The organism is Psychrobacter sp. Ps4 (assembly GCF_022129285.1).
In the GTDB taxonomy this organism is placed as follows: Bacteria; Pseudomonadota; Gammaproteobacteria; order Pseudomonadales; family Moraxellaceae; genus Psychrobacter; species Psychrobacter immobilis_A.
Genome location: NZ_JADQAK010000003.1, coordinates 1 through 57,671 on the forward strand (window position 1 = coordinate 1; position 57,671 = coordinate 57,671).

General features: G+C 43.3%; 47 protein-coding genes and 1 riboswitch (1 of these 48 running past the window's edge). Of the genes, 20 read left to right on the top strand and 27 right to left on the bottom strand.

The window, feature by feature from the left end:
- Positions 1-102 precede the first annotated feature (102 nt).
- Together xseA and I3252_RS02655 are read right to left on the bottom strand one after the other, a co-directional pair.
- Positions 103-1,617 carry an exodeoxyribonuclease VII large subunit gene (gene xseA, locus I3252_RS02650; RefSeq protein WP_201539012.1) on the bottom strand — a complete coding sequence of 505 codons (1,515 nt, stop codon included), beginning with the start codon at positions 1,615-1,617 and terminating at the stop codon, positions 103-105.
- A 233-nt stretch (positions 1,618-1,850) separates the two neighbouring features.
- Positions 1,851-2,219: a hypothetical protein gene (locus I3252_RS02655; RefSeq protein WP_045446124.1), complete on the bottom strand. Its 369-nt coding sequence runs from the start codon at positions 2,217-2,219 to the stop codon at positions 1,851-1,853.
- A gap of 314 nt (positions 2,220-2,533) precedes the next feature.
- On the opposite strand from I3252_RS02655, the gene I3252_RS02660 reads away from it, so the two are divergent.
- From I3252_RS02660 to purF, 11 genes are all read left to right on the top strand, one after another.
- Positions 2,534-3,193: an alpha/beta fold hydrolase gene (locus I3252_RS02660; protein WP_238034126.1), complete on the top strand. Its 660-nt coding sequence runs from the start codon at positions 2,534-2,536 to the stop codon at positions 3,191-3,193.
- Positions 3,194-3,493: 300 nt separating this feature from the next.
- The gene (gene zapE / locus I3252_RS02665; protein ID WP_055124197.1) at positions 3,494-4,594 is read left to right on the top strand and encodes a cell division protein ZapE; all 1,101 of its coding nucleotides are present in this window, start codon (positions 3,494-3,496) and stop codon (positions 4,592-4,594) included.
- 189 nt (positions 4,595-4,783) lie between these two features.
- Positions 4,784-5,428, top strand: coding sequence for a nitroreductase (locus tag I3252_RS02670; protein WP_238034127.1), 645 nt, complete (start codon positions 4,784-4,786; stop codon positions 5,426-5,428).
- A gap of 177 nt (positions 5,429-5,605) precedes the next feature.
- Positions 5,606-6,901, top strand: a complete 1,296-nt coding sequence (locus tag I3252_RS02675; protein ID WP_055124195.1) for an NAD(P)H-dependent glycerol-3-phosphate dehydrogenase — start codon at positions 5,606-5,608, stop codon at positions 6,899-6,901.
- A gap of 84 nt (positions 6,902-6,985) precedes the next feature.
- Entirely contained in the window at positions 6,986-7,444 is a 459-nt protein-coding gene (locus tag I3252_RS02680) for a histidine phosphatase family protein (protein WP_238034128.1), read from the top strand.
- Positions 7,445-7,584: 140 nt separating this feature from the next.
- On the top strand, positions 7,585-8,841 hold the full coding sequence (gene gspL / locus I3252_RS02685) for a type II secretion system protein GspL (protein WP_238034130.1): 1,257 nt from the start codon (positions 7,585-7,587) through the stop codon (positions 8,839-8,841).
- Between the two features lie 48 nt (positions 8,842-8,889).
- On the top strand, positions 8,890-9,456 hold the full coding sequence (gene gspM, locus I3252_RS02690; RefSeq protein ID WP_238034131.1) for a type II secretion system protein GspM: 567 nt from the start codon (positions 8,890-8,892) through the stop codon (positions 9,454-9,456).
- 165 nt (positions 9,457-9,621) lie between these two features.
- On the top strand, positions 9,622-10,167 hold the full coding sequence (locus I3252_RS02695; RefSeq protein ID WP_238034132.1) for a hypothetical protein: 546 nt from the start codon (positions 9,622-9,624) through the stop codon (positions 10,165-10,167).
- A 182-nt stretch (positions 10,168-10,349) separates the two neighbouring features.
- The gene (locus I3252_RS02700; protein WP_198330953.1) at positions 10,350-11,384 is read left to right on the top strand and encodes a quinone-dependent dihydroorotate dehydrogenase; all 1,035 of its coding nucleotides are present in this window, start codon (positions 10,350-10,352) and stop codon (positions 11,382-11,384) included.
- A 136-nt stretch (positions 11,385-11,520) separates the two neighbouring features.
- Positions 11,521-12,018, top strand: coding sequence for a CvpA family protein (locus tag I3252_RS02705; RefSeq protein WP_045446136.1), 498 nt, complete (start codon positions 11,521-11,523; stop codon positions 12,016-12,018).
- Between the two features lie 317 nt (positions 12,019-12,335).
- Positions 12,336-13,871 carry an amidophosphoribosyltransferase gene (gene purF, locus I3252_RS02710; protein ID WP_238034133.1) on the top strand — a complete coding sequence of 512 codons (1,536 nt, stop codon included), beginning with the start codon at positions 12,336-12,338 and terminating at the stop codon, positions 13,869-13,871.
- A gap of 275 nt (positions 13,872-14,146) precedes the next feature.
- Here purF and I3252_RS02715 read toward each other — a convergent pair whose 3' ends face one another.
- The 6 genes from I3252_RS02715 to yajC all read right to left on the bottom strand — a co-directional run bounded on the left by I3252_RS02715 (position 14,147) and on the right by yajC (position 21,174).
- Complete coding sequence (locus I3252_RS02715) at positions 14,147-14,512, bottom strand: AzlD domain-containing protein (RefSeq protein WP_238034135.1); 366 nt, start codon at positions 14,510-14,512, stop codon at positions 14,147-14,149.
- Positions 14,502-15,146, bottom strand: coding sequence for an AzlC family ABC transporter permease (locus tag I3252_RS02720; protein ID WP_238034231.1), 645 nt, complete (start codon positions 15,144-15,146; stop codon positions 14,502-14,504). The genes I3252_RS02715 and I3252_RS02720 overlap by 11 nt, the downstream gene beginning before the upstream one ends.
- A 228-nt stretch (positions 15,147-15,374) precedes the next feature.
- Positions 15,375-16,796, bottom strand: coding sequence for an MATE family efflux transporter (locus I3252_RS02725; protein ID WP_238034136.1), 1,422 nt, complete (start codon positions 16,794-16,796; stop codon positions 15,375-15,377).
- 485 nt (positions 16,797-17,281) lie between these two features.
- On the bottom strand, positions 17,282-18,544 hold the full coding sequence (secF, locus tag I3252_RS02730) for a protein translocase subunit SecF (RefSeq protein WP_238034137.1): 1,263 nt from the start codon (positions 18,542-18,544) through the stop codon (positions 17,282-17,284).
- Positions 18,545-18,553: 9 nt separating this feature from the next.
- Positions 18,554-20,431 (bottom strand): protein translocase subunit SecD, encoded by a 1,878-nt coding sequence (gene secD, locus I3252_RS02735; protein WP_238034138.1) that lies wholly within the window; start codon positions 20,429-20,431, stop codon positions 18,554-18,556.
- 413 nt (positions 20,432-20,844) lie between these two features.
- Positions 20,845-21,174, bottom strand: coding sequence for a preprotein translocase subunit YajC (gene yajC / locus I3252_RS02740; RefSeq protein WP_045446152.1), 330 nt, complete (start codon positions 21,172-21,174; stop codon positions 20,845-20,847).
- 551 nt (positions 21,175-21,725) lie between these two features.
- Between yajC and I3252_RS02745 the strand changes: the two genes are divergently transcribed.
- The 3 genes from I3252_RS02745 (at position 21,726) to I3252_RS02755 (ending at position 27,318) form a co-directional block, all read left to right on the top strand.
- The gene (locus I3252_RS02745; protein WP_109591391.1) at positions 21,726-23,009 is read left to right on the top strand and encodes a hemolysin family protein; all 1,284 of its coding nucleotides are present in this window, start codon (positions 21,726-21,728) and stop codon (positions 23,007-23,009) included.
- Between the two features lie 445 nt (positions 23,010-23,454).
- Positions 23,455-23,949 (top strand): nuclear transport factor 2 family protein, encoded by a 495-nt coding sequence (locus tag I3252_RS02750; protein ID WP_060490899.1) that lies wholly within the window; start codon positions 23,455-23,457, stop codon positions 23,947-23,949.
- Positions 23,950-24,318: 369 nt separating this feature from the next.
- The gene (locus I3252_RS02755; RefSeq protein ID WP_238034139.1) at positions 24,319-27,318 is read left to right on the top strand and encodes a LysM peptidoglycan-binding domain-containing protein; all 3,000 of its coding nucleotides are present in this window, start codon (positions 24,319-24,321) and stop codon (positions 27,316-27,318) included.
- Positions 27,319-27,457: 139 nt separating this feature from the next.
- Here I3252_RS02755 and I3252_RS02760 read toward each other — a convergent pair whose 3' ends face one another.
- Both I3252_RS02760 and I3252_RS02765 read right to left on the bottom strand, forming a co-directional pair.
- Positions 27,458-28,666 carry a transglycosylase SLT domain-containing protein gene (locus I3252_RS02760; protein WP_238034140.1) on the bottom strand — a complete coding sequence of 403 codons (1,209 nt, stop codon included), beginning with the start codon at positions 28,664-28,666 and terminating at the stop codon, positions 27,458-27,460.
- A gap of 1,076 nt (positions 28,667-29,742) precedes the next feature.
- Positions 29,743-30,576, bottom strand: coding sequence for a Nif3-like dinuclear metal center hexameric protein (locus I3252_RS02765; protein ID WP_238034141.1), 834 nt, complete (start codon positions 30,574-30,576; stop codon positions 29,743-29,745).
- 317 nt (positions 30,577-30,893) lie between these two features.
- Between I3252_RS02765 and I3252_RS02770 the strand changes: the two genes are divergently transcribed.
- Positions 30,894-32,222 (top strand): trypsin-like peptidase domain-containing protein, encoded by a 1,329-nt coding sequence (locus tag I3252_RS02770; RefSeq protein ID WP_087815625.1) that lies wholly within the window; start codon positions 30,894-30,896, stop codon positions 32,220-32,222.
- Between the two features lie 141 nt (positions 32,223-32,363).
- Here the strand turns inward: I3252_RS02770 and yfaE are convergent, their stop codons facing one another.
- The 16 genes from yfaE to I3252_RS02850 all read right to left on the bottom strand — a co-directional run bounded on the left by yfaE (position 32,364) and on the right by I3252_RS02850 (position 50,025).
- A complete protein-coding gene (gene yfaE, locus I3252_RS02775) occupies positions 32,364-32,630 on the bottom strand; it encodes a class I ribonucleotide reductase maintenance protein YfaE (RefSeq protein WP_238034142.1) in 267 nt (88 codons plus the stop codon).
- 52 nt (positions 32,631-32,682) lie between these two features.
- Positions 32,683-33,816 (bottom strand): class Ia ribonucleoside-diphosphate reductase subunit beta, encoded by a 1,134-nt coding sequence (gene nrdB / locus I3252_RS02780; RefSeq protein WP_238034143.1) that lies wholly within the window; start codon positions 33,814-33,816, stop codon positions 32,683-32,685.
- A gap of 72 nt (positions 33,817-33,888) precedes the next feature.
- Complete coding sequence (locus I3252_RS02785; protein ID WP_238034144.1) at positions 33,889-34,272, bottom strand: hypothetical protein; 384 nt, start codon at positions 34,270-34,272, stop codon at positions 33,889-33,891.
- 36 nt (positions 34,273-34,308) lie between these two features.
- On the bottom strand, positions 34,309-34,596 hold the full coding sequence (locus tag I3252_RS02790) for a type II toxin-antitoxin system mRNA interferase toxin, RelE/StbE family (RefSeq protein WP_109591379.1): 288 nt from the start codon (positions 34,594-34,596) through the stop codon (positions 34,309-34,311).
- The gene (locus tag I3252_RS02795; RefSeq protein ID WP_020443322.1) at positions 34,586-34,837 is read right to left on the bottom strand and encodes a type II toxin-antitoxin system Phd/YefM family antitoxin; all 252 of its coding nucleotides are present in this window, start codon (positions 34,835-34,837) and stop codon (positions 34,586-34,588) included. The genes I3252_RS02790 and I3252_RS02795 overlap by 11 nt, the downstream gene beginning before the upstream one ends.
- 360 nt (positions 34,838-35,197) lie before the next feature.
- Positions 35,198-35,962 carry a DUF4145 domain-containing protein gene (locus I3252_RS02800; protein WP_238034145.1) on the bottom strand — a complete coding sequence of 255 codons (765 nt, stop codon included), beginning with the start codon at positions 35,960-35,962 and terminating at the stop codon, positions 35,198-35,200.
- A 201-nt stretch (positions 35,963-36,163) separates the two neighbouring features.
- A complete protein-coding gene (gene nrdA / locus I3252_RS02805; protein WP_238034146.1) occupies positions 36,164-38,440 on the bottom strand; it encodes a class 1a ribonucleoside-diphosphate reductase subunit alpha in 2,277 nt (758 codons plus the stop codon).
- 525 nt (positions 38,441-38,965) lie between these two features.
- A complete protein-coding gene (locus tag I3252_RS02810) occupies positions 38,966-39,286 on the bottom strand; it encodes a DUF493 domain-containing protein (RefSeq protein WP_045446256.1) in 321 nt (106 codons plus the stop codon).
- Positions 39,287-39,553: 267 nt separating this feature from the next.
- The gene (locus I3252_RS02815; protein WP_238034147.1) at positions 39,554-40,252 is read right to left on the bottom strand and encodes a class I SAM-dependent methyltransferase; all 699 of its coding nucleotides are present in this window, start codon (positions 40,250-40,252) and stop codon (positions 39,554-39,556) included.
- Between the two features lie 188 nt (positions 40,253-40,440).
- Positions 40,441-41,088, bottom strand: coding sequence for a thiaminase II (gene tenA, locus I3252_RS02820; RefSeq protein WP_238034148.1), 648 nt, complete (start codon positions 41,086-41,088; stop codon positions 40,441-40,443).
- 138 nt (positions 41,089-41,226) lie between these two features.
- Positions 41,227-41,346, bottom strand: a riboswitch (TPP riboswitch).
- Between the two features lie 372 nt (positions 41,347-41,718).
- Positions 41,719-42,645 carry a bestrophin family ion channel gene (locus I3252_RS02825; RefSeq protein ID WP_238034149.1) on the bottom strand — a complete coding sequence of 309 codons (927 nt, stop codon included), beginning with the start codon at positions 42,643-42,645 and terminating at the stop codon, positions 41,719-41,721.
- Between the two features lie 210 nt (positions 42,646-42,855).
- On the bottom strand, positions 42,856-43,629 hold the full coding sequence (map, locus tag I3252_RS02830) for a type I methionyl aminopeptidase (protein ID WP_238034150.1): 774 nt from the start codon (positions 43,627-43,629) through the stop codon (positions 42,856-42,858).
- Positions 43,622-43,828 (bottom strand): ParD-like family protein, encoded by a 207-nt coding sequence (locus I3252_RS02835; protein WP_045446174.1) that lies wholly within the window; start codon positions 43,826-43,828, stop codon positions 43,622-43,624. The genes map and I3252_RS02835 overlap by 8 nt, the downstream gene beginning before the upstream one ends.
- Positions 43,829-44,006: 178 nt before the next feature.
- Positions 44,007-45,923: an RNA polymerase sigma factor RpoD gene (gene rpoD, locus I3252_RS02840; RefSeq protein WP_045452235.1), complete on the bottom strand. Its 1,917-nt coding sequence runs from the start codon at positions 45,921-45,923 to the stop codon at positions 44,007-44,009.
- 531 nt (positions 45,924-46,454) lie between these two features.
- Complete coding sequence (locus I3252_RS02845; protein ID WP_238034151.1) at positions 46,455-48,617, bottom strand: CHC2 zinc finger domain-containing protein; 2,163 nt, start codon at positions 48,615-48,617, stop codon at positions 46,455-46,457.
- A gap of 208 nt (positions 48,618-48,825) precedes the next feature.
- Positions 48,826-50,025: an outer membrane protein assembly factor BamD gene (locus tag I3252_RS02850; protein ID WP_238034152.1), complete on the bottom strand. Its 1,200-nt coding sequence runs from the start codon at positions 50,023-50,025 to the stop codon at positions 48,826-48,828.
- A 780-nt stretch (positions 50,026-50,805) separates the two neighbouring features.
- Between I3252_RS02850 and I3252_RS02855 the strand changes: the two genes are divergently transcribed.
- The 3 genes from I3252_RS02855 (at position 50,806) to I3252_RS02865 (ending at position 53,817) form a co-directional block, all read left to right on the top strand.
- The gene (locus tag I3252_RS02855; protein WP_087815550.1) at positions 50,806-52,056 is read left to right on the top strand and encodes an RluA family pseudouridine synthase; all 1,251 of its coding nucleotides are present in this window, start codon (positions 50,806-50,808) and stop codon (positions 52,054-52,056) included.
- Between the two features lie 106 nt (positions 52,057-52,162).
- On the top strand, positions 52,163-53,128 hold the full coding sequence (locus I3252_RS02860) for a polyphenol oxidase family protein (RefSeq protein ID WP_238034153.1): 966 nt from the start codon (positions 52,163-52,165) through the stop codon (positions 53,126-53,128).
- An 86-nt stretch (positions 53,129-53,214) separates the two neighbouring features.
- Positions 53,215-53,817 (top strand): flavodoxin family protein, encoded by a 603-nt coding sequence (locus tag I3252_RS02865; protein ID WP_060490918.1) that lies wholly within the window; start codon positions 53,215-53,217, stop codon positions 53,815-53,817.
- 109 nt (positions 53,818-53,926) lie between these two features.
- On the opposite strand, the gene I3252_RS02870 is transcribed toward I3252_RS02865, so the two are convergent.
- A complete protein-coding gene (locus tag I3252_RS02870; protein WP_193011000.1) occupies positions 53,927-54,112 on the bottom strand; it encodes a hypothetical protein in 186 nt (61 codons plus the stop codon).
- 640 nt (positions 54,113-54,752) lie between these two features.
- Between I3252_RS02870 and I3252_RS02875 the strand changes: the two genes are divergently transcribed.
- On the top strand, positions 54,753-56,222 hold the full coding sequence (locus I3252_RS02875) for a cytochrome c (protein WP_238034154.1): 1,470 nt from the start codon (positions 54,753-54,755) through the stop codon (positions 56,220-56,222).
- Between the two features lie 165 nt (positions 56,223-56,387).
- A protein-coding gene (locus I3252_RS02880) for a flavin monoamine oxidase family protein (RefSeq protein ID WP_238034155.1) crosses the window boundary here: on the top strand, positions 56,388-57,671 show its 5' portion. It continues 318 nt past the right edge of the window; only the first 1,284 of its 1,602 coding nucleotides appear in the window; it begins with the start codon at positions 56,388-56,390; the stop codon falls past the right edge of the window.

A 57,671-nucleotide genomic window follows, 5' to 3' on the forward strand; every position in this document is an offset into this window, starting at 1 on the left:
CAACGGGTTATCTTCATAAAAGTAGTCTAGCATAGTGCTTATCTACTACAGCCCCTAAAATAAAGTTTTTGATTAAGTTGAATCGACGGTAGGTTGTACTTCTTATTTATTAATATTTACGTCAATAATCTGTGCTTTTGCTTTACCGTCCTTTAAGAGGATGTGCACCGTTTGTTCTGGATGGAGCTGCGTACCGCTGGTCAGTATTTGCTTATCTTTTGCATCAGTAAGCATGGTATAGCCTTGCTTGAGCACCCGAGAAGGACGGTGCAGGAGCACAATATCACGCAGATGTTCGCTATCACGCTGTGCTTGTATTAACTGCTGCTGTGCCGAATGCATAATCGTTTTTTGGTTATTTTGACTGGCGCTAGTAGCCACTGTTAACTGCTGATAGGCCGCCGCTTGAATCTGTGTGCGTAGCTCACTGGTGAGTCTGGCGGCTTGCTTGACCTGTCGCTGGGCGCTTTGCTGAATACTACGCCACGCATAATCACTGTCTTTTTGCAGAGCGGTTAATTGACCAATCGTTTGTGATTGTATTTGGCTCAACTGGCGTGTCGTTTGTTGTTCAGCGGTGTTTAATTGACGCTGAGCAGCTTGTTTGATTTGCGCTTGGTATTGCAGCGTTTGAGTGACGAGCTGGGCTAAATGCGTCATGATAGCGGCAATCACCTTTGATGGGGTATCAAAGCTAGTATGCGCGACTTCATCTAAGATAACTTTATCACGCTCGTGACCAATGCCAACCCAGACAGGGATGGGCTGCTCGGCAACCAATGCTGCCAATTCATAATCATTTAGATAGGCTAAATCACCGACCGCACCGCCGCCACGAATAATGACTAATAAGTCTGGCAGGTGCTCATAAGTGCCGTAAAACTGCTGTTGGGCGTTAACGATTGCTTGGCGGATTTCGCTTGGCGCATGATTACCCTGAAAGGTCGCGTTATGATAATGGAAATGACAGGCACCTGTGCGCGCTAAGCGATCAGCGTCGGCTTGAAAATCACCTAATCCGGCGGCTTTTTCAGGGGCAATGACCAGCACATGCTCAATATCAAACGGAACAGGCAGCTGTTGATTCAGGTTTAATAAACCTTCTCCTGTCAAGCGATCGACCATCTCTGCATATTGCCGCGCCAAGTCGCCTAACGTGTAGCTAGGGTCAATATCTTCAATAGTGAGAGAGAAGCCATATTGCGCATGGAAGCCTGCGGATACTTTGAGCAATACCGTCAAATCACGATCAAGCGGCATACCTGTTGCGCGCTCAAATTTTGCTAAGACGCGTGCTGCTTTAAAGCGCCAAAGATTACCGCGGCAGCTAGCAATGACCTTACCGTCCTCATCTTTTTCTGCCAATTCAAAGTAATAATGCCCGCCTTTGCTAGATAGATTGCGAATCTCTGCTTTTACCCATACACGGTGGTTAAAGGTCTGTTTGATAACCATATCAACGGCTGATAAATAGTCACTCAACCGCAGAACGGTATCTTCTAAATTGACTTCAATATTATTTTCTTGCTCAGCTAACTCGGCTTCCAAGGTCGCTAAATCTTTAGCAGGCGCTAATACCTTAGCTGGTTTCATATTTGACAGGTTGGGTTTGCGCATAATAATAGACCAAAAGTGAGGGAGCTTAAAAACGGGCTGTTTATAGAGTAAGAGTCATAAAAAATCAGAAAGGGTAGTTTACCCCAAAAGCGAGCACACAAAAAGAGAAGCCAACCCGTCAGCGACTAATATATTCCTATCGCTGATTGGTTGGCTACATACTTTATTAAATAACAAGATGCTTTATTAAATAACGAGCCGCCAAATAAGTGCTTTATGAAATAATAATTGTTTTATTGGCAACGAAAGTTGATTTTATACTCGTAATCGTCATCACGTGATAAGTTCGGCGAGCCCGTACCAAGGATCGTACCGAGGACGGCACTGGCTTGCCCAATCATCCGACCTGTATTTTCATCTAAAATACCGTTATAAGTGACTTTGTCATCGACGATAATAACTTGCTTACCTCTGCAAGTCTTTTGTGCGCTGTCTATCGCATTTTGCTGTGCTTTTACTTTGCTATCGGCGATGCCAGTCGTCTCATAAATAGAGTTGGCACGCTGGATAACTGGTGATGAAGGCGTAGTTTGGCAAGCACTTAGGGCGAGTGCTGCCGCCAAAGTAGCAGTCAGTGCAGCGGTTTTATTAATAGTATTCATAAACGATTCCTAATGTCTGTCAGTCATACATAAAGTTGAATATCACAGCAAAGTTGAGGATACGCCATGCACGTATCAGTCCATAGGTGGCTCAACAACTATGATGAATCTACCCTATTCGGCTCTGGGGTGTCTAGTCGGTTATTGTGTGCGGTATTGCAGAGACCGCACATATTCATCATATATTCATAGGCGACGTTTACTTATGATGAGCGAAAATGAAAATAAGCGGTACTATGACACAGCAAATCACTTGAAATATAAACCATATCTAGGATAATTGACCTATTCATTTTTAATCAATAAGTAATTTTATGCCATTAATTCCTGCTCCTGCTGGCGTGCTCGAAGTCGACGCGCTTTGGCAACAAGACAATCCTAACAATCCAAATACCGATACAGTGGCGTTACTGTGTCATCCCAATCCGTTATTTGACGGCACGATGAATAATAAAGTGGTAACGACGATGTATCGCTTTGCTCGTGATAATGGTATGCACGTGATACGCTTTAACTTTCGCGGTGTCGGGCAGTCGACTGGCGAGCACGATTATGCGGATGGTGAAGTCGTAGATGCAATGACCGTGCTACAATGGATTGCAGAGCAAACCAATGCGCGCAAGTTATGGTTGGGTGGTTTCTCTTTTGGCGGTTATGTGACAGCACGGGTGGCTGAGCAGGTGCTCGAAGCCCCTCATATTTGGGGGCTAGGCGATTTTGAGATTACTAAAATCGCCCTTATTGCTCCATCCGTTGAAAAAAATAACAGCAGTGATATAAGCTTGCCAGCCGATAAAACGTTTGAGATTTATGGCAATGCTGATGAAGTGATTGACCCTGATAATATGCAAGCATTTGCGGAGCGATTAGGGATTGCTGTCAGCGTCGTAGATGGCGCAGGGCACTTTTTTCATGGACGTCTGTCAGAGTTGAAAGGCTTATTAGAAAATCATACCTTTGGTAGCGACTCTTAGTTGTTACCTAGGGCGTGTCATCAATTAGCACATGAATACATTTAGTGGTCTTAAAATGGCTAAATTTTGCTAAACATCGTCAGAAATTTTGTCAATATGTTCATATTAACGGCAATTTCTTCCTTGTTTATCTACAATTTTTCTCATTTTAAGCCTCACAATCTAATTGATGACACACCCTAGTAATATTAGGATAGAGAACCGCTATTAAGTCATGAGCTCTGATCGCTTCATTTTGACGAGTTCATGCAGAATCAACCATTACCTTACTATTTATTTTGTCTAATGATGAGTCGTATTATGAGTTTATCTCCATTGCAACGTTACGAGCAAGCCGTCAGTACAGATGAGTTTACTCGAGATGAGCAGCAATTTAAGGCCATGAGCTATCTTGATGAGATACATCATCAGCTCATCAATAGTGCGCCACAGAAGAAAGGCTTTTTTAGCTTTTTAAAGCCCAAGCCGACAGCACCAACGGGTTTGTATATGTGGGGCGGGGTAGGTCGTGGTAAAACATGGATGATGGACATGTTTTATGATTCATTGACCATTGATCGCAAGATGCGTCTGCATTTTCATCATTTCATGCAGCGCGTTCATCAAGAGCTAAACAAGCTGCAAGGTGAGAGTGACCCATTAGAAAAAGTCGCCGACATCATTTATGCAGAAGCGGTTATTATCTGTTTCGATGAGTTTTTTGTTTCTAATGTTTCTGATGCCATGATTTTGGGTGATTTATTTACCATGCTATTCAATCGTGGTATTACATTGGTCGCCACCTCAAATATTGAGCCATCAGGATTGTATAAAGACGGCTTACATCGTGACCGTTTTATGCCCGCTATCGCTGAAGTGGAGCGTCATACTAAGGTGATGAATATCGATTCTGGTATCGACTATCGTTTGCGCGTATTGCAGCAGGCAGAGCTATATGAGTCGCCTATGACGAAAGCGAATCATCATTGGTTAGCCAACCGTTTTGCCAGTTTATCCAATAACCAAAAAATCAGTAATGAGCCGATTACGATCAATGGTCGCGAAATTAGAATTAATGCTCGCACTGAGGATATTTTATTCTGTGATTTCCGTCATTTATGTATGGAGCCACGATCAGCATCTGATTTCATCGAAATCGCCAAGCAATTCAGCACAGTATTGGTCAATGCCGTGCCTGCCTTAGACGATGACTTACGTGATCCGACCCGTCGGTTTATTTATCTGGTTGATGAGTTTTATGATCGCCGTGTTAAATTGCTGGTTAGAGCGCAGCAGTCGATTTTGGATCTATATCAAGGAGAGAAATTGGCGTTTGAGATTGAACGGACACGCTCGCGCTTACTTGAGATGCAGTCAGAGGATTATCTGCGCATGGAGCATCGGGTCGATGATGCGGCATAATTAAATACTCTTCATATCTGATGATAATCTACAAGTTGTCGATTAAAACGCTCATAGTTTTCCATTCAAATCACTAACACTCAATATTGGCATATATTCGTTTGATATAACGTGTTTTTTGACAGTATTGAGAGCCAACCAAAGCATTGGTTTTTTATATAAAAAGATAATAATAAATAAGGAGCGGTAATGACTACATCCGACAAAAATGATAAAAAACTGTCGACCAAAGACATCACCACAGACAGTATGCCGGTTAGCAGTGAAGAAATGATTGGTTGGATCAACTCAAGGCGCAGTATGGGCAATTTGGATTTGCCCGCACCGACACATGCCCAAATCGAAACAGCGATTGAGTGTGCGACGACAGCGCCAGATCATAAAAAACTGCGCCCATGGCGTTTTATAGTGACACAGGGGGACGCCCGTCATGAATTGGGCAATGCCTTGGTCGCAGCGGCTCAAGCCAAAGCGGTGCAAGAGGGCGAAACGCTGTCCGAAAAGGACATCGCAAAAACTCAAGCCATGCCACTAAGAGCGCCCGTCATCATCACGGTTGTCACAAAAATACAAGCGCACAAAAAAGTTCCTCCTTTTGAACAAATGCTAAGTGCGGGAGCGGCTGTACAAAACCTGATTTTGGCGCTAAAAGCCCAAGGTTTTAGTACAGTGTGGCGTACGGGACTGCTATGTAATGAAGCTGCTGTTAAATCATATTTTAACGTTGGTCCAGATGATTATGTGACGGCGTTTGTTTATACTGGCACCAGCCCCAAAAATGAACCCGCCCGTAAACCGATTGATATCGAGTCTTTAGTGCGATTTGAGTCATAATATATCTAAGCGCTGTTTAGTGGCTTCTTTCTTTTGACGAATACCACTCTCTAAAAAGACAGTCGGTCGTGTAGCAAAAAGATAGATAGCCTCAATACTCTAAAGCGTCATAAGTTATGATAAATAAACCATGATAAATTCTATTAATAATAAATCAGCCAATACGGATAACCGCAAATGACCAGCCCTAATGATAGCAATAAAGACATCAGCAGCGATAATACTGAGGTGAATACGAATGCCCCTGAAAAGCAAAACAGTCTGCTGGCAGGTATCATCGAACGTGCTACCAAATCGGGTATTGGTCGTAAAAAACTCAATCCTAGCGCGGTAGAATCAGCAGTGGCAAAAAACATGGCGGATATTCACAGTAATCCTACCAAGCTACGTTTGGCGTTTTTAGGCGGTGGTAGTTTTGGTACAGCAATGGCAAACTTGGCTGCACGCAATGGCTGTGATACCACGCTGTGGGTACGTAACAAGCGTACGGTAAAGGCGATGGTAAAAACGCAGACCAATAAAAAATATTTACCAGGTTATAAGCTGGATGACAGCCTTAAGTACAGCCATGACTTGGCAGCAGCCGTCAAAGATAAAGATATCGTTTTTATTGCGGTGCCTGGTTTGGCTTTTCGTGAGACCCTAAAGAATATTGCACCATTTATCAGTGGTCAGTCTATTGTGTCATTGACCAAAGGTATGGAAAAAGATACTTTTGCCATGATGAGCGACATTATTAAAGATGAGCTACCTGAAGTGAATTTTGGTGTCATGTCGGGGCCAAACCTTGCGATAGAAATCATGAAAAACATGCCATCAGCGACCGTTATTGCTAGTGAGTCTGAGCCATTGCGCCATGCCGTACAAGCCGCGCTACATAGTGCGTTTTTTCGAGTGTTTGCCAGTGATGATGTCAAAGGTGTGGAGCTTGGCGGTGCGCTAAAGAATATCTATGCGATTGCCATGGGAATGGCAGCGGCTTATGATGTTGGCGAAAATACCAAAGCGATGATATTGACTCGTGCCTTGGCAGAGATGAGCCGTTTTGGGGTTGAGGCGGGCGCTAACCCGCTTACCTTTTTAGGGTTGTCAGGTGTTGGTGATTTATACGCCACTTGTAGCTCAGAGCTCAGTCGTAACTATCGTATCGGCAACATGCTCGGTCGCGGTATGAGTATTGAGGCTGCGGTGAAAAAACTCGGTCAAACGGCTGAAGGGGTCAATACTATTCAGCAAGTGCATGAGAAAGCCACCAAAGAAGGCATCTACATGCCTATTACCCATGCATTGTATGCGGTCATTTATGAAGATAAAGCAGCATTAGGTGTGGCGTTACATCTCATGGAAGCGGGCTTCCGTAGTGACGTTGAATTTGTAATGGCGCATGATCATAGTAATGCGGCGCTAACTGCGCAGATGAAGACGTCAAGCGATAGCACTGATGATGAAAGTGGCGATACTGACAGTAAGTAAAAACCCCAATGTTAAATGATGACGTTGTTCTAAGAATGATTATTCTGCAAACAACGTCATCATGACGATGCATAAAGGAAGGTTATGAAAATTATACTAGTACGTCATGGTCAAGCAGAAGATGAATCGCGCCCAGACAGCGCGCGCCAGTTAACTGACTTTGGTCAACAGCAAGCAATGCAGACGGCAGAGTATGTAATGACTCACTATCATCCTGATTATTTTGTCGTCAGTCCCTATGATAGAGCGCAGCAGACGCTAGCAGCATTTCAAACGCGCGCGCCCAAGGTTCCAGTAATCGTACAGCAAAATATCACGCCTTCTGATGATGCGCGTCAAGCTTTAATAGATATTGCGAATATTGACGCTGAGTGTCTGGTAGTGGTGTGTCATATGTCTATCGTCGCTTATCTCGCTGGTCTATTAACTGGTGATTATCCTGAATCATTTTCTCTTGCAGAAGCAAGGGTGTTTGAGATGGACTTTGTAATGGCAGGTATGGCAAAAGAGATTGATCGTTTTGTGCCTGAGCAGCCGTATTGAGATTAGGTCGAATCGTCAGTGATACTGTTGGCACTTAGTCTATTGATGCTTAGTGGTGTTAAACTGGTTAAAGAATGAAATTGTCTGAATCCTATCTTATCCTACATTTAAAACAGCTTTAATAATTAAGGACACGCTTAGTGTTACATGTTTGGTTACGAGCGCAGCATAGCCCGCTAGCTGTCTGGCATGAAGATATTCAGCAATGGCAAACGGTTGATGGTTGGCAACAGCTGCAAACAATCTATGGCAATTATAAAACCAATGCGCAGAAGACTTTGTGTGTATATTTTCCATCAAACCATATATTGCAGGTAGATACTGAGCTGAATGCGACTCAGCTTAAACAGCTGGGCAATAGCGGCAAGCAATACTTGTTTGAAGAGACATCCTTGACCCCTGTCGAGCAATTGGCGATTCGGCAAATCAGTGAAGCCGATAATCACCAACTGTATGCACTGGCGCAAAGCGATATCGAGTCATGGCAGCAGAGTGCTAAGCTCGCTGGCATGAGCATAACGGCGTTACTGCCTGATTTTCTATTGTTGCCAACGCCAGATGAAGGGGCAGGTCAGCAAGTAACACTGTATCAAGATGAGCACACCATGCTACTGCGTCAGTCATTGCGACAAGGTATGGCTGTCAGTTATTTGCCCTTAATTTTTGAACGTTTCCCGCATTTAAGTGAAGTGAATATATTACCGCCCATAACGGCTTTAGATGATCTTTCAAAGCCAACAAATTCGTCAATGTCCACAAGCTTTATGGCACAAACGGCCGCGCTTGTTGCAGATCATCAGTTATTATTAACCACATTGACTACGCCGCCCAAGCCTGTTGACAGCCCTGAGCGTCACGCGCTTAATTTCTTTATTAAATCAACGGACTCAAAGCTCTCACCGTATTTGCGTGTGGCAGCGATGGTCGCGTTATCGGCACTGGTATTACAGATGGCGACCGATGGCCTGCAGTGGTATCAGTATAATAAGGCGGCGGTAGCGACCAAAGCTGAGATTGCGGCGCAGTATCAAGCTTGGTTTCCAAATGAGCCATTAAGCTCGCGCACCAAACTGCAAGTGCAATTACAACCAAAGCTGCGCAGTGATAGCCAAGCACCAGCCTCTCATATGGCAGCATTGACTCGCATATCCCCGTTAATCAAACAGTCTTCACTGCGGGCGCAAGCGTTAGTGATGCAGCCATCAGCGCTCAGCTTTACCTTGATTGCCCCTGATCGTAATAGTCTTGATAAGTTTACGAGCACACTTGTTGCGCAGGGTTTAAATGCCAAGCTTGCACAGGTAAACAGTAATGAGCAAGGGCAGTTTAGTGGTCAAGTTACGGTGAATGTCGTAGAAAATAATGACACGACGCAAACCAATGTAGCGGCATCATAATTTATTTGCCAACTAGGCAACGGTAGTAAAAGTCAAAAAGGTTGGAAAATGAAACGATTGCAGCGCCGCACCAAACGTAACAACATCACGTCAGAGACCAGTAACAGTATTGGAACCAATGTGCTGTCAACGCGTGTAAATAATTTTCAACAGATGCTATCGTTACGCTGGCAGGCACTTTCGCCGCGTGATCAGTTGGCATTGGCCGTATTGTCTATGTTCTTATTATTGTTCATTGGTGGCTATGGTGGTTATAGTATTCATCAAGCGGCAAACGACAGTAAGCGCGACTATCAAGAGCAAGTGGCTGATTACTTTTGGTTGCGTGCCCAAGCTGGCAATATCGATAGTAATGCGATGAATGCAGCGGATGGTGAAGCCGCCATGCCACCTGCCAATAGTATCAGTGCATTGTTAAATAACTCAGGTATTGCCAACGCCCAAGTCGTTGCGACGGGTGATGCTGTGCAACTGAGCTTCAATCATGCCAGTCAAGCGGTGGTCAGCACCGCACTTGGAAAGCTCGAACAGCAAGGTTGGCAGTTCAGTCAGCTATCGATACAGCAAGACTTGGTTACCAAGGTCATTCAAGTACAAGCGACTGTCACCTCATAAATCGATATGCTATGGAAACTGGAAGTGTTTTAATCCTTATCTACTATTGCCCCAAACTAACTGATCATCAGTTTCTAAAATAACCATTTGTCATTAGCATCATTGAAAAATTGCACGTTTGACACAATTGATTAACTATCACACAGCCAGAGATGGATATTTAAGATGAATCAATCTTCTGATCGCAAACCTGACACGCATAGCCATCAGCAGACCAGAACTGCTGAACACCAGAGTAATGCGTCAGTTGAAGCTGCATTTGATCATGAAATGACTCAGCAAAGGCAGAGCTATGGGGCGAGTGACAATATGAGCAATGGTAAACGCCGTTCTTTAATCACTTATAATCACATTACTTATTTTTTATACGTAATCAGCTATTTTACCGCTGGATTACTGTGGGTTGTACCAATTGTGATGAACTATGCGAAGCGCCATGACGCAGAGGGTTCGTGGTTGTCCACGCATTTCGATTGGCAGATTAAGACCTTTTGGTATAGCATCGTGTTTTTCTTCTTAGGTATTATTATCATTACCTTTGCATTAGGGGGTTTTGGCATCAGTATGTTGGCTGATAGCAATAATATTGCCATTGGTTCGGTATTATTAGCGGTATTTGGCCTGCTAATCATGATTTTTACCTTCATATGGCATCTTTATCGTATCGTCCGTGGTTGGATAGCCCTGACGGATGGTCGTCCTGTACCTTAGGGACTGTAGAATACATCTGTCAGTTCCTTAGCCAATATGTAGGTATAGCTATTAGCACTCTAATACAGAAATTTAGCGCATGAAACTTTGCTCTTATTTCTGTTAAGCTGATATAATCGCAGCGCTTGATTTTATTCGCACTATTCACTCACTATTTCTTTCGAGCAGGGTCTGCCATTACTATGTCTTATGCCTTACTTCGCCCTTTTTTGTTTAAGATGGATCCAGAGCACGCCCACGAGATGACCTTATCTTTATTAGATAAAGCTCATAAAGCACGTGTTTTAGGTTTGGTATACGGTCAGTCAATGCAGCCAACAGACTGTATGGGCTTGCAATTCGCCAATCCGGTCGGCCTAGCGGCAGGACTGGATAAAAATGGTGATTATATCGATGCGTTGGCTGAGCTGGGCTTTGGTTTTATAGAAGTGGGCACGGTCACGCCAAGACCGCAAATAGGCAATGATAAGCCAAGGTTGTTTAGAATCAAGCAAGCGGATGCTATCATCAATCGAATGGGTTTCAATAACCAAGGTATCGATTATCTGATTGAAAACGTCAAGCGCTGTCAATACAAAGGCAATATTGGGATTAATATTGGTAAAAATGCCGATACGCCAGTAGAGCAAGCCGCCGATGATTATGTCTATTGTTTAGAGCGTGCTTATCCGCATGCCTCCTATATCACCGTTAATATCTCCTCACCAAATACTAAGAATCTGCGTGATTTACAAAGTGGCGAGGCATTGACTCAGCTTTTGGATACGATTAAAAATCGTCACAGCCAATTAGCCACTGAATATGGTTTTTATGTGCCACTGGTATTGAAAGTTGCGCCTGATCTGGAGCCGCTACAAGTGGACTATATCTCGCAGCAATTGCTCGATTTTGAGATTGATGGGTTGATTGCGACCAATACAACGTTGAGCCGTGTTGGTGTTGAAGATTTACCTGATGGTGAGCAAGCAGGTGGTCTATCTGGTCGCCCAGTCAGCCACATTAGTACCCAAATTTTACAACAGTTCTCCGATCAGCTAGATGGTAAAGTCGCTTTAATAGGCGTCGGCGGTATTGACAGTGGTGCAAAAGCCGTCAAAAAAATCGAAGCGGGTGCAGATATGGTGCAGCTCTATACGGGGCTCATTTATCGTGGTCCTGGGCTGGTACAGTCTTGTATTCAAGCAATCGGTGGCTATTACGACGCGATGGAGCTATAGCGGATCAGTATTCCTAGCTCATTACCTATCAGATGCACAAGACGACTGTATTTTGAGCTGAGTCATCAAAGATTAATGTGTCACAAAAATGAAAGTAAACATCCGATAAAAATCAATAAGGTATGAGGCGTAGAACATGAGTGGTCTGGATATCGTGATTGCTATTGTTGTCTTGATCGGCTTATGGCGCGGCTTTCAAGTCGGATTGATTAAAACAGCGGTTGGTCTAGTCGGTTGGTTTATTGCCCTGATCGCTGCCACACGTTTGGCAGGAGTGGTTTCGCCGCAACTATCAGGCATGGTACAAAACCCTGTTTTACAAATGGCAATGGCATTTTTATTGGTAGTGATAATTATATTGGCCATCATGCACTTAGTGGCATTTGTATTCTCAGGCGTGCTTAAAACCTTACGCTTGGGTGTCGTTGACAAAATGGCAGGTGGTGTACTGGGTGCTGCTAAAAACGTACTGATGGTCTTAGTTGTGCTTAGCGTCAGTGCGCCGTTACTGGTGCAAATGCCACAATGGCAAACGTCAGTGCTCGCACCTGAGCTATTGCCTTATGCCCCGATGGGTAAAGCGTTGGTCTCAGATGTATTAGGTATGGCTTGGGATCAAGTCAATCAGTCGTAAGTATTTTTACGGTTAACCTTTAATGTCTCAATGATTCGATGCTGATAGCTTGGGTTTGTGGTGCTAGAGGTTATCGCTTCTATCATATCCTCTTGGTAAGTTATCCTTGATAAAAAATTACTTAATCGCATTTAGAGACCACAAATGCCAATAAATGGGGCATTTTTTTAATAGTCAAAAGATAAATATTCGTTAAATTCTGAACAACAATCATCAGGTCGTCGGTGAGTAACAGTACGCATTTTTGATAATCTACTGTTAGCAGTCTTGCCACTATTGTAGTACTAATTAATGAGTCAAAATAGGATATAGCTATTATGTGTGGAGTCATTGGAGTTGCAGCTCACGAACCAGTCAATCAGATTCTTTATGACGGTTTGACGATGCTACAGCATCGTGGGCAAGATGCAGCGGGTATTGTCACTTTGCAAGATGGACGACTCTATCTACGTAAAGAAAATGGCATGGTACGTGACGTATTTATGAATCGTCATATGATGAAATTGGTTGGTAAGTTTGGTATTGGTCATGTGCGTTATCCAACAGCAGGCACGTCAAGCAGTGCCGAAGCTCAACCATTTTATGTCAACTCACCTTATGGTATTACCCTTGCACACAATGGTAACTTGACCAATGCTGAGAGTTTAGCCAAGTCTTTATACATCGAAGATCGCCGACATCTTAATACCGATTCAGATTCAGAAGTATTGCTAAACGTACTTGCCCATGAAATGCAAAACTTGGGTAAAACCAAAGCAACGCCTGCTGATATCTTTGAAGCAGTCACGGCTGTATATGGTCGCGTCGAAGGCGCTTATGGCGTGGTCGCTCTGATTACTGGTCATGGTTTGCTCGCATTTCGTGATCCAAACGGTATTCGTCCGCTTATTTTCGGTAAGCGCATGGCACCGAATGGCGGCACCGAGTACATGGTTGCCTCAGAGTCAGTTGCACTGACAGGATCAGGATTTAGTATTATCCGTGATGTAAAACCTGGCGAAGCCATCTTTATTGACCTCGATCATAAAATACATACCCATCAGTGTGTTGAGCAGCAAGAATACACGCCTTGTATCTTTGAATATGTGTATTTTGCCCGTCCAGATTCTATCATGGACAACATCTCAGTTTACAAAGCACGCTTACGTATGGGTGAAAAGCTGGCTGATAAAATCCTTGCTGAATGGGGTGAAGATCACGATATCGATGTGGTGATTCCTATTCCAGATACCTCGCGTACGTCAGCGATGGAGCTGGCATTAAAAATGAATATTAAGTACCGTGAAGGGTTTATGAAAAACCGCTATATCGGTCGTACCTTTATCATGCCAGGTCAACAACAACGTAAAAAATCAGTTCGTCAAAAACTCAGCGCCGTACCACTTGAGTTCAAAGGTAAAAACGTCCTGTTGGTTGATGATTCTATCGTTCGTGGTACCACTTGCCATGAAATCATCCAAATGGCACGCGATGCTGGTGCGAATAAAGTATTTTTTGCTAGCGCCGCGCCACCGGTTAAATATCCAAACGTCTATGGTATCGATATGCCAGTACGCAGTGAGCTTATTGCCTCAGGTCATACGGTAGAAGAAGTACGCGATATCATCGGTGCTGATAGATTGATTTTCCAAGATTTGGACGACTTGATTGATGCAGTAAAAGATACCAAGTACAGCAAAGTTGAAGGTTTTGATTGTGCCGTATTTAATGGTTGCTACATCACTGGGCAGATCAACGAAGCGTATCTTGAACATCTACAAGAGCAGCGCAATGACACTGCTAAGACAGGCAAAAAAGGCGTACAGATAGTGGCTGATACCCCAGTTGATATGATGGGCGTCGAAGAGCTTTAAGTTATCAATTTCTTAAAAGTATCATTTTTTTGCAGCACTGTTAGAAAGTAAAAGGCTGGATTCTCATAAGAATCCAGCCTTTTTTTATTTTAAATATAGTTCAATTACAGGGTTTAAAATTATTCATATGAACTATAGTCAGAGCACTTTTAAACCGCTACGGTGTTACCCGCCCTAGATGTACTCAGTTTACTATCTGCGGTCGGTCGCCTTGTAGCGATTCTAAAATTCCTTGACTATAGAAGCTGTTATCCATTCACGTGTTTATCAGTTTTCTAGTATCCACTTAAAAAACTGGTAAATACCCATAGTAAGCCATTAATGGCGGCGATGCCAACGACCATACTGACCAATAACTGACGGCTGATATGATAAACGAACAACACCAAAATAAGGGCACCAATTTGTGCCATCAATAAATGCAGTTCAGCACTATTTAGCCCAGTTGTTGCCGATAAATTTTGATAAGAAAGGCTGGTCAAAATAAGCAATACCATGACTGATAGTGGCAAGCTCTCATTGAGTCGATGCAGCCAAGGTGTGTCTAACAACTTTCTGGGTATTAAGGCGGGTAGCGCGCGGGTAATAAAGGTCACGGCAGCCATCGAAAAAGTTGCAAAAATAAGGTAACTACTGGTCATTGTTGGCTCCCGTCATATTACGCTGCGTCCAAAACCCACGAGCTAAAATCAATAGCATACAAATAGTGATTGCCACCAATAACAACCAATTGCTAGTAAATAAGGAGGCCACCGCTAAAGAAATGACAGCAATAGCAATGGGGAAATAACGTTTGATACTTTGGAACTGCTCATAAGCTAAGATCGCAAACAGACAGACTAAGGCAAAATTCAAATGTGGTACCAAATCGCTCAGAGTACTGCCGATCATGACACCAACCGTGCTCGCTAGTACCCACCAGCTTTGATTAAATAAGCTCAATGGTAGTATCAACGCTTGTCTTGACTCATTGGGTAAACTGGTCATAACAGAGAAAGTTTCATCAGTCAGGGCAAATAGGCAATAGGTTTTGGCAAGCTTATGTTCTGGTAGGTATTGCAATAATGGCATACCATAAAATACATGACGTAGATTAATAGCGGCAATATTGGTTGCGATGCTACCAATCGGTAAACCAGCGCTCAGCATCGGCAAACAAGCATATTGAGCGGCGCCCGCATACAGTACGACACTCAGCATAATTGTTGCCCACACAGGGATACCGGCAACTTGTGCCAGTACACCAAAGGCGATACCCGCAGGTAAATAGCCCATCGCCACAGGTAGGCTTTTTTTGAAGCCCGCCACCCAGTCGTAGCTGGTCTCATGCTGTTGATGTAATTCTTTTGAATGAGTAGTCACATGACATCCTAATTTTTGCTGTTTTTTGGTTATTATTAATATTTTGCGGAAAGATTAATGTTAGAAAACTGGTTTTAAAATGAAGCCTAGCCCGAGCAATGGCAAAAACACCCTAGAAAAAATATACTTAATCGAAGAACATTACACAGTCGGTTGGAGCTTTTCATAGCTGGCTGTTTGATGAGCTCGGTACAAGAAGCCACCCAAAATAATCAGCCGAAGTAATAACAAACACCACACGCTTAGCCAAATACCAGTCATATCCCACTGTTGGTAGAGCACCCAGCTGAGTGGAAAAAAGATAGCGGCGAGTATCAAAGCTGCGTTACGAATCACATTGCCGGCAGTTAAGCCAAAAAATATACCATCTAGCCAATAGGCACCAACGCCAACGAGAGGTAGTAATACCGCATAAAGATGGTACTCATATGCCAACGTAAAAACGGACTCGATATTGGTCATAAATTGCAAATATGTTGGCATTGCAAGCCACCATATCGCACTTAAGGTAATCGCTAGACCATAACTGACGATACCAGTGCGCTTGACGATAATACGAAAACGTGGCCAATCCCGTCGTCCTGCTGCTTGACCGCTTAACGTCTCAGCTGATACTGCCACGCCATCAAGAGCAAAGGCTGAGATACTTAATACTTGAAGCAAAATAGCATTGGCGGCTAGGATGACGTCACCACTTTGAGCCGACAAGCGAGTAATCCAAGCGAAACTCAACGTCAAGATCAGAGTACGGATAAAAATATCTTTATTTAATGAAAATAGCCTAAGCATTCTTTCTTTAGAAAAATATTGCTTGTCGGCAGTGAATAAGGCTTGCCAAGATATTTGCAAATGCTGACGGCTGAGCCACAACGCTAGTATCACGCCTAGCCAAAAGGCAATAGTGGTTCCTAACGCCACCCCAACCAATCCCATCTGCATACCGTAGACAAAAAACAAAGTCAGAATGATATTCAGCATGGCGATAAAGCCTTGCTGGTAAAGCATGTAGCGAGTCTTACCCTGACCAGCAAACCAACCAATAAAGGCAAAATTCATTAGCTCAGCGATGACGCCCCAAAAGCGTACATCCAAATAAGTCTTTGCCGCTTGCCCACTTTCGGGGTTGGCCGATAGGGCTTGCAAGCCAAAATCTATCAACCAAGGCTTTGCCAGTAACAGAATGCTTCCGATAGCAAACGCTAATAATAGGGCACGTTGCAAGATTGATAGTAGGGGTGATGGGGTTGGGGTTGACGATTTTGTGATATGAGTAGAATTATCAACATGATTGACCGATTGTCCTAGCGCTTGAGCCGATAGCCCAGACGAGGCATATTGCAAAAAGTTAAAACTCACGAGTAATAAAGACAATAACTGTATCGCCAAGCCCATCCCAGCAAGTTTAGCCGTGTCATTCATGTTACCCACGATCGCGGTATCGATAACGCTTTGTAGTGGCATGGCTAGATTGGCCAATAACACAGGCAACGCAATAGCAATGATACGTGTATAGCGAGTATCAATCGGTTGCATAGCACTAGGTGGCGAGGTGGTCATTGGCATTTTGGGCTCGTTTATCGCTGAAAAACAAGAAGGGCAGAATTAGTGTCATGAACGCTATGACATTACCGTATAGTCAATTCATTATAAAGGCGTTACGGCGTTAACCTTACTTGAAGTATGGCTTATATATTTGTACTTTGTTGTCCTGACTCTGTTTTAAATGGAGTTAGCTCTAGCAAGTGTGATATTCAAGGCAAAAATAGCTACAAAGACAAAAGCACCTAGACTCATTATTCACGAGTCAGGTGCTTTTTTTAATGCTTGCTTAAATACTATCTTAGCTAGGGTATGTCCTAAATCTGAGCATAAAACTTTAAATGGGCTAAAAATGGCTAAATCTTTGCCAAACTGCGTCAAATAGCTGGTTCATATCTCGATATTAACTGTACTATTTTCCTTGTTTAGCTGCGATTTATCTCATTTTTATCACCATTTTCAAAATGAGGACACACCCTAGCGATTAGCTTGAGAAAGTATAAAATTTATTAAGCATTGTCTTGTTCAAACATTTTTGGATCATTGAACGTAACAATTTCTTCTTCAAACTCAGGTTTTACTTTCACAATAAAGTCATCGCGTGACAGACCCATACGTAATGGAATCGAGCTTGCAATATACGTTGATGAATATGTACCAGCAAGCAGACCAATGAAGAGCGCTACTGAGAACCAGAACAGTCCATCGCCGCCTAAGAATAGCATGGCAAGTACGACCAGTAAAACAGTGGAAATGGTCATAATGGTACGGCGCAACGTTTCGGTCAAAGACAGGTCAACGGTCTGGCGAGGTGTGATACCACGGACACGACGAAAATTCTCACGAATACGGTCATACACAACAATTGTATCATTGATAGAATAACCAACCAGTGCCAAGACGGCCGCCAAGACGGTTAAGTCAAATGGGAAACCAAATAACGCAAAAACACCAATGGTCACGATAGCATCATGAAACAGCGATAATACCGCACCAAGAGCGAGTTTAAATTGGAAACGTAAGGCAACATAGCCCAACATACAGACCAATGCTAATACCAGTGACATGACTGAGTTTAGATAAATTTCATTACCAACTTGGCTGCCAATAATATTAACGTTACTGATTTCAACATTATTATTAGGCAGGGTTAATGCTTTAGTCAGGCTACTATTTAGGCCGTCTACGTTATCAGACTGTGGTGGCAAGCGTACGAGGAGTTCTTCTCGTGTACCAAGATACTGTACCACGGCATCATCAAAGCCATTATCGGCCAATGCTTGTACGACTTCAACTTGCTCAACAGGCTGCTCGTAACGCACATCTGCGGACACACCACCCGTAAAATCAAGTCCTAAGTTTAGACCGTTTACTGCAATTGCAATGATACTACCAATAACCATCAATAGAGATAAAAGTGCCATTGGCTTTTCTATCTTCATAAACGGAATAATACGCTGATTGCCAACGGCTTTGATACCGCCTTCAGCGATTGCAGCCGCATCATCAGCGGCATCACCTGATTCTATCTCAGGATTGGCTGCTTGGGTGGTCAGTGCTTGACTGTCTTTACCCGCATCCTTACTACCGCTCAGAGCTTTGTCTTTTTTTGATTTAGCGGTAGTTGGGTTATTGGCTTTGGTATTACTACCTTTCCCATCACGGCGTGGTTTTTTACGGCGGTGTGTGCTTGCCTCAACATTTGAGCCACTTGAACCATCTCGATCTGGATTATTCTGCTGTTCTAAAGGATTGTTCTTATCAATCGTCATAATGTTCTCCTAACCGATGCTCAAACGTTTGATAGATTTACGCTTACCATAAGCAATCTGTACCAGCGCACGTGTCACCATAATAGCGGTAAATAGTGAGCTGACAATACCAATAGCCAATGTAACCGCAAAGCCTTTAATCGGACCCGTGCCAATTGCAAATAGGATAAATGCGACCAATAAGGTTGTAATGTTGGCATCGAAAATACTACTAAAGGCGCGATCAAAACCTGCCACGATGGCGGATTTGGGCCGTACCCCGTTTGCTAGCTCCTCACGTATTCGCTCAAAGATTAGTACGTTGGCATCAACGGCCATACCGATAGTCAAAACGATACCGGCAATACCAGGCAAGGTAAGCGAAGAGCCTAAGATCGACATAATAGCAATGATGATAATAACGTTCACGGCCAGCGCCACGTTGGCGATCACACCAAACAGACGATAGAAGATAATCATAAATGCAAAGACTAATAGATAACCGACCTGCGTAGAGAATAGACCTTTATCAATATTTTCTTGACCTAATGATGGGCCAATAGTGCGTTCTTCTACAAAGTACATCGGTGCGGCAAGTGCGCCTGAGCGTAGCAGTAGTGCAAGCTCGGCAGCTTCCGCGCTACTATCTAGCCCAGTAATACGGAAAGAGGAGCCAAGGACCGCTTGAATATTGGCACGGTTAATGACTTTAGTCTCAGCATAAGGCGTTCTAACTTCGACAGTTTCGCCAGTCTCTGGATCTTCTTCGTAAGTGATTCTTTGCTTGTTTTCGATGAACAATACTGCCATCTGTTTGCCAACGGCGGTACGAGTGGCATTTTGCATGAGCTTACCACCAGCACTATCTAAAGTAATGCTCACTTCAGGAGAGCCGCTTTCATCCACACCAGTTTGAGCATTGGTGACTTTATCACCCGTGACAATCGCTTGACGTTCAAGCAGTACTGGCGGACCATCAAGTGTCTCAAACGGGAAAGCTTCGGTACCCGCTGGAGGGATGCCGCCCGTATAGTTTTCGCTGTCTTCAGCAACCATACGGAACTCAAGGTTTGCAGTGCGCCCTAAGACACGTTTTGCCTCAGCAGTATCTTGTACGCCAGGAAGCTCGACGACGATACGGCTAGCACCTTGAGACTGTACTAAAGCTTCAGTCACACCAAGCTCAGCAATACGATTGCGAAGGGTGGTCAAGTTCTGATTGACCGCGTAGCTATTGATTTCATCAAGCGTTGCATCATTGTACGCTAAAATCAGCGCAGGACCTTGCTCATCAATAGAGGATTGCAAGCTAAACGTATTGCCCATTGAGCCTTGCAAAACATTCTGTGCACGGTTACGAGCATCTGTATCAGCGAAATGTAATACCACACTTCGATCTTCGGTCTTAATGCCTTTGATCGCAATTCGCTCAGCACGTAACTCGCGACGCATGTCACGACTGGCACTGGTCAAACGCTGTTCAAGCGCTTTGTCCATATCGACTTCTAGTACAAAACGCACACCGCCACGTAAATCAAGGCCGAGCTTCATCGGTTTTGCACCGATATCACGTAGCCACTGCGGCGTCGTTTGCGCCAAGTTAAGCGCGACGACATAGTCTTCGCCCAAGTTTTGACGCAGTACTTCCTGAGCTTTGAGCTGATCGACTGGATTGTCAAGACGTACCAGTGCACTATTGCCCTCAAAGGTTCCATCGTGGTTATTGATGCCAGCCTCTTCAAGCAAGCTTTGAGACTCAGTCAAGATACCTTCAGACAGCTGTGTACCTGCAGCGGCGCTTGTAATCTGCACGGCAGGTTCATCAGGATAGAGGTTAGGAGCAGCATATAGACCGGCAATGATTAGCACGACGGCAATAAGTAAGTATTTCCAAGCGGGATATTGCATAATCACTTCTTTAGGTTGATAAACGACTGGCGACGTAGGCCACAAGTTAGCAGATGGGAAGTTAGCGATAGCAATGGTTGAGTGCTGTATCTAGCAGTCGTCATCATGCACCATTGCGATCATCCGCGATGATAGTAAAACAGTAGAGCAAATAATACAGACGTATCTTTATATAGTCATCAAAAATATATAGTCAGCAAAATATCACTGATAAAATCAATAAAGACAGAGTGGCCAAAAGCATAAACATAAATTGTCTATAGTCTATGAGACTGTTTTTACATCATTGCTCTATAGCGAAAAATGACCGTAAAATAAGGTACGGTCATTCTTAGGCACTGTATTAATCACTATATTTATTAATGACAGATTAGTAATCATCAATAAAACGCGACTAATATTTCAATCAATCATTAAACGCTTTCGATTGTGCCAGCAGGTAACACTGAAATAACAGAAGCACGTTGTACTTTGACATCAGTATTATTGTTCAGGCTGACCACCGCATAGTCACCTTCAATGGCTTTGATACGACCCATCAAACCACCAGCAAAAATGATTTCGCTACCGACAGTCAATGCATTGACCATGGCACGATGTTCTTTGGTACGCTTAGATTGCGGACGAATGACTAAGAAGTAAAAAATCGCAAAAAAAGCAACAGGCAATAGTATTTGACTAAATAGTGACATCGCACCAGCAGCTTCTGGTGCAGCATGGGCAGCTTGGATAAATAACAACATAATTTCTCTCAGTAAGTCATAGATAATAATAAAATTAAACGCATAGTAACAAAAAATCCCAGACTTGGTAACTGTTAATCATAGGCTGAGTATGTTTTTCTTAAGGTAATGGCATGCTAGCGGTCATTACTTTTTGCGGCGATATTTTTGCCACATCATATAAGTGACGCCAAAGCGCTGAAAGTATAACAAAATTCAAGCAGCGAATGGATGCTAGGTAGTAGTAGCGTAGCAAAAGGTATGGTCAAGGATACCAAAAAACAAAGACTTAACAATAGCGTCTTATTGTGAAATGGCATCATCAATGCTACTATCAAATGGCAATAATTCCCTGCATTTAGCACACGGTTTATTAGTATATAATAGATACTATTATCTGCTGCTAAATCAGTTTTGAGCAGCAAGTTGCCATCGTTTTAGCAGATAACTAATAGCTAATTAATCATGTTTGTCTTGTTGTTTGCTGTTAATGATTTAGTATCGTTTGCTCATTATATTATTATCCCTTTTACTTTTTTCTGTTTAGGTTACCTAACTTGTTTACCACTTTTATGTTTGTACCTCGTTTGTGTCGTCCGCGCGCTTGCAAAGAAGCGTCTGCTAAACCTCCTCCGACATCACGCTATTCAAAGCGTCTTCGTCGTACCAATTCAATTGCTGGATTATCAGCACTGACGGCGATGCTGCTATTGCCATATCCAGCTTTTGCCGCTGAAGCGTTAGCAGAGCCGACAGCAATCAGTGTGCTATTGCTCATACTTTTTGTGGTTGTCGCCATCGGTATCTCGTTTGTCTGTTCATTGGCTGAGTCTGCATTACTGAGCATGACGCCGTCTTATATCGCTGATGTTCAAGAAAGCAATCCGAAAAAAGCAAATATGCTAAGACGCTTAAAGGTTGATAACATCGATCAGTCATTGGCGGCTATTTTGACTTTGAATACAGTGGCTCATACATTAGGTTCTATCGGTGCTGGTGCCCAAGCCACGATTGTGTTTGGTAGTGCATGGTTTGGACTGTTTTCTGCCATTATGACCTTGGCGATTTTGTTTTTATCTGAAATTATTCCAAAAACGCTTGGGACACTATACTGGCGTCAACTAAGCGGTATGGTCGCTTATTTCGTTCGAGGCATTATCCTGCTGTTGTATCCACTTATTTGGATCTCAGAAAAGTTAACCAAATTACTAGTACGTGGCAAAGAACCCCAAGCATTCAGTCGTCGCGAATTTGCGGCACTTGCCAGTATCGGTGAAGAGTCAGGACAGATTGATCCATTAGAATCGCGCATTATTCGCAATTTACTGGCATTTGGTGCGATTAAAGTCGAAGATATCATGACCCCGCGTTCGGTGATGTTGGCGTTTGAAGAAAACAAAACAGTCGCTGAATTGTTGGTTGATCGCCCAAAATTGACGTTTTCACGACTGCCAATTTATGATGGTGACTTAGATAACATCACAGGTTTTGTATTAAAAACAGACATGTTATTAGCAAAAGTAAACCATGCGATGCACAAGCCATTGACTCAGTTTAAACGTGACATTACTTTTGTTTTTTCAAAAATGAAACTGTTTGATTTGTTAGAGCTGATGCTAAAAAACCGTATTCATATTGCGATTACAGTCGGTGAGTATGGTGAAGTCAAAGGTTTGGTTACTTTAGAAGATGTGTTTGAGACTTTATTGGGACTTGAGATTGTTGATGAAATAGACCGCGTCGAAGACATGCAAGCACTGGCTCGACAAATGATGGACAGACGAGTAGAGCGATTGGGCATGAAGCTTAGTGATGATGAACAACAATACGAAGATAATAGTACGGACGCTAAGTAAGCTTCCGTTTGGCTTATTAAATTGAGATTAGATTGACAGAAAGCGAATCAAAACTGGAGCAAAAACTGAGTCGTGTACTGCGTAAGCGGCTCAGTTAATATATTTTGTATTTATGATAACGATGGGCAGTGACTCATATTTTCAGAAATAATTGTCCCATATGGCTGGTATTTTAGTATTCGCAATAATTACACAGGGTGTCACATAGCTGTGAGAATTGAATGATAGTCTCACTCTATGGTAAAAGTACGCTGTCATCATTAATAAGTAGGTGATGATTAAACAGATATTTTTCACAAGTAGAATGAAGAGGACACACGCTAGCCAGTGCTCGCTTCATTTATCATGATGTTAATGAATAATAACCGGGTACTATATTTAATCAATAAAAAACGTTAGTCATCAAAAGATGGCAACAACGATAACAGCATTGCTAAGGATTATGATGAAACGATTATGGGGAAAAGGGCTTTTGGCATTATTGCTAAAAAGTGCCAGCGTGGCGGCGGTAGTGACCGTTGTAAGTACTGTGAGTATCAGTGCACAAGCGGCAGCCATGACCGAAGCTTTGGTGCAGAATTATATAGCAGCAATGAAGTCATCAGCGAATAGCCAAAATGTCAATCAGGTCGCCCGTCTTGTCTCTGACGATGCACTGATTTCATTATCTAGAAAAGGTAAGTCTACCAGTTTAGATAAAGATGCTTATTTAAAGTTGTTGCAAAATAGTTGGAATAACACCTCTAATTACCGTTATGATATTTCTGTGGATAACATCGTTATTACGGGCGATCAGGCCAAAGCCAATGTCACGACCAATGAGAGCTGGGTAAAAGATGGTAAAAATGTCTCATTTGTCACCACTTCAAGAGTGACGCTGACGTTATCGACTGGTAATGCGGTGCTGCTACGTGCCGTATCACAAGTAACGATTAATTAATCGTTACTCGACTAATAACTCAGTACTCGACTAATAACTCAGTACTGGCTAGTCAGCAATTAGGCATTATCAACAATTAAGTATTAATTAATAAGCATTGATTAAGAAACGTCTTGATCAGTGGATAATCAAAGACAATAGTGCACTAATCAGGCTCTTCGAAGGCAAAGCATTCCATCATAAATAGCAATACAGATTCACAATGTTGAATAATTAAATGATTGATTACATTTCGTGAGAGGTCTGAAAATTGACTCAACTTATGATGATTATCTTTTTATATTAGACTGGTCTTTGCTTCACATTGCATACTATACTAGCAAGCAACTTTATCTTATCACTTTCTGTCGTTAGGAAACTTCCAATATCATGTCTACTGTGCTATCGAAATCTCGCTCATTTATTGCGTTGCCATTGACGCTTGCGGTATCAACTCTACTTATCAGTGCTTGTAGCAATACGTCAGCGGTAAAAAAGGGTGCGACCAATAGCTCATCTGTTATTACTAAACGCCCAGCTACTAAAGCGCCTGCAGCAAGCAGCAGTACGGACTATTCAACGGCATATTTAGATGCAGATAGCTTGGATGAGTTAGCTGATTTACTCGAAGCCACTGACATGACTATGGTGGAAGGCAACAAACTTGCTATTCAGCAGTATGGTGATTTATGGAGTCGCTTACGTGCTGGCTATCGTATGAATGGCGGTCAGCCGACTTATAATCAACGTATCGAAGGGCAAAAAAGCTGGTTTACCAGTCGACAAGACTATTTAAACCGTTTAACTGCACGTGCCAGTCGCTATATCTATCACACTGTACGAGAAGCTGAGCGTCGTAATATCCCGACAGAGCTGGCTTTGTTGCCTGTCATTGAGAGCTCTTACGATCCAAGTGGTACCAGTAGTGCGGCAGCAGCAGGCTTATGGCAGTTCATTCCAAGTACGGGTCGTATTTATGGTTTGAATCAAAGCAGTACCTATGATGGTCGCCGTGATGTCATCGAATCAACTCGCGCCGCTTATGACTTCTTGACCGCACTGCATAACCAGTTTGGCAGTTGGGAGTTAGCATTGGCCGCTTATAATGCCGGTCCTGGTCGCGTGCAAAAGGCCATTGATGCTAATAGAGCTCAGGGTTTACCGACAGATTATTGGTCTCTGAGATTGCCTACTGAAACGATGAACTACGTGCCGCGTTTCTTGGCGGTAGCGGAAATTGTTGCCAAGCCTGAGCAATATGGTGTCTACTTGCCTGCTATTGCCAACCGTCAGCATTTCCGTAGTGTGCCAGTGAATTATGGCGTGAGCTTAGCTGAAGTTGCGCAAATGACAGGCGTGAGCTACGACGAATTAGAAAGATTAAATACGGCCTTAACGTCAGGGCGTGTAGATTCTTCTGGTCCCCAGCGTATTATTATTCCTAATGATGTGAGTCTTAATACCGATGTTAAATTGAGCTCATTGAGAGGCAATGGTACGGGCAATATACTGGCATCGAGTAATACAAGCACACCAAGTAGCACGACCACGACGCCAAGCTATAATAACAAGCCCTATACTGGTTCCTCATTACCATCGACAGGTAGCGCCTTGGCTGATTATGCTGCGAGCGCTAGTGTGCCGCAGCAAACGACCAGTTATATATCACCGTCAGTCACGCCTACTAGCAGCTCTGTCTACAGCAATAATGCCTCGGTGCGTACTGAGCCACCATTGAGCACGGCAGAAACCAACAAGATCAATGCTGAGCTAAAAAGCAGCAACAGTCTACCGACCACCTCTGCTCAAATTACACAGAACAATACGATTGTCCAAGAACCACCACTGAGCAAAGAAGAGCGTGATTTTATTGCCAATCAAATTCGCAGTAACACGCCTGAAACCAATGTGATCAATGCTGATGGTAATATTAATTTATCCGCAGTACAGACGCAGCAGTCTATTCTAGAAGCCAGTGGCGAAGAGAAAAAGCTTAGCTTTGCAAAAACATCAGTAAGCAAGCCGAAACCCCAAGGTGCACGTACCACTTATACCGTCAAGCGTGGTGATACCTTGTCTAATATCGCTAGCCGTGCGGGTGTCAGTTGGCGCGATATTGCTGAATGGAATCAAATAGATGCCAGCTCTAAGCTGCTATCAGGCAGTACTTTATACTTATACAATGCAAAAACCATCGAACCGTTGAGCACAGCTAACAATACCGCAGCAAGCCAACCAGAGAGCTATGTAGTACAAAGCGGGGATACGCTGATTGGTACTGCTAACCGCTTTGGTCTATCGGTGACTCAGTTGGCAACCTACAATAATTTGAGTAGTAGAGCGGATTTACTACGTGGTCAGAAGCTATGGCTGATACCAGGTAAGGTAACTGCGCCAGTGACCACACCTGCCGCTCCCTCGACCAAGCCAAGTAAATCAAGCACGGCTACTAAGAACTATAAAGTAAAAGCGGGCGATGGCTTGATTGCTCTCGCACGTCAGTTCAATGTTTCAACTGATACACTTGCCAGCCTCAATAATATGAGCACTACAAGCTCACTATATGTTGGTCAAACGCTAAAAGTACCTGCAAGTGTCGATTTCGATGCAGCAAACACCTCAAGCTCTAGTAGCCGTAACAGTAGCTCAAGTTCGGTAGCAACCACCAATTACAAAGTAAAATCTGGCGATACTTTGATTGGCATTGCCAATAGCGTGGGTATCAGTCCAGCTGAGCTGGCGGCGGTGAATAGCAACTTTGATGCAAAAGCACGCTTACAACGTGGTCAAACCATCAAAGTACCCGTGTCTAAAGGATTGGTTGATCGTCAGCTAAATGATAAAACTGTCAGTTATAAAGTAAAATCAGGCGATACGTTAACAGGCGTGGCTCAACGTTATAATATCGGTCTTAGTGATTTGGCAACAGCGAACAACCTGAAAACCAACTCTAATTTGATACTCGGTCGTACGATTACGATTCCTGCCAGTGGCAGCGTTGTAACGACCTCTAGTAGCAATAACCAAAGCAGTAGTTCGGCTAGTAGCACTGCTGCGACTAGCACAGCGAGCAGTGGCAAAAAATTGGGCAACACCGAGAGCTATAAAGTTAAATCAGGTGATGGCTTGATTGCTTTGGCACGTCAATTTGGTGTTTCGATAGACGACTTGGCTGCGACCAATGATCTCGCGACCAACGCCCAGTTGCAGCGTGGACAAACGCTTAAAGTACCAAAGCTCACAGTGAGCTACACCGTTGGGTCAGGAGACAGTTTGATTGGCTTAGCACGTAAATATGGCATCTCTACGCAAGAGTTGGCTGAGATGAATAATATCGCGGCGGATACGATGCTACAGCGCGGTCAGCGCCTGACCGTACCTAATCGTTAAGAATAAGCGGCTTAGTAGAATAATAGCCAAGTAAACACGATTAAGACAGATCATTCTGCACAAAAAAGCTGCTCTTTATAAGAGCAGCTTTTTTTATCTGTGACATTCAATTCTCAAAATATCTAATAATATTTATTAACTAGACGGTTTGAGTTTTGATAGTCTCAAGATAACTTCTAATATTGCTAACATAATGCATCGCTTGACCATAACGACTATTGGCAGCTTTATTATCAGCTAAGTACGCATAAACGTTCGCCCAGCTTTTATCATCAATACCTTGATCTCGCAGTTTACGCTGAATACTCTTTACTGCATTTGGTCCCATATTGTAGCCTGCAAGCGCAAACCAAATACGATCTGTCTTTGGCACATCAGCAAAGTCAGCTTTCATTTGCTCTAAATAACGCGCGCCGCCGCCGATACTTTGGTAGGGATCGACGCGATCTGAGACGCCCATTGCTTTGGCTGTATTATTGGTCAACATCATAAGCCCACGCACGCCCGTCGGTGATACGGCATTGGCATCAAGGTGTGATTCTTGATAACCCATGGCCACCAATAATTCCCAATCATGATTATAATTGCGTGCTTGCTCTTCAAAAGACGATTGATAATCAGGCAGCTTTTCGGTCAACGTTTTTTGGAAATGATCTTGGCTATAGGCGTCTTTTAGCACGTTTTGATTGTAAAAGGCAGCAAGTTTTTGTGTGTTTTTCAACTTAATGCTGTCACATAAAAAGTAACTGGCTTTTTGTGATAATGGGTCATTGGATGAATTGAACGTCCAACTGACTTTTGGATGTAAACCATTCTTTGTTAAGCTGGCGTCATAGCCGCAACTGATGTTGATAGACGATAAGTTAAACTTGCTCTTTAACTGCGTACTGGCCGTTGTTAATGCCATGTCTACCTCGCCCGATCTCAACGCCTTTAGGGCAGTTTCTTCATTGGCATACGCTTTTAGATCGATATCAACGCCAAGCTCGTCAGCATAAGTACGTACCAAATCAAAACCAAAGCCATGTTGAAAACCGTCAGTCGCAAAATAAGTGCTGTCACCGGGGACGGCAGCGATGGTTAACGTGCTTTCTAGCATGACGTTATCATAGGCTGGCACTGGCGCACGCATCGTCGTCAGACTCTCAGCAGGTAAAGAGAGAAGGGCAATACTAGAAACTTGTACCAGCTTTTTGGTTCTAGAAAAACGACTCGATGTCGTCGGGGTAACGGATGAAACGATGTTACTTTTAGTGTTCGGTAGGTGTTTAGATGGACGCAGTAAATAAGAAATACGGCGTCTAGCCCCTTGCGCAGATACTTTCACACGATAAGTAATACGCTGCATGGATGTCTCCTGATTTTAGCCATCCTGCTTACCGTAAAACGCTTATGAATATATGCTTATAAAGTAGTCATACATCGATGTTGCATTTTAGACAACCACGCACTTCTTAATAAGATAAGTGTGTCGTCATCTTGTTTAATAATAGTGCCGCTAATGAATTTTTATCAGATGTAGCGGTGCAGTTTTTAATTAGCTGGTTATCTACTGGAGTATTCGGTGTATCACATAAGAGGGCTAAAAAATCTCTCAAAATATCAATATAAAACATCGATATAAAGTATCAATACAAAATGATGAACGCACAACACCGCGAAGGATATAAATCGGATGATTCCTTCATTGATGCATAGATAGGGCTAAGAATAAAACAACTATATATTAAACATAGGTAAGGTCATGAACTAAGTTATTGAGACAAAAACATAAAATGAGCGGGGTGCTTATACACTCAGCTTTTCTATGCTGATATTAATGACCATAGCCTCTTTAAATCATTTGTAATAGAGTCAATAGTGATTAATTTTTTGTCCAGCAATAAGGGTAAGCAAGTCGCTATTTTCATTACTAATAGAAAAATGACAGAAAATTTACTCAAACATTCTATCAATCAGCGGTTGCTAACTCAGTATCGCGACACTTAAATCAAGACATACCATGCTGCTGAAAATATATCACGCACAGTGTGTCTATTAGTAAACCGTCCAAAACCTCGCTATCTATATGACCTCAATAGCTATACAACATAGTGAGATTTTAGGCGGTTATACTCATTTAAGTACCATAACCGGAAGCTGTAATAAATGGGAAGCCTCATGACAAGACATTCTTTCTTCGGATATCAATATGCGGATATTCCTTGGATTATTCAAGTGTGGTTAAGAAATTAGCGATAAAACTTAACAATTGGGCTATAGACGGTTAAAAAGGCCCTTATTATTGATAAACTATTGAAAATTGCAGCAGCAAAAATTATGCATATTGGACAACCATACTGATTATTATTAGCCTTGTTTTCCGAAAATTATTCTAAATTTAGATAGCTATTAGATAGTTATGAGTAGAGTTGAGGACACAGCCTAAGCAGGATTATCAATATCTACAAAGGTCACGGGTATGCCAAATGCTTGAGAAACTATGTGACCGAGTGCTTGAATACCGCCGCGTTCTGTCGCGTGATGTCCACAAGCGAAATAATCAATGCCCAGCTCACGGGCAATATGGGTGGTACGTTCTGATATTTCGCCAGAGATAAAGGCGTCACAGCCCATCAATGCAGCTTGTTCGATCATATCCTGTGCGCCGCCCGTACAAATGCCCACGTGTTCGATAATTCTGTTATTATCGATATGAGCGCTTGTACTATTCGGTGCGCTATAATTGGCAGAGATATGCAATGGCAATCGTCCTAGCGTCTGAGTAATGTGAGTAATGAGGCTTTGAGCATTCTGCGGGGTACAAGTGGCGATATTACCCACTGGATGAGACTCACTGGGGTATAAAGCGCCGATAACGGTCATGTTTAATGCGTCAGCCAGCTTGGCATTATTACCAATGACAGGATGGGCATCGAGCGGCAGATGATAACCAATCAAAGAGATACCATGCTGCATAAGTTTACGGATACGCTGACCTTTCATACCAGTGATGGGGGCAGGTTCGCCTTTCCAAAAATAACCATGATGCACCATAATGGCGTCTGCATTGTCAGCAATAGCCGCATCAATCAACGCCTCACAAGCCGTTACACCAGTGATGATGCGCTTGATAGGTCGACCCCCATCTACTTGTAAACCATTAGGGGCATAATCTTTAAAAGCATCTGCTGATAAATAGTCATCACAGAATGTGGTCAGCGCTTGAACGGTAATGGCGGTGTTTGAGGGCTCGGTTGAGATATTGTGTGTGCTCATGGTATTCCCTTATAATTGATTCAGTGGGGCAAGCATTTATGGCTAACATGTGGCTTTTGATAATGAGTATTTTAACATGTGGCTACAGTAGGATAGACAATCCTACTCACTGAAATGGTACACGATACGTTACAACTGGGTAGTATTGGCGGTTATAATTTATACATGTAAGCTTGCCGTATAGATAGTGCATAAAAAAACAACCATCTAGTGGGCTGTGAACGTTTGATAACTGCTGCTCAATGCATCCTAATATACACCATGCTTCTCACCTTATTCATCTTCGTCTGTTTGTATCAAATTTATAGAGGTTTTATATGTCGTCATCTCGGAACACCAGCAGCAAGGCGTCTGTATTAAAATGGTTACCTTGGGTTTTATTGCTAGTCGTGATTGCCGCATTTATTTGGTTGTTTGCAAGTATGAAGACGGCATCAGAGCAGGCATGGGAGCCGCCCAGAACCACACCTGCTGAGCAGCAAGCGTCAGCACCTGTTTCTGATACACCCGCAGCGATTTCTTCTTATCATAATGCGGTTGCTCGCGCCTCACAATCAGTCGTGAATATCTACACCACGCAAACGATGGCAGAGCATCCTTATATGAATGATCCTGTGTTGCGCCGCTTTTTTGAGTTCCATGGTGCACCGTCAGAAGAGCAGGGCAATACCAATTTAGGCTCTGGGGTGATTGTCTCAGAAGATGGCTATATCGTGACCAATGCCCATGTGATCGAAAAAGCCGATGAAATTACGGTCGCCTTTAATGATGGTCGTAAGAGCCGCGCTAGAATCGTTGGCACAGATCCAGACAGTGATTTGGCAGTGATTAAAGTAGATATGACCGGTTTGGCACCACTTGGTTTCCGTAAAGAACCTATCCGAGTTGGCGATGTCGCATTAGCGATTGGTAATCCGTTCGGTGTCGGTCAAACGGTAACGCAAGGAATTATCTCGGCGACAGGACGTACTGGGCTTGGGGTCAACAAGTTTGAAGACTTTATCCAGACCGATGCAGCTATCAATCCAGGTAATTCGGGCGGCGCACTCGTTGATGCTTTTGGTGAATTAATTGGTATTAATACGGCCATTTACTCACGCTCTGGCGGCTCTATGGGTATCGGTTTTGCTATTCCTACCGCCATCGTTGAGCAAGTGATGAATGCCATTATCAAAGATGGTAAGGTGAGCCGTGGTTGGTTGGGGATTGAGATACAGTCACAGTTACGTGACCCAACGCAGCTTGAAACTTCGACTGGGGTAGAAGTGCTTAATGTCGTTCCTAAGAGTCCTGCTGCTAAGAGTGGTCTGCGTATTGGCGATATTATTTTGACGATTGACGGTGTCGAGATGACGGATGCCAATACCTTGATTCAGTATGTCGCTCGTAAAGCACCGAATACCACGCTGAATGCGCAAATATTACGCCGTGGTAAAAATGCGCAAGTCAAAATACTGTTAGAAGAGCGTCCAGCGCAAGAGCCGATGGAACGTCCAGTCGTGATTCTTGATGAAAATGTTGGTGGTATAGAAGATCCAAATCTACAAGGTGAGAGACAAGACGTGCCGATGATGTCAGAAGCCGAGCGTGACCGTATGCGTGAAGAGCTGTTGCAGTTATTTGAAAGAGATGGTGCGCCTTTGTAATGCCATTTTTCATCACATAAAGCTTAAGCAAAATAAGCTTAATCAAAATGGCTTGAACGGTTTATAGACAGTAAAAAAGCGCGTTATCTTGAAGATAACGCGCTTTTTGTTTCGACTTTTTTAGCACTATTTTGGTTAATATTACTCTATAGTAGGCTCGTGATTGATATAAATCACACCCTGTACACGACAACAGCACGGCAGGATCTCGTCTTTATCAATCATAGCAAGGGGCGCAAACGGATAGTCAATGACGTGTGAGCTGGCGATACGCTTGATGCGGCAGCTGCCACAATAGCCTTCCTTACATTGATAATTGATATCATGTCCGGTGCGTAGCAATCCATCAAGCAAGCTTTCGTCATCATGCAAGTAAAATTGTTTCTTACTCGTCATTACCCAAGTCATAGTTTTATCCTGTTTGTTTCCCTAGCATTTTTCGCTGTCTTTTATACTGCCTCTAAAGCTCAAAATCATCAAAATCGCTGTCTGATAAATCTGAGTCAATTTGACCCACCAAGTATGAGCTGATTTCCGTTTCTTGTGGGGCAACTTGTACGTTGTCAGATGACAACCATGTGTTAATCCACGGGATTGGGTTTGATTTAGAATTCGGGAATGCGACTGGCAAGCCAACCGCTTCCATACGTAAATTGGTAATGTATTCGATATATTGGCACAGAATATCTTTATTGAGACCAATCATTGAGCCGTCTTTGAATAGATAGCCTGCCCATTCTTTTTCTTGCTCTGCCGCTTTACGGAATATCTCGATGCTTTCTTCATAGCATTCTTTGGCAATGTCGACCATCTCAGGATCATCACGACCGATGCGCATGAGGTTAAGAATATGCTGCGTGCCCGTTAAATGTAGCGCCTCATCACGAGCAATCAATTTAATAATCTTAGCATTACCTTCCATCAGCTTACGCTCAGCAAAGGCAAACGAGCAAGCGAATGACACATAAAAGCGAATGGCTTCTAAGACGTTGACTGCCATCAAGCATAAGTAAAGCTGCTTTTTCAGCGATTTTAAATCGACAGTAATTTGCTTACCATTGATTATGTGCGTGCCTGCACCGTATAGGTTGTATAGCGATGAGTTATAATACAAGTCATCGTAGTACTTGGCGATGTCTGCGGCGCGCTCTAGGATATGATCGTTTTGCATGATGTCATCAAAGACGATAGCAGGGTCATTGATAATATTACGAATGATATGGGTATAGCTGCGCGAGTGAATGGTCTCAGAAAACGTCCACGTCTCAATCCATGTCTCAAGCTCAGGAATCGATACCAATGGCAATAGCACGACGTTTGGGCTACGACCTTGGATAGAGTCGAGTAGCGTTTGATACTTTAGGTTACTGATAAAGATATGCTGTTCGTGTGAGGATAAATTGCCGTAGTCCATACGATCACGTGACACATCGACTTCTTCTGGACGCCAAAAGAACGACAACTGCTTTTCAATCAATTGCTCAAAGATAGGGTGCTTTTGTTGGTCGTAACGCGCCACGTTGACCGGATTACCAAAAAACATCGGCTCTATTAGCGCATTGTTCGGCGTTTGGGAAAAAATCGAATAAGTCATGAGACTGCCTTTATCATTGATATGGTTATTAAGTTATAGGGTTTAGACTAGATTTGGTCTGACTGAATTATATTACAAGTTCTCTAAAGATATCTGTTCTGACGTCTGTCCATCATTCATATACGCTTTAAATATCTCACTTAGCTCACTATCGTCCAAACCTTCCAATTCATCGATCGCACTCTTACGCAGCGCACTCAAGCCATCATCATCTGATAGTTGCTGCATTTCTTTCTGTACGTCTTTTTTAGTCACTTTCTTTACTGGTTTTTTCAATACTTTTGTAGCGACTTTCTTTAATGCTTCTGGTTTTGCTGCTGTGCCTTCGCCTAATTGCTCACGGACGTCTGCGATGTCGACTTCCACTTGTACGATATGCGAGCCACCATCGTTTAGGTCTGAAAATACGTTTGGGATAAACAAACCACCGTCTTTGATGATTGCGGTATATTGCACAGGACCTCCGTCGTTTTTATTGTTTGTGTGTTTTAATTATGGCTGGCGTGTCGCAAGCGCATCATATACTTTGTTGTTTTCTCTTTTGCCGACTGCTAATACATAAACCACCACCACATCATCTTTTACGGTATATACCAGACGATAGCCTACGGTGCGTAATTTGATTTTATAAGTATCGGTACGTCCCGATAGTTTTGACGCAGGCACATGAGGATTTGACAATCGCTGCTGTAACTTTTTCTTAAACTGCTGCTGAATATTTGGCGCTATCTTTTTCCACTCTTTTAATGCCAAAGGATGAAACTCAAGATTATAAGTCATCCAACGTTACCTTTATCGGTATCTGCCCATCATTCAATCGTGCGCTAACGGTTTGGCTCAATGCCATGTCGTCCATCGCTTCCATCATGCGCTCGAATACATCTGTCGAGACTAAGTAAGCCACGGGTTTATTGTGGTTTAAAATAGCAATGGACTCACCATCTGACTGTTTAATCAGTGCCGATGGGTTAGCCTTTAATTCTGAGATACTGGCTGTCTGTGTGGCAAATATTGGTTGCATAACTCATTCTCCACTAATATTACGCTCTAAATATAGGGCTAATTTTAGCACGAAAATTAGGTCTTATTTGTTATAGTACTAAACTTAAATATTTTTAGTAGCCAATCCCGCCTAGCGCTTGTATCTGCTTAGCCGCTGGCGTGCAGCAGTCTATCGTGTCTGACCGCATTCCTGTTGTCTCGATACTGCGCTCAGCCACAGACTGCATCGTCATCGTCGTCAGCAGGATACCGCTATAGTCGGGGCTAAACGACCGTGTTAGGGTATCTTTCTTTATCCTTGATGACTCTTCCGTTTATGCTTAATTTGTAGGGTGCGCTAGGGGTATCCTACAACTTTGGCCAATCTGAGCTATGTTATTTATTTAATGCCTTTTGCCTTATTAATTTTTTTAGCTTTTGCTAGAATAGTTTTAGATTTATGTTCGAATAATTCAGATAGAACATGTTCTAAAATTTCATACAAGTCAATGACATCATTTTTGGTTAAGCTCTTTTCCGGGTGACTACCTTCATTGCCAATCCATTTAATTGCCAAAAGTAATTCTTTAAGTTCAGAATGTTGCTTAGCTAGTTTATCAATTCTATTGTGTAAGTTTATTTTAACTCTCTTCTTTTTATTATTTATAGTAGTCTTTGGCACTTTGAGATGATTCAATATTAGCTCCAAGGCGGAGCGTGCATGATTTACTGCAGCAGAAGGAGAGCTAAAAAATAATTCAAAAGACTTATTAAGTTGATTAGTAATATCATCTGGAACATTTTTAGGTATGTCGATGATTTTTAATGATGGATAAAAATAATAAGGCTCGAAACATGGTGAATAAACTTGCTGTGGGATACCGTGGTCATCTTCCTCTATATCCCAATCCAAACAACCATGACCTGAGCTTGCAAACTGTTCATTACAATTGTTATTTGAACATCTAAAAATGCAACTATATACGAAACTAACCCATTCTGGCTCCCATTCATAGTGAGAGTGTCCTTTTAGAGAAACAGAAGTTTCTTTACTAAAAAACGTATCCTCATTAATCACTAAATAACCATTAGAACAAGTTGAACAAGGCCAAGAAATATTTTGGCTTTTTGTGAAACAGGAAGTTAAGAGTTCTTTATCAATCATGAAATATGGTCTCATGTAGTAAGTCTATAATTATTTATATAGTCATAAATTACCATTCTATTTTTTAAGCCAATGATACAATAATCTTACTTGGCACAGAGGTTTCACCGCTAGTCTCAATATTGAAACATAGCGAGCTTAACCCAAAAGCCAACCCCGCCATCCATCAGAAATTCTATTCAAAGAATCTCTTCTGCAAACCTAGATTTTACATGCACCGCCAGCACAATCATCTTCCATATCCGCTTGGGCATCGTTCGCACCATCACGAGTATTATGGTAGTACAACGTCTTCACGCCCATTTTATAAGCGTTTAGCAGGTCTTTTAGCAATATCTTCATCGGTACACGACCACCAGCATAACGAACTGGATCGTAGTTAGTATTTGCAGAGATACTTTGATCGACGAACTTCTGCATGATAGCGACCAGCTTTAGGTAACCGTCATTGTTTGGCATTTGCCATAGTAGCTCGTACTGATCTTTTAGTTTATCAATCTCAGGCACGACTTGCTTTAAGATACCATCTTTTGACGCTTTGATAGACACCAGACCGCGTGGTGGCTCGATACCGTTGGTCGCATTGGCAATCTGACTAGAGGTCTCAGACGGCATCAAGGCAGTTAGGGTAGAGTTGCGCAGACCGTGTTCGGTGATCTCGCCACGTAGCGTTTCCCAATCTAGATGTAGTGGCTCTTGGCATATTTTATCCAAGTCTTTTTTGTACGTATCAATCGGCAAGATACCTTGCGAGTACGTCGTCTCATTGAACGCAGGGCACGCGCCTTGCTCTTTTGCCAATTTGTTTGACGCTTTCAAGAGATAGAATTGCAATGCTTCAAACGTTTGATGCGTCAGACCAAGCGCGCTGTCGTCTGAATAGCGTACGCCATTCTTTGCTAAGTAATAAGCATAGTTAATCACGCCAACACCGAGCGTACGGCGACGCATGCTGCCGTTTTGAGCGGCTTTTACTGGATAGTCTTGATAATCGAGTAGGGCATCAAGCGCACGGACGATCAGCTCAGCTGGCTCTTCAATATCGCTGACGTTGTCAACTTTACCTAAGTTGACCGCTGATAGCGTACAAAGGGCGATTTCGCCTTCTTCGTCATTGATATTATCGAGTGGCTTGGTCGGTAGGGCGATTTCCATACATAGATTTGACTGACGAATCGGCGCAACGCTCGCGTCAAATGGGCTATGGGTGTTGCAATGATCGACGTTTTGGATGTAGATACGACCCGTGCTAGCACGTTCTTGCATCATTAGGCTGAACAAATCGGCTGCTGGGATTTGACGGCTACGAATGCTTGGGTCATTTTCGTACTTGGTGTATAACTCTTCGAACTTGTCTTGATCTTCAAAGAACGCATCATACAAGCCCGGCGTGTCACCTGGTGAGAATAGTGAGATGTCTTGACCTTTTATTAGACGAGTGTACATCGTTTTATTTAGCTGTACGCCGTAATCCATATGACGCACACGGTTGTCTTCCACGCCGCGGTTGTTTTTAAGTACCAATAATGACTCAACTTCTAAATGCCACAATGGGTAAAACAACGTCGCTGCACCGCCACGGACGCCGCCTTGCGAGCAGCATTTAACAGCTGTCTGAAACAATTTATAGAAGGGGATACAACCCGTATGCTGTGCTTCGCCGCCACGAATAGGGCTACCAAGGGCGCGGATACGACCCGCGTTGATGCCGATACCAGCACGCTGTGACACATAGCGTACGATGGCGCTGGTGGTCGCGTTGATTGAGTCTAGGCTATCACCGCATTCAATCAATACGCATGAGCTAAACTGACGCGATGGCGTACGCACGCCTGCCATGATTGGTGTTGGTAGTGAGATTTTGAATTGCGACGTCGCATCGTAAAAACGCTTTACGTAGTCCAAACGATCTGACTTGTCATAACGGCTAAACAAACACATACCAACCAGCATGTACAAGAACTGCGGGCTTTCAAAGACGGTCTTGTTGACGCGGTCTTGGACGAGGTATTTACCTGCCATTTGCTCAACAGCGGCATAAGCAAGGTTCATATCGCGCCAGTGATCAAGATATGCTTCTAATTCATCAAACTCAGCACGGCTATAATCAGCTAGGATATGCTGATCATATTTACCAGCGTCGGTCAGTTTTTTGACATGATCATAAAGGTGCGGCGGGGTGAATTTATTGTAAGCAATTTTACGCAGATGGAAAATCGCCAAACGCGCAGCCAAATACTGATAATCAGGCGTATCTTCAGAGATAAGATCTGCTGCTGACTTGATGATGGTCTCGTGAATATCGCGAGTCTTGATACCTTCATAAAACTGAATGTGCGACTTTAGCTCAACTTGCGACACAGACACATTATCCAAATTGTGAGCTGCCCACTCGATTACCTTATGAATTTTATCCAAATCAATAAGCTCTAATCGTCCGTCACGTTTGGTCACTTTGATTTTGTCGATGTGTGTCATGTTGCCCTCTTAAGTTGATAACTTGGTAATTATTTATAATGTTGCTTATAGTGATGCTGCACAGTCAGTAAACGGCAGGCATTCTTTATAATGCTACGATGCTTGCGCCGCGATAGGTGTTTTTTTAGACAAAAATCTACCGCTACTCATAGTGACAATTAAATTCACTGAGTACTACATATAGCGTGTTTGTTAGTAGGTAGGCACAATATAGCGGGAAAATTTTGAAAATACTATATTGATTTTAGCATCAAACTATGTTGCTGTGAGGTTGTGCTGTGTCCAGATTTTAGCAAAGGACGATGGGGTAAGGGTTAGACGCGATTGACTCAAATAATAAGTTTTTTGTAAAAATCGTACGATCATTTGCTTTTTATTCGCGAGTAAATGACCCACCAATAAGGGGACATAGAACAATAATAATGAGGGCGCAGATTGTACAGCAAACCACAAAAAATCGCCACCCGTATGAGTGACGATTTCGACGGAAAAGCGGCTGGCTTTTTTTAAACGACAATTATCTGTTTATACGACCAAACGAACTGTTTTGGCAGCGTCGAGTGAGGCATACAGCACATTGACCTGATCGGCTGCTGTAAGATATAGATTGACCCGTGCTGAATGGAAGCGACCCGTTTTAGACGGTTTCACTTCTATCGATGCCAAATCAAAATCAGGGAACTGACTGCCCAAGATAAGCTTCACTTCATTGAGTAAGTTCTCACGCTCGCCTTCATGACCAATGATGCTAAGTGGATAGTTCATTGGAAAGTCCCAAAGCTCAGGATTTTGAATATCCGTCCTTTTGCCTGTGATCACACCTTGATTGGGCGTTAGGTTGGTCATTTTTACTGATTTTTCATTTGTTGGTGCTTGGTTGTTGTTTTGATTGGTGCTGTCTTTTGGATTGTCAGTCATGATGTGCGCCTCGCTTTATTAAATGTTAGCTATTAGCATAAGAGCTTTATTCACCATTTATAGTGGCACTAAACTTATAATTCAAGTGCTAAAATGGCAATGACAGTATGCTATAGATCACTGTGATCTATTATAAATTTTGCTCAGTCATCCATGATAATCAAATGCTAATCAAATGCTAATACACATATCAGCTCATTTTTTATAAGCACAAACAGCGACATAATCCCCACGGTCATAGCCTTCGATAACTTCTTGCACCTTGTCATTGGCATACATAGGATGGGTCAGTAAGGTTTGTGCATACTCAAAATCGACAAAACCATTGGCTTGCATCAGCGCGATTTTTTCATCAGAGGTGCGCCAATTTGCTGACTTGACCAGTTCAATAGGATAAGGGTCAGCAGGGGAGATGTGCGCAAGCAGCGGATGCTCCCAAGTATTTAATGAGCTGGCCAAATTATATAAGCTGGCAAAACCGCTTTCTTTTGGCACATCGATAACAATCAATTTGCCGCCCATTTTTAAGGCATCAAATGCTTTTTTAATACAGGCATCCAAATCGTTGATGTAGCTGACACTACCGTTAAACATAATAATGTCAAACTTATCAGGCACAATCTCACAGGTCTCGGCAGGACTAATATCCACTTGCAGACCGCGTTTTTCGGCAATGGCGGCCATGTCTTTAGAAGGCTCAATGCCGTGCTTGACATGGATATCATAATCCTGCGCCAATAGTGATTCAAATAACCCGCTACCACAGCCGATAGACAATATCTCACTGTCCTTATCTAAGAAATGAGCGACCAGTTTTAGCTCACTGGTCAGTAAGTTTTGGTTGTCAAAAAACCAGCTGTCATACGCGCTTGCGTGTTCATCGAATGCTGCCATGGTGTTTCTCCTTGAGTATTTTTTGTTGTATCGTTAATCCACTATAAAAGAGTGACAGCGTTAACTTCGCTTAAAGTATTACTCATACATCTGCACTCGGTTGTCTTATCACTGTTTTAAATTGAATCAACTATATTGAATAGTACGTGACGTTAAATTTGCCATAAAGCTAGCACTTTGCATAGGGGCTAGGACAGATCAAGCGCTTGCTGCCAAAAATTCACTTCCATACGTGAAGCAGTATTAAATAACTGTTGGAACTTGTCTGCCTGAGCGGGGTTAGCCTGTGCTAGTAGCGTGTTGATCTGCGCTTCATTCTGCGCGGTAATCGCTTGAAATTCGTCACTGGCAAAGACATCAATCCATGGCTGGTAAGGATTGTCCGCGACAAAACCTTGTTCTTTAATGCGTTTGCCAATTTCGCCATAACCCATCAAACAAGGAGCAATCGCCGCATAAAGTTCAGCCAATGAGCCTGACATTGCAGCGTCCAATAGGTAGCGGCTATAGGCAATGGTCACGGTAGACTCAGGGGCGCTTTCTACTGCTTTAAGTGGGATGTCCCACTCATGACATAAATCGAGATACATGCCAATTTCCATATCGAGCATGGCGTTGATGCCTGCTTGACCGACTCGCATTTGTGCCAGCGTATCACTCTTATACACGCTCAACGCCATCACACGGGTATAGTGAATAAGATATAAATAGTCTTGCACAAGGTAGTGACGAAAGCTGTCGGGGGCGAGCGTACCTGCCGTTAGCTGTTTGACAAAATCATGCTGAATGTAGTCATCCCATGTTGGGCAATGGTGGCGTAACGTTTGGTAGTTCATAGTATTCACTTACTGTTATAAAATGCGAGTAAGCAAAGAGTAGGAGGTGATCAGTGAGCAGGCACAAAAAAACCTTACCAGATTATGTGAATAAACTGGCAAGGCTTGCTTAGCAATAGATGCTTAAGAGGTGTGCTATAAAATGTCACGCTTGTTTCCTACGTCAGTGCTAACTGCATCAGGTTCGCGGGTAACTCTCAGCCATGATTTTGAATTGTAGTTAAAGCATCAAAAATCAAAGCACCCCGACAAGGTTTATTTTTCAGAAATAAATATAAAGTTTACATAAGTTTAAACTGCTCGTACTTAAGCAATCGGCTCTATGGTAGACGAATTCAGCCATCATTAGCAAGTGATGCGCAAAAAACCATGAATAAAGGTTGTCTTGCAAGCGTAAATAGACAGGATTTTACCTTTTATTCAGCTGGTTAAGTACCACAAGAATGGCGAGAGAAATTACTACTTTCAAATGCATTTTGTGTTCATAAAAGTTCTACTATTGCCTATATTATTTAGCTACCCAACGGTAGGATATTAAAAAATATCTTATGAATTAAGGCAATGCTTTCATGGGACACTGTCTCATTTAGCATTGATTACTTTATGCTTTATAGGCGTTCAGCTAAGAGGCTATGGTAAATAGCCATTGATAGGAGTGATGTCAGGCGGAATATCTGCCTCTTCTAGTGCTTCTCGCAGATTGATCTCGATAGTACGCGACAAAGCAGTCAGGGGTAGTTTGTTGGCGGCTAAGCCGAAAGGCTCTTCTAGCTCTTCACTGAGGGCATCCAAACCAAAAAAGGTATAAGCGATCACGGCACAAATCAGCGGGGTCACCCAACCGAGCGAGGCCACCAAGCCAAAAGGCAACATGATGCAATACAGATAGGTCGTGCGATGGACCAGCAGCATATAAGCAAACGGCAGCGGTGTATTATGAATGCGCTCGCAGGCTGCCAATACAATGGTCATAGACGTCAGGCGCTCGTCCATATTCTGTATGACTTGTTCTGATACCAGTCCTTGACGCCGAATGTCGCCGAGCTGCTTACCCATGAGGCGCATGATGTAATCAGGTAGGTTGCGCGCTTGGCGCATACTATCATGGTGTTTTGATGCGACAAAAGGCTCGACATCATGCCAAGGTGACGATCCGCGCAGGCGATGGCGCACAGCATGCGCAAAAGCAATGGTCAGGTAAACCATCGCTCGCCCAGTCTCGTGCCCATTCTCGGTATCAGCATCTATAAAAGACAGCACTTGACGGGTTAAGCTACGCGCATCATATACCAACTGACCCCAAAGCCCTCGAGCTTCCCACCAGCGTTGATAACTGGCATTGTTACGAAATCCAAGAAATAGCGACAACGCGATTCCTAGCAAGGTAAAAGGAGCCATACCATAATAAGGAAAAGAGTCAGGAAGCCAGTGCTGAATAATTGTTATAAGTGTGCTGAGAAGCGCGATCAGCAAAATTTGCGGATAAATTTTTGGAATGACAGAGCCGTGCAGGGTAAAAAGTATCTTGAGAGCGTTTGGGGTTTGCCGGACAATCATGTCAGTTTCCTATCGATGGCATGTATAAAAAAGCGATGGCAAGGGTATCAATCAGCGTATACTCAAATCATCGCGACCTATGATATCAGTAGTTACCAATATGGCAATAATAAGATGATACTTAAATACTTAAATACTTAAATACTTAAATACTTAAATACTTGAATCACTCTTGTATTACGCAGCAGCAAGGAAAACTGTAAGCACGCTTTAAAGGGTCTCTTCTTCACGCAGCGTCAGCACCTCATAACCATCGGCAGTCACCGCGATGGTATGCTCCCATTGGGCAGAAAGCTTTTTGTCTGCAGTCACCACCGTCCAGCCGTCTTTTTTCATTTTTACTTTGGCTTTGCCTTGATTAATCATTGGCTCAATAGTAAAGGTCATGCCTTGTTCTAAAACCAAGCCTGCACCTGCGCGACCATAATGTAAAACTTCAGGCTGCTCGTGCATTTCGCGACCGATACCATGCCCGCAGTATTCTCTAACGACAGAGTAACCGTGATGTTCGGCATGGCTTTGAATGGCATGCCCGACATCACCGAGCGTTGCGCCCGGCTTGACCACACGGATACCTGCCCACATGGCCTCATAAGTGTTATCGACGAGGCGTTTTGTTAAGGGCATCACATCGCCAATCATATACATTTTGCTAGAATCGGCAATAAAACCGCCTTTTTCTAAAGTAATGTCTACATTGATGATGTCGGCTGATTTTAGGACTTGGTTGCTTGAGGGTACACCATGACAAACCACTTGATTGACAGAAGTATTGAGCACGTATTGGTAGCCGTATTGACCTTTGCTGGCAGGTCGTGACTGCAAAATATCCACAATATAGCGCTCGACTAAATCATTGACAGTCATTGTAGAGATACCAGCTACCATGTGCGTATCTAGGTAAGCAAAAACCGATGCCAATAAGCGTCCAGACTCACGCATGATGGCCAACTCTTCAGGTGTTTTTAGCGTGATTTTAGCCATCGATAAGATTTCCTATATTAACATCTGCTCGTTTTAACTGCTCGCTGATGATATCGGTATAAGATGCGTGAGGATTGGCCTCGGCCAACATACCTATTTTTATCCAATACTCTGCCTGCGCGTTAATCGAACGTACCATTACCGCACTGGCTTTACGAAGCTCTTCGTGTAGCGCATCATCAATTTTAACAATACCCATTGTTTTACCTAGTATATGAAATGTATACGAATCATATATATTGTATAGTGCCATTGCAAGTTTGTTCTTGTATTTCTTAATGCAGATATGTGTTTATAGCACTCGAGCCATCAAATCGATGACACAAAAAAGCCGAGATAAACTCGGCTTTTTTATTGGTGCTTAGTTTGCTTTATTATTAATCATTCTCTAAGAACGAACGCAGATGCTCAGAACGTGACGGATGACGCAATTTACGCAGTGCTTTTGCCTCAATCTGACGAATACGCTCACGTGTTACGTCAAACTGCTTACCCACTTCTTCCAAGGTATGGTCGGTTGGCATGTCGATACCGAAGCGCATTTTTAGCACGCGTGCTTCACGCTCAGTCAGATTGCCCAATACATCACGAGTCGCTTCACGCAGACCAGCTGCGGTCGCATCATCAACAGGGCTTGAGATCGTACCATCTTCGATGAAATCACCTAGATGCGAGTCTTCATCATCACCGATTGGTGTCTCCATAGAGATAGGTTCTTTGGCGATTTTCAGTACTTTACGGACTTTAACTTCGTCCATCTCTAAGCGTTCACCTAACTCCTCAGGCGTTGGCTCGCGTCCCATTTCTTGTAGCAATTGACGTGAGACACGGTTTATTTTATTAATCGTCTCAATCATATGCACAGGGATACGGATGGTACGTGCTTGGTCAGCGATAGAGCGGGTAATTGCCTGACGAATCCACCATGTCGCATAGGTCGAGAACTTATAACCACGACGATATTCAAATTTATCGACGGCTTTCATCAGACCGATGTTACCTTCTTGGATTAAATCCAAGAATTGTAGACCGCGGTTGGTATATTTCTTCGCGATAGAAATAACCAGACGCAGGTTAGCTTCGACCATTTCTTTTTTGGCGCGGCGAGCTTTTGCTTCACCGACTGCCATACGGCGCGCGACATCTTTCATATCGTGGATTTTCATGTCGAGCTGTTGCTCGTAGTCACGAATGCGACGTTGCAATAAAATAACATCATCAGTGACTTTTTCTAGCGTACCAGCAAACGCAGGCTTACCTTTGATGCGCTCAATCAACCAATCAACGTTGGTTTCGTTGCTAGGGAAAGTCTTACGGAACTCTTCACGTGGCATACGTCCACGGCGAATGACCAAACGCATGATTTGACGTTCTTGCTTACGCACATCATCATAGACATCATGCATGATAGCCATGACTTGGTCTGATAAGCGATTGTTCAACTTTAGCATCATAAAGCGTTCGGCAAGTAAGGCATAAGCAGTATCTGCTTCTGTGCTACCACGGCCATAATCTAGCAAGGCTTGCTTGGCTTTAATAAATAAGTGTTCGATTTCTTCTAGACGCAGACGTACTTCTTCAGGATCGATACCGCTGGTTTCTTCTTCAGCTTCCTCTTCAACGTCGTCTTCATCCTCGTCCTCATCATCAAGCGCCGCTGCTTTGGCTTTTGCTTTGATCACAGGCGGATTTTCTTTCTCTTCTTTTATGCGTTCACGTTCTTCTTTTGCTGCCTCTTTTGCTTCTTGGGCAGCGATTTTGTCTGCTTCGGTCTCAGGATCTAAAAAGCCAGTAATGACGTCAGAAAGCTTTTTTTCGCCATCTTGTACTTTTTGATACTCATCAAGGACGAACTGTACGGTACCCGGCCAGTAAGACATCGCATGCTGTACGTCACGAATGCCTTCTTCGATACGCTTGGCAATGGCGATCTCACCTTCACGGGTCAATAGATCAACCGTACCCATTTCACGCATATACATACGCACAGGGTCAGTGGTGCGACCCGGCTCAGTCTCAACAGAGGCCAATACCGCCGCTGCCTCATCCGCTGCCATGTCATCATCACTTGAATCGTCGTTCATCAAGATGTCATCGGCATCAGGCGCAGATTCAAAGATTTTGATACCAACGTCGGTCAGCATTTGCACAATATCTTCGATCTGATCGCTTTCGGTAATAGAGTCGGGCAGTTGGTCATTCACCTCAGCATAGGTAAGATACCCTTGCTCTTTACCCATTTGGATTAAGGTGGCCAGTTGAGATGTGGACTTAGAAACTGACTTATCGTTCATAAATACTCGCTTACTTGCATCGGACATTTTTATATTGTGACGCGCTATCGCTCGCTCAGTGCGTTGATATAATCAATCGATTCATCAATATATGGCGTAGAGGTTGTCAATAATATCAAAAATGAGTTGATATGAATAAAGGCTCAAAATACTACAATTACAATGCTAAAAAACTGCTAGAAATTAGTAACGCTAAAAAGTCTTCAAGATAACATTATCTAAAAAATAATATATAAAGATAACGGTACCTAAAAACGGATACTTCAAAATAATATCTAAAATTTGTGCTTAATGAGGCGGAGTATCGCCATCTATTAAATTGGGCTATAAATAGTTAGCGACACAGTTTAACACACACCAGCGTAATCAAGCACGAGGTAGTGATATCTACCGACCGTTTTTTACTGATTATTTTATATCAGCCAAATGATTAAATGGCAATACATGCTATTGGGCATAATCATTAGTAGTGGGGGCAGCCGCTATACTTTTAAAGGGTTAGAGATTTTTTAGCAAAAATAATGGCAAACGTTAAGATTTGACGGTAACCATCTGCGCTGACTGCTCAGCTTGCTGCGCGCGTAACCAATCATTTAATAATTGCGACTGCTTACGGACAATCGCCAGCTTAATATGGTCAGGATTTTTAATCAGATCTTGAGTCTTCTTCTTCATATGTAATTCTAGAAGTTGACTGACTAACTCTTCGATTAAACCATCAAGGCTTAAGATATTTCGTGTAATAAGCGCTTTATAAAAACTACCCCAACTACGGCTAAGCGTCTCTTGGGTGGTAGGCGTTAGATTAGATAAGATAAAGTGCGCTGCCGCGTTAACATCTTTTGGTAAATAATTAAGACAGCGCTTAATGGTACTAACGATATCCAGCAAGGCGATATCTTGCAAATCTTCCCAAGCAATGGCGCGCAAAGCATCAGGCGAGGCTTTTTGTTTGATGTGTGCTGGCAACTGTAAGCCGTTGATCCCTGTCTGCTGCCAAATAGCTTCAATAGGATCTTCAGTCAAGGCGCGTGGCTGGAATAAAAAACACAACTGCAACTGCTGACTGGTAGTCATCTCTCCATCAAAATCTACCAGCGCATCTCTTGCATCTTTATTTTGGCTGCGTTTACCGCCAAGCTTTTGATAGATATCATTGTTCAGCAAATAGCGAAAGCTACTACCTTTAGGTAATGCAGTGGTCAAGGCACGTACTTGTGACATGAGCTTGGCTTTGCCTTCTGCCAAGGTTAAATCGTAACGCTCGCTTAAATACGCAAAAATATACTGTGACAATGGCATGGCATTCGCGATTTGCTCACGCATGGCATCGCCGCCCTGACTCTTAATAAATGTATCAGGATCATGATTATTTGGTAGGGTCAAAAACCGCAACTCTTTATCATCGGCCAGTACGGGTAGGGCAACTTCAAGGGTACGCCAAGCCGCTTTTTGTCCCGCGCTATCACCATCAAAGCTCAAGGTTAGGGTTGGGTTCAGCGTCAGTAATCGTGATATTTGACTCTCATTGATCGCCGTACCCATCGAGGCGATTGCCCCATAAATGCCCGCTTGGTAAAGGGCAATCACATCCATATAGCCTTCGACCACCAGCCAGCTGTCGGCACGTTGTTGGCGTGATTCGTAATAGCCATACAGCACATGCTGTTTATGAAAAACGGGTGAGTCAGAGGAGTTGATATATTTAGGTTTTACTTCATCATCGAGCGCGCGCCCACCAAAACCAATGGTACGTCCTTGATTGTCTCGAATCGGGAAAATGACCCGATCGCGCAGTAGATCATAATCGCGACCTGACTCTGACTGGCGCACCAAGCCAAGCGCTTTTAAGCCTTCAATGTCCTGTGGAAATTGATGTTCAAGATGCTGCCACCCAAAGGGCGCATAGCCTAAACCAAAGGTTTCAAAGATGTCTTCGGTGATGCCACGCGATAAAAAATAGTGCTTAGCATGCGGATGAAGGGTGAGATTGTGCTGATAAAACTGCTGGATTTGCTCTAACAGCTCATACAGGTTACCGTCTTTATCGGAAACGCTATGATCCTCGTACAATGCCGCAGCGTCAGTATCGCCACCTGTCAACCATTCTGGCGGATAGCTATGATCATCCTGGTAGTCTGCGCCATAAGAATCTTCTGGATAAGATGCTGAGTCGTAAGCATCTAGCGGCGGATACCCATCGTAGCCGTTGTTACTGTCGTGATAAACGGGTTGATCGGTATCGCCGTACTGGTTTTGTTGCTGAATAGCCGAAGTAGCGTTAATAGAAGGTACATTAATTGTTTGAGCAGGACTTTTAGCGTCGATAGTCGGATTACGTATTGGCGGTGGTGCAATCGGTTTTGATACACGGCGCTGGTAGCTGACGTTTTGTTGCTCTTCTTTTGGGACTTCGATGCCTGTCTGCTTTGATAGCTCATTAACCGCTTCAATGAACGTTAAATTTTCGTAATCGCGTAAAAAACTGATGGCATTACCGCCGACGCTACAGCCAAAGCAGTGATAGATGTTTTTTTGTGGATTGACATAAAAAGAGGGCGACTTTTCGCCATGAAATGGACAGCAGCCTTTAAACTCACTACCAGCACGTTTAAGCGTCGTATGACGCCCAATGATACTGATTAAGTCAGCTTGGCTATTTAATTGGTCGAGAATGTGATTTGGAATACTCATGCAAAAAACAGTTTACCATAGGTGTATTATCTTAAGCATAGGCAATATCGGGCACAAACAATATTGGGCATAGATAATGAAACAGAAACAGAAAAAATAAGGCCAACTCTGTCGTTGACCTTATTTTTTTCATGATGTGCGTTGATGTGCTAAAAAGAAGAAACGTTCTCTTAATTAAAGAAAAGACGTTGCCTCAAATCCAGCGCATTTATTCATCATTCATATCGACATCTGCTGGCATGATATCAATCCCTTGAACAGGCAATGTCGTACGGCGTACAGGATTGATGTTTTGCGGATCGACATTGGCTTCTCTTGCCGTAGAGCCAGTGCTCGATTGGCTAGTAATGCGCTCAGCGGAAGCTTCAGGCAGACCCAAGCCGACGTTAATGCCAGTATTGGCGCGCACAGGTGAAGTACCTTGCGCTGCACTGGCTGCTGCATTATCGCTTGGCAGTCTCAATTGACTGGCGTTACGAATAACCTGAGTTTTGGTCGCGCCGTTATAGTCGCCTGTCGCAACTGATGAAGTATCTTTGTTAAAACGACTTAACTGTCCAAAAGTCAATTTGTTGATGAAAGAACGCTCACGTTTGGTGTCGAGTTTAACGCGTCCATTAGCACTTAACATGTTGGGATAATTAATCTGCAATAGAGTTTTGTATTCTGCTGCCAAATCAGACATACCCAATTTGTCATAGCTATAAGCTAAGACCGCGATTGCGTCTGGGATGGATTCACTAAGTGGATAGTATTGAAACACCCATTTGGCACGGTTAACAGCAGCGACATAAGCTTCGCGCTCGATATACCAGTTGGCGGCACTCATCTCACTTTCAGCAAACTGATTGTAAATGAAAGTCATGCGCTGAGCGGCATCTGGCGCGTAAGGGCTGTTAGGGTACTTATTAATAAGCTCTTGAAAGTTAGCGAATGCAATACGTAAATAGGCGGTATCACGCTCAGCTTGATTGAGCTTAAACAGTTTTAGACCTTCTGATGAGCCTTGCATATTGGCCACGCCGCGCACATAGTAAGCGTAGCTGACTTGCGGATTAGAAGGATACAGATTAATAAATTGCTCAGCGCTGGCAGCTGCCATTTCATACTTACCACTGGCATATTGTGCGTACATCATGTCGAGTAATGCTTGCTCAGCGTACTGTCCAGTAGGATAAAAAGTGCGCAGATTGGTCAAATCTTCGATGGCTTGTGTATAGCGGCCTTTATCAATCTGGGTAATGGCGTCGTTATAATAGTTCTGCTCTGATTTTTCGGCAGTTTCTACCGCATCGACGTCTTTACCGCCAGTCAGATTTTTGAAAGTCTGACAGCCCACTAAGTTTACGCTTAGCGCAAGTAGGGTTATTGAGGACAGTTTGATAAACGTATTGCCAACAGCTTGCATACTTCTTCTCCGACACAAGACGTATAATAGCAGCGACGCTATCATACTAGATATTAGGTTAATGATAAAAAACGATGCGTAGGCATCAATAGTGGTCTGTCATCTACTATGTCAATCATCGGACATACCAGTTATCGTTATTAAAAAACGCTTGATGGCATAGGGTTTATATCAAACCAAATGCTTTTAATAAAAATTCGATAAGCATACAGTGGCATAGCATACAGCAAAATATGGCTATACTTTATAGAATAACGTTTGCTTCGTCTATTTTTTCGCCATCTATATTGTACTTAATCCAATCGTGCTCATCGAATTTGAGTCAGTATTGTACAGTTATTAGTCTACTGCAACACAGATGCGATATGCTGCTGCTCGCAATGAGCTGTACACCAGCGCATGTCAGTTTGGCATTTTAACATGAGCTGCTGTCACGAGCGATATCGAATGTCGCTGACACTGACAAATATACAGTAAATTACAGCAATGTCATATTTTAGAGAGTTAAGTACGGCGCTGACGCTCACCGCGGTATAATCAAAAAATGACAGATAACACACAGCTTCTATAGGGCTTAGGCGCTTGGCGTGATACACTAGCACGGTATTGCCTCCGCTTTTTTCGACGACGATCGCTTTTATGATAAGTGATTGATAGCGAATGGCCTTTCGTTTTTTATAGCGTTACGCTTAACACTTTATTAGAAATTTCTCAAAAGCTACCTTTCAAAACCATGTCAGGCGCTTTGCCATATATAAATCTGCTATGAATAATAATGCTATGACTACCCATTTACCACCGAATCAATCACGACAGACTGATTCATCAGCACAAGAGTCACCGATGCCAAATGACGTTTTAAATAATAGTGAATTACCTGACGATAATCAGTCGATGCTTGATGAGCAATGCCATAGCGATCATGTTTTAGAAGACGCTGTGTCAGAAGAAGCTATGTTAAAAGATAGTGATGTGCTTGACGATATGATAGATAGCAGCGATGAAGATGCTGACGACATTGTTGATAGCGACGATGATGAAGCGTCAGCCGCCGGTCAAGTGGTGCCAGTAATTATTAATATGACGCATACGGTTATAGAAGACGAAGCTGGTTTACGTATTGATAAATTGGCTTCAAAAATATTTACCGATTTTTCACGTGTTCAATTACAAGGTTGGATCAGTGATGGCAGCCTGCTGTATAACGGTGGCGTGCAAAAACCGAAAATTCGTGTCAGAGCGGGTGATGTGCTGCAGTTAACCACCACATTAGAGCAGCATAGTGAAGATCAACCAGAAAATATAGACATCGATGTGGTCTATGAAGATGATGACGTATTGGTCATCAATAAACCTGTTGGCATGGTAGTGCATCCTGGTGCGGGCAACCAAACCGGCACCTTGGTCAATGCACTACTATATCACTATCCGCAGCAGCACCATCTGCCGCGTGCAGGTCTGGTGCACCGTATCGATAAAGACACCTCAGGGCTATTGTTGATTGGCAAAACCAAGCCAGCACAGCTTGCGCTGATGGAGCAACTAAAGGACAAGTCGGTCTATCGTCATTATCAGTGTGTGGTAGCAGGGGATGCAGCGAGTCTATCGCGCCATCGCCGTATTGACGCCCCAATCGGTCGTCACCGCAACCAGCGTACTAAAATGACGGTAATGACGGCAGGACGTGAAGCTGTGACTCATTTACTGAATGTGACCGCGCTTAATGGCAATTATTGCCTGTTGGATGTGGGTCTTGAAACGGGACGCACTCACCAAATTCGCGTGCATTTAAGTCATGTGACTTATCCGATAGTGGGTGATCGTGTCTATGGTGGTCGTCGTCAATTGCGGGCAGGACTGACAGAAGCACAACGTCAAGCGATTAATAATTTTCCACGTCAAGCCTTGCATGCCTACACACTGGGTTTCGTGCATCCAACGACTGGTGAAGATATTGAAGTCACTACACCACTGCCTGAAGATATGCAGCAGTTAATGGCTGTGCTAAGTGATGGCTATGATGACGAATAGACCGCTCCTTGTAGGCGAGAGTGTAAAGTCGCTTGTAAAAAACAGAGCCTAGTAGTAAATAGCGATCCGTGACATAAAAATGACTCATTAAGACGGTAAATCAGCCATGACTCATCAGTTTCCTATGACATTGCTTGCACAGATTGATGATGTGGCTGTTTTTCAAACAGCTGCCTTTTCAAGCGATGATGTTGACTCACAAGACCAGCCCACAGAACAGCTAGTACGACAGCAACGTCAAGCGAATTACGGTGAGCTAAATTTAGGTTTGCATGTCAATGACGATGCTGCAAAAGTACTGAGCAATCGCATGCGTTTATTATCTGCCATCAATGAGCAGCTTGCACCCTTATCGTTGACTGCCTGCCAACAGGTACCCATCAAACGCTTACACTGGGTTAACCAAGTTCACGGTAAGCAGATTCATGATATTGATGGCACAGCGCTAGGTATGACGCCAATGTCTGCTGACGCGATGGTCAGTCGGCAACAAGGGCTTGGGCTGGCAATAATGACGGCTGACTGCGTACCGATAGTCTTATATCAGCCAGCTAGTGGTCAAATGGCAGCGATTCACGCGGGTTGGCAAGGTCTGGCTTGCGGGGTTATTCAAGCGACTGTGCAATACTTTACGCAATCGGGACAAATCCAAGCTTGGATTGGTGTTTGTATCAGTCAAGACAGTTATGAAGTTGGCGCTCAAGTTCGCAACCAATTACTAAAAGGTTGTACAGAAAATAAGTTATTGAACACAGCAAGTATTGAACATTTTGATTCGTTATATGTCATAGATTCTGTGGCTACTATTAAAGGCGGTAGCGAGACTCAACATGTACAGGATACGGTTGATAAGCTGTCAAGCTGTGACACAGTTGACGCAATGAAAATCAAGCTAAACTTACCAAAGTTGGCAGCGGATCAGCTTAGTGCGGCGGGCGTTATAGTAGATGACACCTTATCTAGCAGCTGTAGTTATACTGATGACCACTATTATTCTTATCGGCGTCAAACGCATTTGCAGCAGCCTGCTACAGGTCGAATGGCGCTGGTCATTGTACGTGGCGCTGCGTAGGATTACGCTATTTGCTGTTGCGTGCGATTAACTGTTGAACTTATATTGTTTTTATTTAACCATTTATAGCCATTATTAGAGTTTGTATGAATACACCTGCCAAATCGTCCATTACTGATAGCATACCGACTGTATCTATTGCTGTTATTTATCATAGCAACTACGGTCATACTAAGCGCGTCGCTGAAGCGATCGTTAAAGGGGCGCATCAGCAATTGCCAGCAGCACAGGCCAAAGCCGTTGATGTCCACAAGGTTGACTGGGATTATTTGGATCAGGCGGATTTGCTGGTTTTCGGTAGTGCCGTATATATGGGTAGTGTCACTGCTGAATTTAAGACTTTTATGGATGAAACCTCAAAGCGCTGGTATCATCGTAAATGGGAAGGCAAGTGGGCAGCCGCTTTTGCCAACTCTGGTGGGCTGAGCGGTGATAAGCTAGCGGTATTACAGCAGATTTCTTTGTATGCGATGCAGCATGGCATGAACTGGATTGGATTACCGCTGATGCCGACAGGTCATGAGGCTCATGATTTAAACCGTTTATCTAGCTTTTTGGGCTTGATGACCCAGTCGCTTGATGGTCCCCCTGAGGAAACGCCAGGACGGGGAGATATTGATACGGCTATTTGGTTCGGCGATCATTTGGCTAAGACAATTATCAAGCATCAGCCGGCGGCACGCCCTTGAAATAAATGGCTATTGAGTCATTCAAGGTAATTTATAATTTATTAAACATTAAAGGCAGATATCAAACCGATATCTGCCTTTTTTTGCTTATTTTATGAGTGTGATAGCACTATTTTTGATTTTTTGTACTGGTCTTATTTTGAACCTGCACAGTGGTGGCAGGCGTATTTTTGACCAAGATGCTATTGATAGGGGTGGTATTCACAGGGATAGGGCTGTCAACAAATTGAAATGATTGGCAGCCTGTGATTAACAGGGCTGATGTCAGTATATAAGCAAGAATCGGTAACTTCATAGTGGTGTCTCAGGCGGCGATCGGCAACGTGGAAATAGCGCCTATCATAAACAAAATATGGTGCGGTGCAATAGCTTGTTTCGTAGCATTATAAAAATCTGACTGATAAAAAAAGCGAGTGCTAACTTAAGTCTATGTATCTATTATGTACAACTAAAATCGATGATGACAAAAAATGAAGCAAATTTGTGACAATTATCTACAATGATAGGTTTTTCATAGAAGATATCCGACCAAAAAATAGAGCTTTAGTTACTGATTTTAAAGGTATTATTTGAATATCCTATTATTATAATATAAAAAAATATATTACGTTATCAAAAACTGATAATGATAACGCGGTTCTTTACGTTTTGTAAAAATTTGAGACCAATACGTTACTCGTTAAGTAATATTAGCGAAATAGTCTTACATTAGTAGAGTGAGTAGACATCATTTAGTAACTATGCTTATGAAGTTACTTTTACCACGCTATTTTATTAAGCATTTACTGGATGATTTGCTACCTCATTTAATGGACTATCAATTGAGTATAACAAGTCATCACTCATTAAGCCTTGCTCAATATTAAATGTTTCATCTAAATCGTTCATCCTAATAATAATTACAACACCCTAGGTGCCAGCTATATGAGGATATTATGAAGCCACTTTCTGTGATGTTATCGATGCTCGTCATCGGTATGACCTCCAGCGCTGCGATGGCTGAAGGCGCAAGCGTCGTCAATACCAGCCTAGCCAATGCTAGCTTGCCTAATGCCAGTTTACCTAATATTAGTCCAGCCAATAGCGAGCTTGTCAATCGAGGTGCTTACATTGCCCGTGCGGCCGATTGCATGGCATGTCATGGTGAAGATTATACTGGCGGTACAGCGATCGAAACGCCGATGGGAGATATCTATTCAACCAATATCACCCCGTCTAAACGTTATGGTATCGGTGATTATACCGAAACGGACCTAAAGAACGCGTTGCAAAAAGGTCGTACGCCAAGCCATATGCTTTACCCTGCCATGCCATATCCTTCTTATAGCGGCATGAAAGAAGAAGATATCAGTGCGTTGTTTGCTTATCTGCAAACCGTACCTGCTATCGATGAAGCACCGAAATATAAAACTGACCTGCCATTTCCCTTTAACATTCGCAGCTTAATGATTGGCTGGAATTTTCTCAATGTCCCGTCTACTGAAAACCGTGATGGTCTCACCGAGACGCAGCAACGTGGTGAATATATTGTCAATAACTTAGAGCACTGCGGTACTTGCCATACCCCGCGTAATAGCACTATGGGTTTCGATAAAAAAATGTATCTATCAGGTGCTCAGCTTGGTCATTGGCATGCACCAAATATCACGCCTGACGAGTCGAGCGGTATCGGTAGTTGGAGTGAACAAGATATCGTCACTTATCTGCGTACTGGTGAGCTTGACCAGCGTGCCTATGCGGGTGGTCCTATGGGCGAGGCGGTTGCACATAGTACGCGCTACTTAAAAAATGAAGATTTGAATGCCATTGCTTCTTATCTAAAAGCGGTGCCTGCTATCCAAACAGATGATAAGGTCGCAGCCATTGATGTCTCGCGTTTGCCAACACCCATTAGCGAATCTATCACTCATGATTTACTGGTGCAAAAAGATTATTTAGCCCAAGCCAAAGCGCAGGTGAGTAATGGCAGCAATTCACCAGAATCGCTATATTTGGCAGCCTGTGGTAGCTGTCACGGCGTTGACGGTTATGGTCAGCCTGATGCGCGTTACGCTCCTATCGTTGGACTCAGCAGTATTCGCCGTGAGAAACCTGATGCGCTGGTCAATATGATCCTTCATGGGGTAGAAGGCGCGACTAACACGTCACCTATCATGCCAGGGTTCTCAGATGAGCTAAATAGCGAGCAAATCGCTGGTATTACCAATTATGTGCGTGTGAATTTTGGTGGTCTCAACAGTAGTGAGGTGAGTGCTAATGATGTTGATCGTATCGCAACGACAGGTACTGACAAGCTCTTCTTAATCAAATATGCGGGCTTACTGGCAGTAATCGGTATCATCGTGGCTATTATTATCATTGTGTTTATTATACGAGCCATCTTGCGGTCTAGGCGCCGTCGTTGATTCATTGATTCTATAAAGACGATTTACATATTTATTATAGGGTAAGATCTACAGGCAACATGGTAAGGCACAACAGCTCGAAAAACAGACGTAGAACTAAGCCGAGCTGATTAATAATACATATGCCTACCGTCTTGCAGGAACGTCTACTTTAAGGACACTATTATGAAAGACATGCTTCAATCACCAACGCGGCGCCAACTGCTCTCGATGATTGGTAAAACAGCGGGCGCGACTGCGATGTATCAGGCAATGACGACGTTAGGATTTGCGTCAGAGTCGAGTTTTAAAGAGACCATGGATCTTAAAGGTGCACCTCCTGGCGCTAGTATCGTCATTCTTGGTGCGGGTCTTGGCGGGCTGACTGCAGCTTATGAGTTACGTAAAGCGGGTTACGATGTCAAAGTGCTCGAATATCAAAATCGTGGCGGCGGTCGTAGCTGGACGCTCAATAGCGGTGATAAATATACTGAGCTTGGCGGCGAAGAAGTCACCTGCGATTTTGAAGAGGGCAATTACTTTAATGGTGGACCGTGGCGTCTGCCAAGCCATCATTATGCCGTCTTCCATTATTGCAAACAGTTTGGCGTTGAAATGCAGCCCTTTATTCAAACCAATGATCGTGCTTATTTGCATCGCAGTACTCATTTCGACGGTGTGCCGCAGCGCTTGGGTGATGTGAAAAACGATATCCAAGGTCATGTCGCCGAGCTGCTATCGAAATCAGTTAACGTTGGTGGTCTTGATCGCTCGGTCAATACTGAGGACAAAGAAAAGCTATTAGAAGGTTTAAAAGGCTGGGGGGTGCTAGATAAAGAGTATCGTTACCGCGCCAGTAATGAGACCAGTAAACATCGCGGCTTTAGTGTGTTTCCGGGTGGTGGCTTGATGCCTGATGCGACGCCATCAAAACCTTTGCCGATTAGTGAGATACTAGATTCAGGTATGTGGGCAGATATTTATGGCAACCATATGACTTATGGTCATCAACCGACGATGTTTCAGCCAGTAGGTGGTATGGGGAAAATTGGTGATGCGTTCACCCGTGAATGCCGCGATATGATTGAGTTTAATGCAAAGGTCACTAAAATTCATCAAGATGACAGTGGCGTCACTGTCGATTATGTAGACAGCAACAGCCCAGATGGTGCCACCAAGACCATTCGTGCAGACTGGTGCGTGTGCAATATTCCATTAACTGTACTGACGCAGATGGATATCAATGTCTCAAAACCAATGAAGCAGGCGATGGCCGCCGTGCCTTATGAAACCTCTTATAAAGTTGGTCTAGAGTTCAACCGCCGCTTTTGGGAAGAAGATGAATGGATATTTGGTGGTCTGACTTATACCGACATGCCCATTGCTCAGATTGCTTATCCTTCACAAAATATGTTTAAAGATGGTACGGGCGTGCTACTTGGTGCGTATGGTTATGGTCCGACGTCTTAT

Coding starts and splice junctions, on each gene's coding strand:
- xseA (WP_201539012.1), bottom strand. CDS start 1,617: ATGCGCAAACCCAACCTGTCAAATATGAAACCAGCTAAGGTATTAGCG.
- I3252_RS02655 (WP_045446124.1), bottom strand. CDS start 2,219: ATGAATACTATTAATAAAACCGCTGCACTGACTGCTACTTTGGCGGCA.
- I3252_RS02660 (WP_238034126.1), top strand. CDS start 2,534: ATGCCATTAATTCCTGCTCCTGCTGGCGTGCTCGAAGTCGACGCGCTT.
- zapE (WP_055124197.1), top strand. CDS start 3,494: ATGAGTTTATCTCCATTGCAACGTTACGAGCAAGCCGTCAGTACAGAT.
- I3252_RS02670 (WP_238034127.1), top strand. CDS start 4,784: ATGACTACATCCGACAAAAATGATAAAAAACTGTCGACCAAAGACATC.
- I3252_RS02675 (WP_055124195.1), top strand. CDS start 5,606: ATGACCAGCCCTAATGATAGCAATAAAGACATCAGCAGCGATAATACT.
- I3252_RS02680 (WP_238034128.1), top strand. CDS start 6,986: ATGAAAATTATACTAGTACGTCATGGTCAAGCAGAAGATGAATCGCGC.
- gspM (WP_238034131.1), top strand. CDS start 8,890: ATGAAACGATTGCAGCGCCGCACCAAACGTAACAACATCACGTCAGAG.
- I3252_RS02695 (WP_238034132.1), top strand. CDS start 9,622: ATGAATCAATCTTCTGATCGCAAACCTGACACGCATAGCCATCAGCAG.
- I3252_RS02700 (WP_198330953.1), top strand. CDS start 10,350: ATGTCTTATGCCTTACTTCGCCCTTTTTTGTTTAAGATGGATCCAGAG.
- I3252_RS02705 (WP_045446136.1), top strand. CDS start 11,521: ATGAGTGGTCTGGATATCGTGATTGCTATTGTTGTCTTGATCGGCTTA.
- purF (WP_238034133.1), top strand. CDS start 12,336: ATGTGTGGAGTCATTGGAGTTGCAGCTCACGAACCAGTCAATCAGATT.
- I3252_RS02715 (WP_238034135.1), bottom strand. CDS start 14,512: ATGACCAGTAGTTACCTTATTTTTGCAACTTTTTCGATGGCTGCCGTG.
- I3252_RS02720 (WP_238034231.1), bottom strand. CDS start 15,146: ATGGGCTATTTACCTGCGGGTATCGCCTTTGGTGTACTGGCACAAGTT.
- I3252_RS02725 (WP_238034136.1), bottom strand. CDS start 16,796: ATGCCAATGACCACCTCGCCACCTAGTGCTATGCAACCGATTGATACT.
- secF (WP_238034137.1), bottom strand. CDS start 18,544: ATGACGATTGATAAGAACAATCCTTTAGAACAGCAGAATAATCCAGAT.
- secD (WP_238034138.1), bottom strand. CDS start 20,431: ATGCAATATCCCGCTTGGAAATACTTACTTATTGCCGTCGTGCTAATC.
- yajC (WP_045446152.1), bottom strand. CDS start 21,174: ATGTTGTTATTTATCCAAGCTGCCCATGCTGCACCAGAAGCTGCTGGT.
- I3252_RS02745 (WP_109591391.1), top strand. CDS start 21,726: ATGTTTGTACCTCGTTTGTGTCGTCCGCGCGCTTGCAAAGAAGCGTCT.
- I3252_RS02750 (WP_060490899.1), top strand. CDS start 23,455: ATGAAACGATTATGGGGAAAAGGGCTTTTGGCATTATTGCTAAAAAGT.
- I3252_RS02755 (WP_238034139.1), top strand. CDS start 24,319: ATGTCTACTGTGCTATCGAAATCTCGCTCATTTATTGCGTTGCCATTG.
- I3252_RS02760 (WP_238034140.1), bottom strand. CDS start 28,666: ATGCAGCGTATTACTTATCGTGTGAAAGTATCTGCGCAAGGGGCTAGA.
- I3252_RS02765 (WP_238034141.1), bottom strand. CDS start 30,576: ATGAGCACACACAATATCTCAACCGAGCCCTCAAACACCGCCATTACC.
- I3252_RS02770 (WP_087815625.1), top strand. CDS start 30,894: ATGTCGTCATCTCGGAACACCAGCAGCAAGGCGTCTGTATTAAAATGG.
- yfaE (WP_238034142.1), bottom strand. CDS start 32,630: ATGACTTGGGTAATGACGAGTAAGAAACAATTTTACTTGCATGATGAC.
- nrdB (WP_238034143.1), bottom strand. CDS start 33,816: ATGACTTATTCGATTTTTTCCCAAACGCCGAACAATGCGCTAATAGAG.
- I3252_RS02790 (WP_109591379.1), bottom strand. CDS start 34,596: ATGACTTATAATCTTGAGTTTCATCCTTTGGCATTAAAAGAGTGGAAA.
- I3252_RS02795 (WP_020443322.1), bottom strand. CDS start 34,837: ATGCAACCAATATTTGCCACACAGACAGCCAGTATCTCAGAATTAAAG.
- I3252_RS02800 (WP_238034145.1), bottom strand. CDS start 35,962: ATGATTGATAAAGAACTCTTAACTTCCTGTTTCACAAAAAGCCAAAAT.
- nrdA (WP_238034146.1), bottom strand. CDS start 38,440: ATGACACACATCGACAAAATCAAAGTGACCAAACGTGACGGACGATTA.
- I3252_RS02810 (WP_045446256.1), bottom strand. CDS start 39,286: ATGACCAACCTAACGCCCAATCAAGGTGTGATCACAGGCAAAAGGACG.
- I3252_RS02815 (WP_238034147.1), bottom strand. CDS start 40,252: ATGGCAGCATTCGATGAACACGCAAGCGCGTATGACAGCTGGTTTTTT.
- tenA (WP_238034148.1), bottom strand. CDS start 41,088: ATGAACTACCAAACGTTACGCCACCATTGCCCAACATGGGATGACTAC.
- I3252_RS02825 (WP_238034149.1), bottom strand. CDS start 42,645: ATGATTGTCCGGCAAACCCCAAACGCTCTCAAGATACTTTTTACCCTG.
- map (WP_238034150.1), bottom strand. CDS start 43,629: ATGGCTAAAATCACGCTAAAAACACCTGAAGAGTTGGCCATCATGCGT.
- I3252_RS02835 (WP_045446174.1), bottom strand. CDS start 43,828: ATGGGTATTGTTAAAATTGATGATGCGCTACACGAAGAGCTTCGTAAA.
- rpoD (WP_045452235.1), bottom strand. CDS start 45,923: ATGAACGATAAGTCAGTTTCTAAGTCCACATCTCAACTGGCCACCTTA.
- I3252_RS02845 (WP_238034151.1), bottom strand. CDS start 48,617: ATGAGTATTCCAAATCACATTCTCGACCAATTAAATAGCCAAGCTGAC.
- I3252_RS02850 (WP_238034152.1), bottom strand. CDS start 50,025: ATGCAAGCTGTTGGCAATACGTTTATCAAACTGTCCTCAATAACCCTA.
- I3252_RS02855 (WP_087815550.1), top strand. CDS start 50,806: ATGACTACCCATTTACCACCGAATCAATCACGACAGACTGATTCATCA.
- I3252_RS02860 (WP_238034153.1), top strand. CDS start 52,163: ATGACTCATCAGTTTCCTATGACATTGCTTGCACAGATTGATGATGTG.
- I3252_RS02865 (WP_060490918.1), top strand. CDS start 53,215: ATGAATACACCTGCCAAATCGTCCATTACTGATAGCATACCGACTGTA.
- I3252_RS02870 (WP_193011000.1), bottom strand. CDS start 54,112: ATGAAGTTACCGATTCTTGCTTATATACTGACATCAGCCCTGTTAATC.
- I3252_RS02875 (WP_238034154.1), top strand. CDS start 54,753: ATGAAGCCACTTTCTGTGATGTTATCGATGCTCGTCATCGGTATGACC.